At 68.5% G+C, this 57227-nt stretch carries 48 protein-coding genes (2 of these 48 cut by a window edge); 23 read left to right on the top strand and 25 right to left on the bottom strand.

Going from position 1 to position 57227, the window contains the following annotated elements:
- From D571_RS13660 to D571_RS0108435, 4 genes are all read left to right on the top strand, one after another.
- On the top strand, window positions 1–1574 hold the 3' portion of the coding sequence (locus tag D571_RS13660; protein WP_018936248.1) for a diguanylate cyclase. 118 nt of this gene lie to the left of the window's left edge; only the last 1574 of its 1692 coding nucleotides appear in the window; its start codon lies off the left edge, out of view; its stop codon occupies window positions 1572–1574.
- Window positions 1575–1646: 72 nt separating this feature from the next.
- On the top strand, window positions 1647–2786 hold the full coding sequence (locus tag D571_RS0108445) for a glycerate kinase (RefSeq protein WP_038046951.1): 1140 nt from the start codon (window positions 1647–1649) through the stop codon (window positions 2784–2786).
- Window positions 2787–2790: 4 nt separating this feature from the next.
- Entirely contained in the window at window positions 2791–3738 is a 948-nt protein-coding gene (locus tag D571_RS0108440; RefSeq protein WP_018936246.1) for a nitroreductase family protein, read from the top strand.
- A gap of 123 nt (window positions 3739–3861) precedes the next feature.
- The gene (locus D571_RS0108435; protein ID WP_018936245.1) at window positions 3862–4395 is read left to right on the top strand and encodes a macro domain-containing protein; all 534 of its coding nucleotides are present in this window, start codon (window positions 3862–3864) and stop codon (window positions 4393–4395) included.
- 22 nt (window positions 4396–4417) lie between these two features.
- On the opposite strand, the gene D571_RS0108430 is transcribed toward D571_RS0108435, so the two are convergent.
- The 4 genes from D571_RS0108430 to D571_RS0108415 all read right to left on the bottom strand — a co-directional run bounded on the left by D571_RS0108430 (window position 4418) and on the right by D571_RS0108415 (window position 10572).
- On the bottom strand, window positions 4418–5509 hold the full coding sequence (locus tag D571_RS0108430; protein WP_018936244.1) for a hypothetical protein: 1092 nt from the start codon (window positions 5507–5509) through the stop codon (window positions 4418–4420).
- A 115-nt stretch (window positions 5510–5624) separates the two neighbouring features.
- A complete protein-coding gene (locus tag D571_RS0108425) occupies window positions 5625–8726 on the bottom strand; it encodes an efflux RND transporter permease subunit (protein WP_018936243.1) in 3102 nt (1033 codons plus the stop codon).
- A 14-nt stretch (window positions 8727–8740) separates the two neighbouring features.
- Window positions 8741–9853, bottom strand: coding sequence for an efflux RND transporter periplasmic adaptor subunit (locus D571_RS0108420; RefSeq protein ID WP_018936242.1), 1113 nt, complete (start codon window positions 9851–9853; stop codon window positions 8741–8743).
- On the bottom strand, window positions 9850–10572 hold the full coding sequence (locus tag D571_RS0108415; RefSeq protein WP_018936241.1) for a TetR/AcrR family transcriptional regulator: 723 nt from the start codon (window positions 10570–10572) through the stop codon (window positions 9850–9852). Before D571_RS0108415 ends, D571_RS0108420 begins: the two co-directional genes overlap by 4 nt.
- A 180-nt stretch (window positions 10573–10752) precedes the next feature.
- Here D571_RS0108415 and D571_RS0108410 point away from each other — a divergent pair, with 180 nt between their 5' ends.
- The 4 genes from D571_RS0108410 (at window position 10753) to katG (ending at window position 15802) form a co-directional block, all read left to right on the top strand.
- Window positions 10753–11622: a hypothetical protein gene (locus D571_RS0108410; RefSeq protein WP_018936240.1), complete on the top strand. Its 870-nt coding sequence runs from the start codon at window positions 10753–10755 to the stop codon at window positions 11620–11622.
- A gap of 48 nt (window positions 11623–11670) precedes the next feature.
- The gene (locus tag D571_RS0108405; RefSeq protein ID WP_232196952.1) at window positions 11671–12561 is read left to right on the top strand and encodes a hypothetical protein; all 891 of its coding nucleotides are present in this window, start codon (window positions 11671–11673) and stop codon (window positions 12559–12561) included.
- A 57-nt stretch (window positions 12562–12618) separates the two neighbouring features.
- Window positions 12619–13461 (top strand): PH domain-containing protein, encoded by an 843-nt coding sequence (locus D571_RS0108400; RefSeq protein ID WP_018936238.1) that lies wholly within the window; start codon window positions 12619–12621, stop codon window positions 13459–13461.
- 115 nt (window positions 13462–13576) lie between these two features.
- Window positions 13577–15802, top strand: coding sequence for a catalase/peroxidase HPI (gene katG, locus D571_RS0108395; RefSeq protein WP_026287717.1), 2226 nt, complete (start codon window positions 13577–13579; stop codon window positions 15800–15802).
- 57 nt (window positions 15803–15859) lie between these two features.
- Here the strand turns inward: katG and D571_RS0108390 are convergent, their stop codons facing one another.
- A complete protein-coding gene (locus tag D571_RS0108390; protein ID WP_018936236.1) occupies window positions 15860–16405 on the bottom strand; it encodes a hypothetical protein in 546 nt (181 codons plus the stop codon).
- Window positions 16406–16522: 117 nt separating this feature from the next.
- Here D571_RS0108390 and D571_RS0108385 point away from each other — a divergent pair, with 117 nt between their 5' ends.
- Complete coding sequence (locus D571_RS0108385; RefSeq protein WP_018936235.1) at window positions 16523–17200, top strand: hypothetical protein; 678 nt, start codon at window positions 16523–16525, stop codon at window positions 17198–17200.
- 31 nt (window positions 17201–17231) lie between these two features.
- Here D571_RS0108385 and D571_RS0108380 read toward each other — a convergent pair whose 3' ends face one another.
- On the bottom strand, window positions 17232–18170 hold the full coding sequence (locus D571_RS0108380) for a pentapeptide repeat-containing protein (protein WP_018936234.1): 939 nt from the start codon (window positions 18168–18170) through the stop codon (window positions 17232–17234).
- A 236-nt stretch (window positions 18171–18406) separates the two neighbouring features.
- Between D571_RS0108380 and D571_RS0108375 the strand changes: the two genes are divergently transcribed.
- Both D571_RS0108375 and thiI read left to right on the top strand, forming a co-directional pair.
- Window positions 18407–19375, top strand: a complete 969-nt coding sequence (locus D571_RS0108375) for a DUF523 and DUF1722 domain-containing protein (protein WP_038046948.1) — start codon at window positions 18407–18409, stop codon at window positions 19373–19375.
- Window positions 19372–20844, top strand: coding sequence for a tRNA uracil 4-sulfurtransferase ThiI (thiI, locus tag D571_RS0108370; protein ID WP_018936232.1), 1473 nt, complete (start codon window positions 19372–19374; stop codon window positions 20842–20844). Before D571_RS0108375 ends, thiI begins: the two co-directional genes overlap by 4 nt.
- Window positions 20845–20913: 69 nt before the next feature.
- On the opposite strand, the gene D571_RS0108365 is transcribed toward thiI, so the two are convergent.
- From D571_RS0108365 to proV, 3 genes are all read right to left on the bottom strand, one after another.
- Window positions 20914–21780: a glycine betaine ABC transporter substrate-binding protein gene (locus D571_RS0108365; RefSeq protein ID WP_018936231.1), complete on the bottom strand. Its 867-nt coding sequence runs from the start codon at window positions 21778–21780 to the stop codon at window positions 20914–20916.
- A gap of 85 nt (window positions 21781–21865) precedes the next feature.
- On the bottom strand, window positions 21866–22981 hold the full coding sequence (locus tag D571_RS0108360; RefSeq protein WP_018936230.1) for a proline/glycine betaine ABC transporter permease: 1116 nt from the start codon (window positions 22979–22981) through the stop codon (window positions 21866–21868).
- Window positions 22982–22990: 9 nt separating this feature from the next.
- Window positions 22991–24160 carry a glycine betaine/L-proline ABC transporter ATP-binding protein ProV gene (gene proV, locus D571_RS0108355; RefSeq protein ID WP_018936229.1) on the bottom strand — a complete coding sequence of 390 codons (1170 nt, stop codon included), beginning with the start codon at window positions 24158–24160 and terminating at the stop codon, window positions 22991–22993.
- A 165-nt stretch (window positions 24161–24325) separates the two neighbouring features.
- On the opposite strand from proV, the gene trxC reads away from it, so the two are divergent.
- A complete protein-coding gene (trxC, locus tag D571_RS0108350; RefSeq protein WP_026287716.1) occupies window positions 24326–24760 on the top strand; it encodes a thioredoxin TrxC in 435 nt (144 codons plus the stop codon).
- A 21-nt stretch (window positions 24761–24781) separates the two neighbouring features.
- On the opposite strand, the gene D571_RS0108345 is transcribed toward trxC, so the two are convergent.
- The 4 genes from D571_RS0108345 to D571_RS0108330 all read right to left on the bottom strand — a co-directional run bounded on the left by D571_RS0108345 (window position 24782) and on the right by D571_RS0108330 (window position 28092).
- A complete protein-coding gene (locus D571_RS0108345; protein ID WP_018936227.1) occupies window positions 24782–25744 on the bottom strand; it encodes an SLAC1 anion channel family protein in 963 nt (320 codons plus the stop codon).
- A 69-nt stretch (window positions 25745–25813) separates the two neighbouring features.
- A complete protein-coding gene (locus D571_RS0108340; protein WP_018936226.1) occupies window positions 25814–27100 on the bottom strand; it encodes a peroxiredoxin in 1287 nt (428 codons plus the stop codon).
- Between the two features lie 19 nt (window positions 27101–27119).
- On the bottom strand, window positions 27120–27488 hold the full coding sequence (locus tag D571_RS0108335) for a hypothetical protein (protein WP_018936225.1): 369 nt from the start codon (window positions 27486–27488) through the stop codon (window positions 27120–27122).
- A gap of 82 nt (window positions 27489–27570) precedes the next feature.
- Complete coding sequence (locus tag D571_RS0108330; protein WP_018936224.1) at window positions 27571–28092, bottom strand: PAS domain-containing protein; 522 nt, start codon at window positions 28090–28092, stop codon at window positions 27571–27573.
- Window positions 28093–28229: 137 nt separating this feature from the next.
- On the opposite strand from D571_RS0108330, the gene D571_RS0108325 reads away from it, so the two are divergent.
- The gene (locus tag D571_RS0108325) at window positions 28230–29792 is read left to right on the top strand and encodes an AAA family ATPase (RefSeq protein ID WP_018936223.1); all 1563 of its coding nucleotides are present in this window, start codon (window positions 28230–28232) and stop codon (window positions 29790–29792) included.
- Window positions 29793–29825: 33 nt separating this feature from the next.
- Here the strand turns inward: D571_RS0108325 and D571_RS0108320 are convergent, their stop codons facing one another.
- From D571_RS0108320 to D571_RS0108310, 3 genes are all read right to left on the bottom strand, one after another.
- Window positions 29826–30602, bottom strand: coding sequence for a polysaccharide deacetylase family protein (locus tag D571_RS0108320; RefSeq protein WP_018936222.1), 777 nt, complete (start codon window positions 30600–30602; stop codon window positions 29826–29828).
- Entirely contained in the window at window positions 30602–31438 is an 837-nt protein-coding gene (locus D571_RS0108315; protein WP_018936221.1) for a transglutaminase family protein, read from the bottom strand. Before D571_RS0108315 ends, D571_RS0108320 begins: the two co-directional genes overlap by 1 nt.
- A 132-nt stretch (window positions 31439–31570) precedes the next feature.
- Window positions 31571–32671: a diguanylate cyclase gene (locus D571_RS0108310; RefSeq protein ID WP_018936220.1), complete on the bottom strand. Its 1101-nt coding sequence runs from the start codon at window positions 32669–32671 to the stop codon at window positions 31571–31573.
- Window positions 32672–32798: 127 nt separating this feature from the next.
- On the opposite strand from D571_RS0108310, the gene D571_RS0108305 reads away from it, so the two are divergent.
- The gene (locus tag D571_RS0108305) at window positions 32799–33929 is read left to right on the top strand and encodes an efflux RND transporter periplasmic adaptor subunit (RefSeq protein WP_018936219.1); all 1131 of its coding nucleotides are present in this window, start codon (window positions 32799–32801) and stop codon (window positions 33927–33929) included.
- Window positions 33926–37084 (top strand): efflux RND transporter permease subunit, encoded by a 3159-nt coding sequence (locus tag D571_RS0108300; RefSeq protein ID WP_018936218.1) that lies wholly within the window; start codon window positions 33926–33928, stop codon window positions 37082–37084. The genes D571_RS0108305 and D571_RS0108300 overlap by 4 nt, the downstream gene beginning before the upstream one ends.
- On the opposite strand, the gene amrA is transcribed toward D571_RS0108300, so the two are convergent.
- Together amrA and amrB are read right to left on the bottom strand one after the other, a co-directional pair.
- Window positions 37033–37629 (bottom strand): AmmeMemoRadiSam system protein A, encoded by a 597-nt coding sequence (gene amrA, locus D571_RS0108295; protein WP_018936217.1) that lies wholly within the window; start codon window positions 37627–37629, stop codon window positions 37033–37035. The two genes, D571_RS0108300 and amrA, sit on opposite strands and share 52 nt — an antisense overlap.
- Entirely contained in the window at window positions 37626–38429 is an 804-nt protein-coding gene (gene amrB / locus D571_RS0108290) for an AmmeMemoRadiSam system protein B (RefSeq protein WP_026287714.1), read from the bottom strand. Before amrB ends, amrA begins: the two co-directional genes overlap by 4 nt.
- 73 nt (window positions 38430–38502) lie before the next feature.
- Here amrB and amrS point away from each other — a divergent pair, with 73 nt between their 5' ends.
- Window positions 38503–39615: an AmmeMemoRadiSam system radical SAM enzyme gene (gene amrS, locus D571_RS0108285; protein WP_018936215.1), complete on the top strand. Its 1113-nt coding sequence runs from the start codon at window positions 38503–38505 to the stop codon at window positions 39613–39615.
- Here amrS and D571_RS0108280 read toward each other — a convergent pair whose 3' ends face one another.
- From D571_RS0108280 to D571_RS0108255, 6 genes are all read right to left on the bottom strand, one after another.
- The gene (locus D571_RS0108280) at window positions 39616–42057 is read right to left on the bottom strand and encodes a bifunctional diguanylate cyclase/phosphodiesterase (protein ID WP_018936214.1); all 2442 of its coding nucleotides are present in this window, start codon (window positions 42055–42057) and stop codon (window positions 39616–39618) included.
- Between the two features lie 176 nt (window positions 42058–42233).
- Entirely contained in the window at window positions 42234–42680 is a 447-nt protein-coding gene (cynS, locus tag D571_RS0108275; protein WP_018936213.1) for a cyanase, read from the bottom strand.
- A 183-nt stretch (window positions 42681–42863) separates the two neighbouring features.
- Complete coding sequence (locus D571_RS0108270; protein ID WP_018936212.1) at window positions 42864–44537, bottom strand: sigma-54-dependent Fis family transcriptional regulator; 1674 nt, start codon at window positions 44535–44537, stop codon at window positions 42864–42866.
- Between the two features lie 210 nt (window positions 44538–44747).
- On the bottom strand, window positions 44748–45563 hold the full coding sequence (locus D571_RS0108265) for an ABC transporter permease (RefSeq protein WP_232196956.1): 816 nt from the start codon (window positions 45561–45563) through the stop codon (window positions 44748–44750).
- Window positions 45564–45583: 20 nt separating this feature from the next.
- Entirely contained in the window at window positions 45584–46867 is a 1284-nt protein-coding gene (locus D571_RS0108260) for an ABC transporter substrate-binding protein (protein ID WP_018936210.1), read from the bottom strand.
- Between the two features lie 44 nt (window positions 46868–46911).
- Window positions 46912–47775: an ABC transporter ATP-binding protein gene (locus D571_RS0108255; RefSeq protein ID WP_018936209.1), complete on the bottom strand. Its 864-nt coding sequence runs from the start codon at window positions 47773–47775 to the stop codon at window positions 46912–46914.
- Between the two features lie 487 nt (window positions 47776–48262).
- Between D571_RS0108255 and D571_RS0108250 the strand changes: the two genes are divergently transcribed.
- Genes D571_RS0108250 through D571_RS0108235 form a run of 4 tightly spaced genes read left to right on the top strand, consistent with a single transcriptional unit; the run spans window position 48263 to window position 51806 of the window.
- Entirely contained in the window at window positions 48263–48811 is a 549-nt protein-coding gene (locus tag D571_RS0108250) for an OsmC family protein (protein ID WP_018936208.1), read from the top strand.
- A gap of 17 nt (window positions 48812–48828) precedes the next feature.
- Window positions 48829–49965: an acyl-CoA dehydrogenase family protein gene (locus D571_RS0108245; RefSeq protein ID WP_018936207.1), complete on the top strand. Its 1137-nt coding sequence runs from the start codon at window positions 48829–48831 to the stop codon at window positions 49963–49965.
- A 21-nt stretch (window positions 49966–49986) separates the two neighbouring features.
- On the top strand, window positions 49987–50370 hold the full coding sequence (locus tag D571_RS0108240; protein ID WP_018936206.1) for a DUF302 domain-containing protein: 384 nt from the start codon (window positions 49987–49989) through the stop codon (window positions 50368–50370).
- On the top strand, window positions 50370–51806 hold the full coding sequence (locus D571_RS0108235; protein ID WP_018936205.1) for an FAD-dependent oxidoreductase: 1437 nt from the start codon (window positions 50370–50372) through the stop codon (window positions 51804–51806). Before D571_RS0108240 ends, D571_RS0108235 begins: the two co-directional genes overlap by 1 nt.
- Window positions 51807–51843: 37 nt before the next feature.
- Here the strand turns inward: D571_RS0108235 and glgB are convergent, their stop codons facing one another.
- On the bottom strand, window positions 51844–54060 hold the full coding sequence (glgB, locus tag D571_RS0108230) for a 1,4-alpha-glucan branching protein GlgB (protein WP_018936204.1): 2217 nt from the start codon (window positions 54058–54060) through the stop codon (window positions 51844–51846).
- A gap of 89 nt (window positions 54061–54149) precedes the next feature.
- Between glgB and glgC the strand changes: the two genes are divergently transcribed.
- The 3 genes in view from glgC to malQ are tightly spaced (at most 3 nt apart) and all read left to right on the top strand, a layout consistent with a single transcriptional unit that may run on beyond the window.
- A complete protein-coding gene (glgC, locus tag D571_RS0108225; protein WP_018936203.1) occupies window positions 54150–55415 on the top strand; it encodes a glucose-1-phosphate adenylyltransferase in 1266 nt (421 codons plus the stop codon).
- Window positions 55405–57174: a glycoside hydrolase family 57 protein gene (locus D571_RS0108220; RefSeq protein ID WP_018936202.1), complete on the top strand. Its 1770-nt coding sequence runs from the start codon at window positions 55405–55407 to the stop codon at window positions 57172–57174. The genes glgC and D571_RS0108220 overlap by 11 nt, the downstream gene beginning before the upstream one ends.
- A gap of 3 nt (window positions 57175–57177) precedes the next feature.
- A protein-coding gene (malQ, locus tag D571_RS0108215; protein ID WP_018936201.1) for a 4-alpha-glucanotransferase crosses the window boundary here: on the top strand, window positions 57178–57227 show its 5' portion. Its footprint extends 1432 nt past the window's final position; 50 of the gene's 1482 nt are visible here — the first part of the coding sequence; its start codon is at window positions 57178–57180; its stop codon lies beyond the right edge, outside the window.

Raw genomic sequence — 57227 nt, 5'->3', positions numbered from 1 at the left:
TTGAGGACTGCAACCCAGCCGCGCTGGCGATGTTCCGGGTCCCGGACGTTGCGACCTTCGTTACCCTTGATCCCTGCGAACTCTCGCCGCTTGTTCAGCCGGACGGCCGCCCGAGCCGGGCGGTGCTTGTCGAGCACATCAATGCGGCGATGCGTGAGGGCCAGGCCTTTTTCGAATGGCGATACGTTACCTGGGGGGGTGGAGCCGAGTTTCCCGCCGAGGTCCTGCTGAGCCGCATCGATCTGGAACAGGGTGCGTTTCTGCAGGCAGTCGTGCGCGATGTCAGCGATCGCAAACAGGCCGAGCGGACCCTGCGTGAACGCGAGCAGGAGCTGGCCGAGGCGCAGCATATCGCCGGGGTCGGGAGCTGGGTGGCCGATTTCCGTACCGGCCGGGTGCGCTGGTCCGACGAGGTCTACCGCATCTTCGGCCTGCCTCCCGAGGAAGGGGACGTCGACCAGGAGACGTTGATGGCGGTGGTCCACCCGGAGGATCAAAGCCGGTTCCGGTCAGCCATCGCGGCCTCTCTGCGTGGGGAACCCTTCGCTGTGCTCCACCGGGTTGTCCGGCCCGACGGATCACAGCGCACGGTCCGTGAACATGGACGCACCGAATTCGACGCCGCAGGCCGGCCGGTGCGGATGATCGGTACGGTGCAGGACATCACCGTGCAGAGTCAGCTGGAGGATCAGCTCCGGCACGAGAAGGTGTTGTTCGAGGCGATCCTTCGGGGGCTGCCCGGGGTTTTCTACATGCTCGACATGCAAGGTCGGTTCGTCCGGTGGAACGAGCAGATGGAAACGGTCACGGGGCGCATGCGGGAGGAACTCGACGGGCTGGATGCGCTGGAACTCATCCCCGTGGAGGAGCGGGATCATATTGAGGAAAGTATCCGCCAGGTCTTTGCCGGCGAAAGCGTACGGGTGGAGAGTCGCCTGTGTACTGTCGATGGCGAGACTCCTTATCTGTTCAATGGCTTGCGGGTCGAGCTTCACGGTCACGCGTACCTGCTCGGGGTGGGTCTGGATATCACCCGGCAGAAGCGGCTGGAGGCGATCCTGGAACGCGAGGCATCGACCGACCGGCTGACGGGCGTTGCGAACCGGCAGTGTTTTGATCGGGAACTGGAACGCGCGTTGGCGCTTTACCATCGTCACGAGAGCGCGGTCGCACTGCTGATCATTGACCTCGACTATTTCAAGAGCGTGAACGACGGGCACGGCCACGACATTGGTGACCAGGTCCTCGTGGAACTGGCCGGACGCCTGGTCGGTGAGATTCGCGAGACCGACGTTCTGGCCCGCTGGGGAGGCGAGGAATTCGCGGTGCTGCTGCCGAATACCGATGTTGCCGAGGCCTGCCAGATGGCGGAGCGCCTGCGCTCCCGGGTAGCGGATGCTTCCTTTGCCGTGGTGGGGCAGGTGACCATCAGTGTGGGCCTGGCCGGCGCGTGTCCCGGAGACGATGCGAACACCCTGTTGAAACGCGCGGACGATGCCCTGTATGAGGCCAAGTCGAGTGGGCGCAACCAGGTCGTGTTCGCGCGGGGAGGCGCGGACTCCCGGGAGTGCTGATCGAGTGGCTGCGCGCCCGTGCAGACCGGGACGGAACGAGCGTTATGTGGAAGGTTGATGGGGCCCGTGGTGATGCCGACTGAGCCGCTGCGGGTGGTAGTGTGCCCGGACAGCTTCAAGGGCAGCCTGGCGGCCGAGGAGGTCGCCGCGGCGATGGTGCGCGGCGTTCTTGCGGCGCGGCCGGATGCCCGGGTGCAAGCGCTGCCGATGGCCGATGGCGGCGAGGGCACCGCATGGCGGATAAGCCGGGCGGCGGGCTGGGAATGGCGCCAGGCGCGGGTCACCGGCCCCGACGGAACGGCGCTGCAGGCCGGCTGGGGACTGGACCCGCAGGGTCGTCGGGCCGTGCTGGACGTCGCCTCGGCCTGCGGTCTGGACCGGATCTCCGCGGGTCGGCGCGATCCCTGGCGGCTGGATACCCGGGGCGTGGGTGAACTGATGCGCGCGGCGCTGGATGCGGGGGCACGGCATCTGCTGGTGGGCCTGGGCGGCAGTGGCACGGTGGACGGGGGCGCGGGCCTGCTGGCAGCCCTGGGCGTGCGGTTCCGGGATGCGGAGGGGCGGGAGCTGGTATCACGCCCGGCGGAACTGGGCAGCGTCGCGCAGGCCGATTTCGCGGAGCTGGATCCGCGCCTGGGCGAAGTCGAGATCACGCTTTTGAGCGACGTGGACAACCCGCTGACCGGTCCGCAGGGGGCGGCGGCGGTGTTCGGGCCGCAGAAGGGCCTGGCGGTGGACGACGTCGCGGCGATGGATGCCTGCCTGCAGCGCCTGGCGGGGGCCATCGAAGCCGCCGGGTGGCTGCGGCGGCCGGCGGATGCCCCGGGCGCCGGGGCCGCCGGCGGACTGGGCTTCGCGCTGGGCTGCGTGCTGGGCGGGACGGCGCGCATGGGGGCGGCGTACGTGGCCGACCTGATCGGTCTGGATGCGGCGATGCGCGAGGCGGACCGGGTGATCACCGGCGAGGGCCGGCTGGATGGCCAGACCGCGCATGGCAAGGTGGTGGCCGAGGTCCTGCGGCGCGCCGGGGGGCCGGGCGTGCCGGTAGCGGCGGTGGCCGGTTCCGTGGACGCCGATGCGGACGAACTGGCCGCGCTGGGCCTGGCCGACGTGCGCGCCCTGTGTGACGGGAGCCTGACCCCGGAGGAGGCCATGGCGCGCCCGGCCGAGGCCATCGCGGCGCGCACCCGTTCCCTGATCGAAGAGGCATGACTTCATGGATCTCGACCCCGTCATCCGGAACTGGCTGGAGCTTGCCGCGCAGGCCCCGTCGTCGCACAACAGCCAGCCGTGGCGGTTCCGCGTGGCGCGCGACGGGATCGAGGTCTGGATTGACCCGGAGCGGTCCCTGCCGGTCTCCGACCCCGGCGGCCGCGAGCGGGTGATCAGCGTGGGCTGCGCGGTGATGAATCTGCGGGTGGCTGCGGCGGCCGACGGCCAGGGGCTGAACGTGCGTCCGGAACAGGCCGGTACCGGACCGTACGTGCGCCTGCTGAATACCTCGCATGCAGGTGCCGATCTGCAGACGCTGCCGCCGCTGAAGGAGTGGATCCCGCAACGGCGTTCGTGGCGCGGACGCTTCCGTCCGGACCCGGTGCCGCCGGAGGTGGTGGATGCGCTGGTCGCCGCCGCGCGCCAGGAGGGCGTCTGGCTGCGGCCGGTGACGGAGGCGGAACCGCGCCGCGAGATCGTGCGGCTGGTGCGGGAAGCGACGCGCGAGCAGTGGCGCAACCCGGCCTGGCGTGCCGAGCTGGCGCACTGGATGCGCCCGGCGGCCGCGGGTGACGGGCTGCCGGTTGGCCGCTTCACCGGCGGTCTGACCCGCTGGGCGGTGCGCCGGCTGGTGTCGCCGCGGGGGATGGGTCGTGCCGAGGCTCGGGTGGCGAGCGGGGCCCCGGTCCTGCTGGCGCTGGGGACGGGGATCGACGGTCCGATGCAGTCGCTGGCGGCCGGGCAGGGCCTGCAGCGGGTGCTGCTGGAGGCCACGCGCCACGGGTTCTGCGCGCGTTATCTGAATCAGCCGCTGCAGCTGCCGGAGCGACGCGCGGAGCTGGCGGAGCCGCTGGGTGGCGGGCATCCGCAGCTGCTGTTCGCACTGGGGCGCCCGGACGGGACGCCGCGGGCGACGCCCCGCCGGCCTGTGGAATCGCTGCTCCGGATTTGACGCCGGATCGGCCAGAGGTCTGGCCTCCCTCGGGGGCGAGGTCGGGGAGGGTGACGTGTACGGGGCCGGCTGGCTGGCCTATGATTCGGGTGGAAAACATCAGGGAAAGACGGGGGAACCACCATGCAGGTCGTGGTCCGGGGAGTGAAGATCGAGTGCGTCACCGGCAACATCGTCGAGCAGCACGACATGGACGCCATCGTGAACGCGGCCAATGCCTGGTTGCGCCCGGGCGGGGGCGTGGCCGGGGCCATCCACCATGCGGCGGGGCCGGAGCTGGAGCGTGAATGCCAGGCGCTGGCTCCCATCGAGCCGGGGCAGGCGGTGCTGACGGACGGGCATCGGCTGCCGAACCGTTACGTGATTCATTGCCTCGGGCCGGTGTACGGGCGTGACGAGCCGGCCAGTCGCCTGCTGGCTTCGTGCTATCGCGAGGCCCTGGCGCGCGCCGAGGAGGCGGGGGTCTTCAGCATCGCGTTCCCGGCACTGTCCACCGGGGCGTTCGGCTACCCCATCGAGGATGCGGCGCGGGTGGCCCTGGAGACAGTTGTGCACCGGACCCCGCATCTGGAGTCGGTGCGCTACATCCGCTTCGTGCTGAGCAAGGACGAGGACCGCGACATCCATGCGCGCATCCTCAAGGAACTGACCGAGTAATACGGACTCCGCGGTTCCCCGATCAGGCGGTCAGGTCGATCTGCTGGACGCTGCCGGTCTCCCCGTCTTCGTTGATCCACAGCCCGGTGGACTCGACCTGGCCGAGCAGGCTGTTGTCTGCGCTGTGCCGCAGGTCGAACGGGGTGCTGACGTGGCCCAGGTAGATGGCGCCGACCCCGACCTCCCCCAGGGCCAGTAGCTGGTCGCGACCCTTTTCGTCGCGCGTCCACACGCGCAGGCGGTCGTAGATCGGATCGTCCGCGTCGATCCAGCCATTGCCGTCGTGGTCGTGGCGGCGCAGCTCGGCAAAGCCGTCGCCGGTGAGCGGGCCGAACAGCTCCGAGCCGTCGTCCACCTTGCCGCTGCCGGAGCGGTCGATGGCCAGGAACCCGCTGCCGGACTGGAGAAAGGCCACCTGCTGTTCGTGGCCGTCGGCATCCAGGTCGAACTCGAAACGGGTGTCGGTGAGGGCGGCCGCCGGTGCATGGAAGTTGATGACCAGCGGATCGTGCAGCTCGGCGTCCATGCCGGCGCTGACGCGGGTGTGCTGCATGAACTCGCGGCTCATGCTGACGGAGAGGTCGATGTCGATCGCCTGGCCGTCGGCTGTGCGCACCATGCCCCGGGCCTCGAAGGACGTGTGCTCGACCTCGATCCGGGTTTCCTCCACCGACCAGGCGATGCCGGCACGGGCCACCGAGCCCGGCCCCCGTGCGTGAGCCGGGGGCGGCGAGAATTCGACCGTCTCGGCATTCTCGTCCGGGTCCGGGCGCAGCTCGGACGGATCCAGGACCTCGATCTCCCGCCCGGTCAGGCGTTCCACGATCAGGCGCAGCAACTCCATGCGCATGTTGTCCAGCGGGGTGAGTTCGGCATCCGCGGGTGCGGCGCCGACCGTGGAGCGGGCTTCGGTGTGCGGGGTGGCGGCCGGGGCTGACAAGGATGGCAGGGCCCGGGGGGATTCGCCGGTTGCCGTGACTGCCGTCGGGGCTGCCGGTGGTGCTGGCAGGTTCGTCGCGTCGGCGCGGGTGGCAGTGAGGCGTGCCGAGCGGTGCGTGGCCTCGAAGGCGACGCGCTGGCTCGAAAGTTCCAGGGAGTGTTCTGCGATGCGCATGGGGGCGGCCCTCCGGGTACACAGCTTCCCGGAGGTAACGGCTGGCGGGCGGCAAACTTTAGCCGCATGGCGGCAAATGGTTGCCGCCATGCCATGCCAGGTCAGGCACGTTCAGTCAGGCGGCCGAGTGGTCCGTCTCCCCGTCGGCGAGGCGGTCGGCGTAGTGGTCGCGGGCGAGGTAGGTGTAGATCGCCGGGACCACGAACAGGGTGAACAGCGTGCCGATGGCCATGCCGGCGGCGATCACCAGGCCCATGGCGAAGCGCGAGCCGGCGCCGGCGCCGGTGGACATCAGCAGCGGCACCATGGCCACCACGGTCGCGGTGGTGGTCATCAGGATCGGACGCAGGCGCAGGCTGGCGGCCTCCTCGATCGCCTCGCGCAGCGGGTGCCCCCGGCGCTGCAGCTGGTTGGCGAACTCCACGATCAGGATGCCGTGCTTGGCGATCAGGCCGATCAGCGTCAGCAGGCCCACCTGGGTGTAGATGTTGAGCGAGGTCACGCCCAGGCTGATGAAGATCAGCGCGCCGGCGATGGACATCGGCACCGTGGTCAGGATGATCAGCGGGTCGCGGAACGACTCGAACTGCGCGGCCAGCACCAGGAAGATCACGAGCAGGGCGAAGAAGAACGTCACCACCAGGTCGCCGCCCTCGGCCTTCAGCTGGCGGGATTCACCCGCGTAGTCCACGTTCACGTCCGGCGGCAGTATTTCGGCGGCGATCTCGTCGATCAGCTCCAGCGCCTCGCCGAGGGTCACGCCCGGGGCCGGCACGCCCTGCAGGGTCACGGCGTTGAGCTGCTGGAAGCGGTTCAGCTCGCGCGGGGTGACGCTTTCCTCCAGGGTCACGATGCTGGACAGCGGCACCGGCGTGCCGTCGGCGGTGCGGGTGAACAGCTCCTCCAGCTGCTCCGGGGTCAGGCGGTCGGTGCGCTGCACCTGGGGGATCACTCGGTAGCTGCGGTTCTCCATCGCGAAGCGGCCGGTGTAGCCCCCGGAGAGGAACGTGGCGAGGTCGGCGTTCAGCGTGGTCATGTCGATGCCCAGCTGGGCCGCGCGCTCGCGGTCGATCTTCAGGTCCACCCGCGGCTTGTCGAAGTCGAGATCGGTATCCAGGAAGATGAAGCGCCCGGTGGCCATCGCGCGTTCGGTGATCTCGTCCGTGAAGGTCTCCAGCTCCTCGAACGAGGCCGTGGAGTTGAACACCACGCTGACCGGGGCACCGTCGCCCGGGGTCGGCAGCTGCGGCGGCTGGATCGCGAACACCTCCAGTCCCGGGATGCGGTCCAGTGCCGGCTGCAGGTCTTCTTCCAGGATCGTGTCGGTATCGCGCTCGCGCTGTTCCCACGGGCTCAGCACGAAGCCGCCCAGCGCCTGGTTGGTCGCGCCGGCCATGCCCGGGCCGCCACCGAAGCCGTTGACGATGAAGATGTTGTCCATCTCCGGGATCTCGTCGAACAGGCGGTCGGTCAGGGCCGTGTTGCGTTCGAGGTGGTCGATGCCCATGTGCGGGTCGCCCTCCATGATGGAGAAGGCGAAGCCCTGGTCCTCGGGCGGCTCCAGTTCCGACTGCGAGGTAACGAACAGGAAATAGCACGAGACCAGCACGATCGCGCCGAACACTGCAATGGTGAAGCGGTCGTTGAGGGCCCCGTGCAGGCGCCGCCGGTAGCGCCGGCGCAGACCGTCGAAGCGGTCGTCCAGCCAGGTCTCGATGCGCCCGCGCTTCTGGCCGTCGCCGTGGCGCAGGATCTTCGAGCACATCATCGGCGACAGGGTGATGGCGACGATCCCCGAGATCACCACGGTGGCCGCCAGGGTGAAGGCGAACTCGATGAACAGCGTGCCGGTCAGCCCGCCGATGAAGCCCAGCGGCAGGAACACCGCGACCAGCGTGGTGGACATCGCCACGATCGGCCAGGCCAGCTCGCGCGCCCCCTGCAGCGCGGCCTCCATGCGCGACATCCCCTCCTCGATATGCCGCGAGATGTTCTCCAGCATGATGATCGCGTCGTCCACCACGATGCCGATCGCCAGGACCATCGCGAGCAGGGTCAGGAGGTTGAGCGAGAAGCCCATCAGCAGCATCAGCATGAAGGTGCCGACCAGCGACAGCGGCACCGCCACCGCGGGGATGATCACGCTGCGCAGCGAGCCCAGGAACAGGTAGATCACCACCAGCACGATCAGCAGCGCGAGGGCGATGGTGATCAGCACCTCGTTGATCGCGCTCTCGATGTAGTCGGTGGAGTCGTAGACGATCTCGCCGTTCAGCCCCGACGGCAGCCGTGGTTCCACGCGCTCGTCGAAGACCTCGCGCACCTCGGCGATCACGTCCAGGGCGTTGGCGTCCGGCGCCAGCTCGATCCCCATGAAGGTGGCCGCCTGACCGTTGAAGCGCACCGAGGAGTCGTAGGTCTCCGAGCCCAGTTCCACCTCGGCCACGTCGGCCAGGCGCACCAGGTCGCCATCGGCCTCGAACAGCACCAGCTGCTCGAATTCCTCGACGCTCTGCAGGTCGGTGTCGGCGGTGAGGTCGAGGCTGACCATCGAACCCCGGGTCTGGCCGACCGCGGAGAGCACGTTGTTGCCCTCCAGCGCCTGGCGCACGTCGCGCCCGCTGACCCCGTACGAGGCCATGCGGTCCGCGTCCAGCCAGGCCCGCATGGCAAAGGGCTCGCCGCCGAGGATCTCGGCGCGCTGCACGCCGTTGACGGTGGACAGCTCCGGCTGCACCTCGCGCACGAGGTAGTCGGTGATCTGGTTGTTGTCGAGCTGTTCGGAATAGAACGACAGGTACATCGCGGCGACGTCGTCGCCCACCGACAGGTCCACCACCGGGTCCTCGGCCTCGGCCGGGAGTTCGGAGCGGATCTTGTCGACCTGCGCGGAGATCTGGGTCAGCGCCTCGTTGGGATCGTAGTCCAGCTCCAGATGGGCCTGTACCGTGCTGGTGCCCGCCATGCTGGAGGAGACGATGTAGTCGATGCCCTCGGCCTCGGCGACCTCGCGCTCCATCGGGGTGGTGATGAAGCCCTCGACCAGATCGGCTTCCGCGCCGATATACGAGGTGCTGACGGTCACCACCGCGTTCTGCACCTCGGGGAACTGGCGGACGTTCAGGTCCACCACCGCGCGGATGCCGAACAGCAGGATGAACAGGCTGACCACCGTGGCCAGCACCGGTTTCTGAATGAAGACGTCGGTGAAACGCATGGTCGCGGCCCGGGTCAGCGAGTGTCCGGGCGCGGGTCGCGCTCGGCATCCGGCTGGGCGTCTTCGGTGATGTTCACCGGGGTGTCGTTCTGCAGCTTGAGCAGGCCGCTGGCGGCCACGGTGTCGCCTTCCTCCAGCCCGTCGCGGATGCGGATCAGGTCGCCGCGCCGTTCGCCGGTCTCGACCAGACGCTGTTCCACCCGCTTCTGCCCGTCATCGTCCTCGAACACCACGAACGCCGACTGGCCCCACGGGGCGTGGCGGATGGCGGTCTGCGGCACCACCAGTCCTTCCTCGGCCTCGCCGCGTTCCAGCGTCACGCGGGCGAACTGTCCCGGGCGCAGGCGGTGGTCCTCGTTATCGAGGGTGGCCTGCACCTGGAACATCCGCGAGGCCGCGCGCACCCGGGGTTCGATGGCGGTGATCTCGCCGCTGAAGGTGGAGTCGTGCGCATCCACCCGCACGCGCACCTCCTGGCCCAGCTCGATCTGGCTCAGGCGCCGCTCGGGCAGGGAGAAATCCAGGTGGATGGGGTCCAGGGTCTGCAGTTCGACCACCGGATCGCCGGGGCCGACGAACTGGCCCTCGTCGATCTGGCGGATGCCCAGCTGGCCGTCGAACGGCGCGCGCAGGCGCTTCTGCCGGATGCGTTCTTCCTGCGAGCGCACGGCGGCGCGGGCCTGTTCCGCTTCGGTCTGCCGGCGCTGCAGTTCGGAGTCGGAGATGCTGTCGCGCTCGGCCAGCCCGCGGGCGCGCTGCAGCTCGCTTTCGGCCAGCATGGCCGCGGCCTGCAGGCTCTCCAGCTCGGCGCGGTCGAGGGCGGTGTCCAGCTCCACCAGGGTCTCGCCTTCGACCACTTCGGTGCCGCTGGAGAACAGGATGCGATCCACCAGGCCCTGGCTCTGGAAGCTCAGGGTCGCGCCGCGCACCGCCTCGAGACTGCCGATGGCGCGGGTCTCGGGTGTCCACGCGTCGGTCTGGACGGTGGCTGCGTTGATGGTGGCCTCGGGTTCGGGCATCTCCTCGAAATATTCGGCGATCTGCTGGTCGATGAAGGCCTTGAATCCGAAGATCCCGCCCAGCACCACGGCCACGCCGAACAGCATGTAGAAGAAACGGCGACTCACTGGAAGGCCTCCTGCAGCACGGCGCGTACGCGCTCGCTCTCCGCGCGCACCACCGAGGGTTCGTCGGGGTCCACGCGCGGCTCCCAGCGCCAGCCGGTCATCAGTGCGTGGAAATGGCGCAGCAGGTGATCCAGCGGCTGGCCGATGTCATAGGCCTCCAGCAGGCCGCGGGCATTGGCAAGGCTCTGCATGCCCTGGTTCAGGGCCCAGGGGCCGAGCCCCATCTCTTCGGCGGAGATCTCCCGTGCCACGGGAAGGTCCCCCTTTTCCCGGGCCCTTTCCACCACGCCACTCACGGCATCGCTGATCGGCTGGGCGGCCGTGAGCAGAGCCTCGCGGCGTTCCTGTGAAATCTGCGCCCAGACCGCCTCGGTGAGCAGGTACTGCATCAGGCGGTAGTGGTCCGGGTTGGCGGCGGCGAAATCGAGGTCCGTCAGTACGATCGCCAGCATCTGCGAGCGCGTGCCCAGGGGCAGCTCCGGCAGCCGGCGGAAGCGTTCGGCGTGCTGGATGGTGGTGCGCGTCGCCACCGCGGCCAGCAGATCCTCCTTGGAGGCGAAGTGCTGGTACAGCGTGCCGGTGGCGTATTCGCAGGCGGAGGCCAGCTTCGACATCTGCAGTGCCAGCAGGCCGTCCGTGCGGATCAGCTCGTGGGCCTTGTCGATGAACAGCTGTTCGCGTGCCTGGCGCTCGCGTTGCTTGCGGTCTTCGGTTCCCATGACGCTGCAGGCTAGCGAACCCGGAACGGTTTGTGAACCGAATTCATGGATTGTTTCGGGTTCGCGTCGGAGGCTGGAACACGCCGCGGCCGATCGGCGTCAGCTGGAGGGCCGGTTCCATACCCCCGCCGGCCAGCGGGAACGTATCCTTGAGGGGAAGGCTGGCCACGAGGAAGGCTCATGAAGACACTGCGCGAACGGATGGCGGACAACGGGTTCGAGTCGAACATCGATTACGCCCACCATGTGGAATGCGTGCTGGCCCAGGCGGGCGGCGTGATCCCCACGCTGAACGTCGAGGGGGATTCGGGCCGGCGCAAGACGGCCTTTGCCAACGCGCTGGCCGCGGCACTGGAAGTCCCGCACGTGCTCTATCACGACTTCACCCAGGCGCAGGACCCGGCGCCGACCGCACAGCCGGCGTCCAACCCGGAAGAGGAAGGGCGCGAAGAGCCGCCGATCCCGGCGTTCGACCGGGAGGTCTCCAGCGCCTGCGCGTATTCCGAGGGCGAGCGCACCATCCTGATCCTGGATCAGCTGCAGGCGGCGGATTTCCGCGAGCACCTTCGGCTGTACCGCTTCGTGGTCGACCGCGAATGGTCGATGGGCGGGTCGTCCTTCGTGGCCAGTCCGGAACGGCTGATGCTGCTGCTGATCTCGGAGGAGCCGATCTATCATTCGCTGAAGAAGGTCGGTTTTACCGTGTGGGTGCCGCGCGCCTCGGTGGGCGAGGCGGATTACCGCCCGGAGGATTTCGGTCTGGGGCCGGAGGCCGAGGGCCTGCTGGCCGGGCTCGGCGAGCTGTTCCGGGCACTGGGGGTACAGCCGACCCCCTCGGAGTTCCGTCGCCTGCTGGACGACATCCGCAACCGCGTGCGCACCCGCGAGGAGCTGACCCATTCGATCTTCGGCTGGACCGAGGGGATCGACCACACGCTGCTGGTCTCCGATGCGATCCAGCAACGCATGGAACGGCTGATGCCGGAGCTGTGGGAGTTCGTGGGGTCCGAGCACGTGGAACTTTCCGGCGTGCCCCCGGATCCCGAGTAGACGGATACCGGGCCGCAGGGCCCGGGTCGCACGCAGGGGAGGATGGCCATGGTACGGACGGGATGGACAGCAGCCGCGGGCTGGCGGCTTGCGAGCGTGGCGGGATTGATCGTGTTGCTGGCGGGCTGCGGGCGCGCCTTTCCGGAGCCGGCACCGGATCGGGAGTTCGCCGACGGGCTGTCGGCCGAGACCCTGTTCGAGCGCACGCTGGAGGCCCACGGGGGCGATCTGCGCGAGGACCCGCGCGACTTCAACATGGCCACCGACGGCGAATGGGGACGCATGATCCAGCGCATCCAGCCGCTGGTGACGGATACCGGCTTTCGCGGGCGTTCGGAAGAGCGCTATCGCCCGGCGGATTCGCTGTACGTGCGCGAGTACACCGGGCCCGAGGGGGTGAAGCACGTATTCCGCCACGAGGGCACGATCAGCGTGTACTACAACGGCGAGTTCGAGACCGATCCGGACCGGGTCGCCGCCACCGCGATGACCATCGACGCGGGCGAGCTGTTCCATTTCGGCCCCAGTTTCGTGAAGCACCGGGCCACCGATCTGCAGCGCCTGCCGGACCGGCGCGAGGATGGCGTGGACTACCACCGGGTGCTGGCGACCATCGAACCGGGCTTCGGCTTTGCCGAACGCGACGAGGTGGTGATGTGGATCCACCCGGAGACCGACCGGCTCTACCGCGTGCACATCACGCTCGAGGGCTTCGAGCCCACGCAGGGCGCACACGTGGACACCACGTTCCTGGAGTACGAGGAGGTCGGGCCGTATGTGCTGCCGTCGCGCTTCGAGGAACGGGTGCGGGGCCCGCTGCGCCTGCACGTGCATGACTGGTGGGTGACGGGCCGCGACATGGACCGCGGCTGGGAGATCGAGGACGTGCGCGGACCGGGGTTCTCCGGTGCGGCCGAGCCGCCGGCCGCCGAGGAATAAGCCGTTCGCTGATAGACTGGCGCCTTTTCCGGAGACGGACAACCGCAAGAGGACGTGATGGCGCAGGGGTTCTGGGCACGACTGGTGCGGCGCATGCCGCTGATCCTGGCGGGTGCGACGGTGGTCGCGCTGCTGGGCGCCATGCTGGTGCGCGGCGAGAGTTCACTCGGATTCGTGGCGGCCTTCGTGGTGTTGCTGCCGCTGACGCTGGCGTCGGCGCTGATTCGCTGGTGGCCGGGCGGGCGGGCGGCGCGTACCGCCTGCCGGCAGGAACGCGTGCGCCGTGCCCTGTGGATGCTGGCGGTGGCGCTGATGATCTCGGCGGTGATCACCCTGGTGGCCGGGGTCGCGTGGTCGGGCTCGCGGGTTGGCAACATGCTGATGGTCGCGGGGATCCTGCTGCTGCCACCGGCGGTGGTGATCAGCCTGCTGGGGTTTCTCGGGCGGCGTTCGATCGAGCTGCGGGACGAAGTGGGCGCGGATGCCCACGTGGAGCTGGAAACCAACGCCCACTGGGCGGTGTTCCTGCCGGCGCTGGTGGTGCTGGGGGTGACGGCACTGCTGGCCATCGGCCCGTTCGGGGTCTGGGGTCAGGGGGCCGCGGCGGTGCTGTACCTGGTGGTCCTGCCGGGGCTGGCCATCCGTGCGCTGGCCAGTTTCGTGAATTCCGAGGCGGTACTGACCGATCGCTATCTGCACGTGGCCAGTGGCCTTCTGTGGCAGCGCGTGGTGCGCTTCGAGCTCAGGCGCGTCGGCGATATCGGGGTCAGGCAGCACTGGCTGGGGCGCTGGCTGGGCTTCGGCAAGGTGACCGTGGTGGACGCCGACGGCCACGCCAAGGTCGTTCCGGGCCTGCGCGATCCGGCCGGCCTGGTGCAGCGCACCCGGGCGCGTCTCTAGCTTTTCGATTCCCCGATAGGTGCGCCCTATCAAGACAATGTGAACTCGATAATGTCTTTTATGGCTGCCCCTGCTATATCTCGAGGGACCAACACAACGAGAGAAGGAGAGAGAGATGGCAGGAGACACCCCGAATGCCGCTGGCCGCTGCCCGGTCATGCATGGAAGCCGTACCCGCAACAACGCCGGCGGTGGCGGGCCGCGTGACTGGTGGCCGAACCAGCTGAACCTCGCCATCCTGCATCAGCACGGGGTCGAGTCCGATCCGCTGGGGCCGGAGTTCGATTATGCGGAGGCCTTCAGCCAGCTGGACCTGAAGGCGGTCAAGCAGGACCTGGCCGAGCTGATGACCCATTCGCAGGACTGGTGGCCGGCCGACTACGGCCATTACGGGCCGCTGATGATCCGCATGGCCTGGCACGCCGCCGGGACCTATCGTACCGCCGACGGCCGGGGCGGGGCGTCCACCGGCAACCAGCGCTTCGCCCCCATCAACAGCTGGCCGGACAACGCCAACCTCGACAAGGCGCGGCGTCTGCTTTGGCCGATCAAGCAGAAGTACGGCAACAAGATTTCCTGGGCCGACCTGTACATCCTGGCCGGCAACGTGGCGCTGGAATCCATGGGCTTCGAGACCTTCGGCTTCGGCGGCGGTCGCGAGGACATCTGGGCCCCGGAAGAGGATATCTACTGGGGTGCCGAGGACGAGTGGCTGGCGACCAGCGATCACGCGAAGAGCCGTTACTCCGGCGAACGTGAACTCGAGAATCCGCTGGCCGCAGTACAGATGGGCCTGATCTACGTGAACCCCGAGGGTCCGGACGGCAACCCGGACCCGCTGAAGTCGGCGCACGACATCCGCGAGACCTTCGCGCGCATGGCGATGAACGACTACGAGACGGTGGCACTGACCGCCGGCGGGCACACCTTCGGCAAGGTGCATGGCGCCGGTGATGCGGCCCACGTGGGACCGGAACCGGAGGCCGCGCCGCTGGAGGAGATGGGCCTGGGCTGGAAGAGCAGCTATGGTTCCGGCAAGGGCCGCGACACCATCACCAGCGGGCTGGAGGGTTCCTGGACCCCGACCCCGCGCCAGTGGGACATGAGCTACCTGGAGGTGCTGTTCAAGTACGACTGGGAGCTGTCGAAGAGCCCGGCCGGGGCCTCGCAGTGGGTGCCGAAGAACCTCGCCGACGAGGACCACGCCCCGGACGCGGAGGACCCGTCGCAGAAGGTCGGCATCATGATGACCACCGCCGACATGGCGATGCGCGAGGATCCCGAGTACCGCAGGATCGCGCTGCACTTCAAGGAGAACCCGGAGGAGTTCGCTGACGCCTTCGCGCGCGCCTGGTTCAAGCTGACGCACCGTGACATGGGGCCGAAAGATCGCTATCTCGGCCCGGAAGTCCCCGCCGAGGACCTGATCTGGCAGGACCCGGTGCCGCCGGCAGATCACGTGCTGATCGACGAGCAGGACGCCGAACGGCTGAAGGCCGGGATCCTCGCGACCGGACTGACGGTGCAGGAGCTGGTGGCCACCGCCTGGTGTTCGGCCTGCACCTTCCGTCAGTCCGACAAGCGTGGCGGGGCCAACGGGGCCCGCATCCGCCTGGCGCCGCAAAAGGACTGGGAGGCGTTCGAGCCGCAGCAGCTGGCGAAGGTGCTGGACCGGCTGGAGGGCGTACGCCGGGCCTTTAACGACGAGCAGTATGGCGACAAGCGCATCTCCCTCGCCGACATGATCGTGCTGGGCGGGGCGGCCGGCATCGAGAAGGCCGCGGCGGATGCCGGGCACCCGGTGTACGTGCCGTTCGTCCCCGGCCGCACGGATGCCACCGAGGAACAGACCGACGCCGAGTCCTTCGAGCCGATGAAGCCGGAGGCCGACGGTTTCCGCAACTACCGCCGCGCGCGCTTCACCGTGGCGGAAGAGGAGATGCTGCTGGACCGCGCCCAGCTGCTGGGTCTGAGCGCCCCCGAGATGACGGTGCTGGTGGGCGGCATGCGCGCCCTGGATGCCAACCACGGGGGCTCGAAGGATGGTGTGCTGACCGAGCGTCCCGGGCAGCTGACCAACGACTTCTTCGTGAACCTGGTCGACATGGGCATCGAATGGCAGCCCGTGGGCGAGGAGGCCGATCGCTTCGAGGGGCGTGACCGCGCCACCGGCGAGGTGAAGTGGACCGGGACCCGCGTGGACCTGGTGTTCGGCTCCAACTCGCAGCTGCGTGCCCTGGCCGAGGCCTATGCCCAGGACGACGCGGCGGAGAAGTTCGTCTGGGACTTCGTCGATGCCTGGAACAAGGTGATGAACAACGATCGCTTCGATCTGATGTAATCACCACCGGTTGCCGGGCGCCTGCAACGGGCGCCCGGTCCTGTTCCGGCTCTTGTCCTACTCCTGTTCGGGCAGGGTGGTGTCGAACTCCACCTCCACCGACCGCGTGCGCGAAGCGTCCGTCTCCTCGCTCAGCGGATTCTCCCGGTGGTGCAGCTCGCCCGAAACCCGGCCGCTGATGCGGGCGGTGTCTCCGTCGACCTCCAGGCGGTCGAATTCGTACTCGACATTCTCGAGCTCGTCGTTGCCCACGAAATCGGGGCCGCCGGCCTGTTCGTGGTAGTAGCTGATCTCCACCCTGCCCACGTTGTCGTTGAAGGTCGTTACGCTGACGATCAGCGAGCCCATGGGGTTTGGCGTGCTGCCGTCGCGCAGTCCGTGCAGGTTGAACAGGCGGGCCCCGCCGGGCAGGTCGGTGAAGAAGGCCGGCCCCCCGTCATCCGTGTCGAAGCGCTCCCAGGTCCGTTCGTCACCATCGATCGTGCCGCTCATCACCACCTCGCCGGCGACGGCCTGTCCGCCGGTCAGCGTCAGGGCGGCGCCGGCCGCCAGACCCGTCAGCAGGGTGGCACGGGTGCGGGTATTCGGTTTCGTCGGCTGCATGCTGCCTCCAGTGGAAGGGATATGGCGAACAGCCTAAACTGCGCTCCTCCCGCCGTCGCCCCTCAAACGCAGGGGACATCGATCGAGCCACCGCATGCACAGGGACGAGAATCCGCGATGAATACCAATACCTTCTATAACCGCCTCTCCGAGAAGATCAGCGATCTGATCCTGGCGGTCATCGCGCTGGGGCTGCTGGTGGTTTCGGTCGAATACGTGCAGTTCCTGACGGATCACCCGTCCACCATCCGGGACCCGGAGTTCTGGAAGCGCATCGTGCTGACGGCGCTGGTTACGGTCTTCACCGCCTACAAGTTCGTCGCTTATTCGGCCTATTTCTGCAATCCCGATAACGGCGCCCGCCTGGCCGGGCTCAGCCCGCGCCGAATCGTGGTCCTGTTCCTGCTGGATCTGGTCGAGGTCACGCTGGTGGCCTGGCTGTACGCCATCCTGCTGATCGGTCACCTGACCTCGCTGGGCGGGCGCGAGGCCGCCACCAGCGTGGAGCTGGGCGACACCATGCTGCCCTTCCTGTTCCTGTTCCTGGCGCTGTGGCATCTGACCGTACTGGTCTGGTACCGGGTGGCCCGCGGCGGTTACCGCGACATGCTGATCCACCTGGCCTTCGCGCTGGCCTACCTTGGCATGATGACCCTGCTGCTGGCGGCCGACACCGTGCGCTACAAGGAGCTGTTCGACTGGGCCGCGATCGCCTTCTTCGCCGGCTGCGTGGCGCTGCTCTACTGGGTCAAGGGCATCCCCGACATCCGCAACGCCCTCGCACGGCCTGTCTGAGACCGGTCTGTCCGCGACGGCCTCGCGCGCATCACTCGCAGGCGCCGACGGCCTCGGGCGGGCAGCGCGATCCGTCCGGCCACAGTGCTCGGCCCAGACGGGCGCCTTCGAGCCCGGCGTCTTCCGGGTTGGCGTCACGCAGGTCCGCGTGGCGCAGGTCGGCGCCGGAAAGGTCGGCGTCGCTCAGGTCCGCGCCGCGCAGGCTGGCCCCCCGCAGTCGGGCCTCGCGCAGCCGCGCGTCGGACAGGTTCGCCCGGCTCAGGTCGGCAAATTCCAGCAGGGCCTCGTCCAGCCGGGCCCCCTGCAGGCGGGCGCCGGACAGCCGGGTCTCGCGCAGGCTCGCCCGCGTCAGGTCTGCTCCGCGCAGATCGGCCACCGGCATTTCGCAGCGGTTCCAGTTGACCTCCGGAGCGGCCGGTGCCGAGCAGTCGCGGGCGGTGGTCTCCGGTGACGGCTCGCGCAGCAGCCAAAGCAGCATGACCGTCACGGCCAGCGTGGCCCCCAGGATGATCCAGCGCCGCCGCCCGCGCAGGACCACGGGGATGTGCTGTGCCGGGAGGGCGAGCAGTTCGACCCACTGCCGACGATGCGTCAGGGCCTCGGGCGATTCCGGCCGGCGGCGCTCGCCCGCGCGGCGTTCGAGGAGTTCCGGCGGGGTGTCTTCGTCCGCAGCGCGGCGTTCGCGCAGGCGCTCGTCCTCGCGCAGACGGGCCTGCTGCAGCCGTTCCATCCCTTCCGGGGTGTCGGCATGCAGCAGTTCCTCGGGGATCAGCTCGGGCACCTCGCGCAGCGGGTACCACTGGTGTGGCGTCGGCCCGACTTCGTCGTCCGGGGTCAGCCGCCCGAGGATCAGATAACGCCGGATCAGATGGGCGGGGAACGGGCCGTGAACCTCGCCGTCGCGCCGGGTGTACCACAGCCTGTAACCGTCGCGGTCGTGCTGCGTTGCGCCTTCCGGTGCCTCGCTCATCGTTGTTCCCGTGCCTGTCTGTCTGCAGTGTAGAAGAACCCGATCCGGGTGGCGATGCAGCCGCCCACCTGGTCCCGCAGTCTGCCGGCGTCGCGACAGGAGTCTTCTGGGACAGAGGATCGCCAAAGAGGGGCTCTTCCGGCGGGTTCGATTTCCTTCCAGTTGCGTGGCCGCCTAACATATGCGGCCCCGAGATACGGACAACCGGGGCCGTTCACGGGCCCCGCGGCGCAATGATGAATGATCCAGAACTTTCTCCGCCCCGTCCCCGGCTGGGGATTTCGCGCTGCCTGCTGGGCGAGGCCGTGCGTTACGACGGCGGCCACCGCCACGAGGCATGGCTGACGCGCGTGCTGCTGCCGTATGTGGAGGTGGTGGCGCTGTGTCCGGAGGCCGAGGCCGGTCTGGGGACCCCGCGCGAGCCGATGCAGCTGGAGCGCGGTCCCGGTGACCGGCTGCGTCTGCGCGGGCGCGAGAGCGGACAGGACCATGCGCCGGTGCTGCAGGCCTGGATCGACCGGCGGCTGCCGGAGCTGGAAGATGCCGACGGGCCGGACGGGTATCTGCTGAAGGCGCGTTCGCCCAGTTGCGGGCGCGCGGTGCCGGTTAACGGACAGCGCGAGCCGCGGCCGGGACTGTTCGCCGCGGCGCTGGAAACGGCCGACCCGTCACGGCTGCTGGCGGACGAGACCGTGCTGCACGATGCCGCGGCGCGCGAGGCCTTCGTGATCCGGCTGTTCGCACTGGCGCGGCTGCGCGAGCGCCTGGCCACGGAGTGGACCGCCGGTGACCTGTCGGCCTTCCATGCGCGCGAAAAGATGCTGCTGCTGGCCCACGGCCGGCCGGACTACGACCACCTGGGTCGTCTGGTAGCGGCCGCCGGGACGCGCCCGCGCGCGGAGCTGGCGGCCGAATATGCAGAGGTGTTTGCCCGGGCGCTGGCGCGCGGGACCACGCGCGGCGCGCACGTGAACGTGCTGCAGCATCTGCTGGGACATTTCCGCGAGCACCTGCCCGCGGACGAACGTGCGGCCCTGCAGACCGCCATCGAGGACTACGGTGCGGGCCGCCGGGACCGCATGTCGGTGGTGCGCCGGCTGCGGGAGCACGCGGATGCGCTGCAACTGGACTGGGTGCGCCGGCAGAGCTATCTGCGGCCGGCGCCGGATGAACTGCTGACGGGTGAAGACCCCGCGACCGAATGACTGCCGAATCCGATCTGATCATTCTCCGCCAGGCGCCGGAGATCCACCTGAAGGCGCCCGGCACGCGGCGCCATTTCACCCGCATCCTGCAGCGCAACCTGCGCCGGGCACTGGAGGATATCCCGCACCGTCTGGCCACTGCACAGGGGCGTCTGCTGCTGCGCACGACGGAACGCGAGCGGGCGCTGGAGATCCTGCCGCGGGTGTTCGGCGTGAGCACCTTCTCGCCGGTGGTAGCCGAGGTCGAACCCGAGCTGGAGGCCATCGTCGACGGGGTGCGGCGGCATTTCACCGAGGTGGTGCGCGGCCGGACCTACGCGGTGCGCTGCAAGCGCCAGGGTACCAAACGCGTGTCGGCCACCCGCATCGAGCGCGAGGCGGGCGCGGCCCTCAATGGCCCCGGAAAGGTGAACCTGGATGCGCCCGACGTCACCGTTCGCATCGATCTGCAGGAGGACCGGGCGTGGCTGTTCAGCGAGCGGCGGCGCGGGGCCGGCGGGCTGCCGCTGGGGGTGCAGGGGCGTACCCTGGTGCTGCTGTCCGGGGGCTTCGATTCGGCGGTGGCCGCGTGGTACCTGATGCGGCGCGGCGCCGCCACGGATTTCGTGTTCTGCAACCTCGGCGGGCCGACGCACGAGGCGATGGTGGCGGCGATCGCGCGGCGCCTGGCGGGGGACTGGGCACACGGCACCCGCCCGCGGCTGTACGTGGTCGACTTCGAGGCGGTGGTGGAAGATCTGCGCGCCAGCCTCCCGGGCGACATGTGGCAGATCGTGCTCAAACGGCTGATGTACCGCGCGGCCGAGGCGGTGGCGGCGCGCAGCGGGGCCGAGGCCCTGGTCACCGGCGAGGCCCTGAGCCAGGTCTCCTCGCAGACCCTCTCGAATCTTCAGACCATCGACGCGGCGGCCACGCTGCCTGTACTGCGGCCGCTGATCGGCTTCGACAAGCAGGAGATCACCGACCGCGCTCGCGCGATCGGCACCTTCGAGCTGTGCGAACGGGTGCCGGAATTCTGCGCGCTGACGGAGCAGCCGCCGCTGGTCGAGAGTCGCACCTCGCGTATCGAACGGGCCGAAGGGGCGCTGGATCCGGCCATTCTTCAGCAGGCGATCGATTCGCTGTGCGAGCGCGACCCGCTGGCAGCGGATGACGGACCGGACGGGGTTGCGGGGGAGGGTGAAGGGATCTTCGTGGACCGCATCCCCGAGGGGGCCACGGTGATCGACTGCCAGCCGCCGGAGGCCTATCGGCGCTGGCACTGGCCGGGGGCGGAAAACCACCCGGCCGACACCCTGCTGCAGACGTTCGCCGACTGGCCCTCCGACCGCGAATACGTGCTCTACTGCCAGCGCGGCAGCAATTCGGCGGTGATCGCCGAACGCATGCAGCGGGCCGGGTTCCGCGCGCGGGCCTTCCGTGGCGGGGTGGACCGTCTGAAAAAGCAGGGTCGGATTTCGACGGGATAAAAAAAGGCCCGACCAGAAGGCCGGGCCCGGAGGGCAGCGCGCGGCTGCCGCTGGTTCCTGCAGAGCGGATCAGTTGCGGGCGCAGGCCACCCACTCATCGATCTTGTCGGCCTCGTCCTCGAAGAACTTGTCCACCGCGTGGCCGGTGGACTCCTCATCGGCCAGATACATGTACTCGTTGAGCAGGTCGATGTCGATGCTCACGCAACCGGCAAAGGCCGCCACCTCGGGGAAGTCCTCCTCAAAGCCGGTACGCGACATCGCGTGAATGGTCTCGGCGCCGCCCAGCGCTTCCTTCGGATCATCCAGGTACTTCAGGTCGTAGGCACCCAGCTTCCAGTGCGGGCTCCAGCCGGTGACCACGATCGCCTCGTCGCGGCGGATGGCGCGGTCCAGCGCGGCGGTCATGGCGGCGTCGGAGGCCTCGATCAGGTCGAAGTCGAGGCCGTATTCCTCGATGGTGTCATGCGACAGACGGGTCAGACCGGCGCCCGGGTCGATGCCCTGGATCTGCCCGTTCAGGCGGTTCTGCCACTCGTCGTCCTGCAGGTCCTCAATCGACGTCAGGCCCATGTCGTAGAGATATTCCGGGACCAGCCAGCCGAGCTTCGCATCCTCGTACAGCACGCCCAGGTCGACGATCTCGTCACCGAATTCCTCGATGTAGTCCTCGTGGGTGATCGGCTGCCAGGACATCAGCATTAGGTCCAGGTCACCCCCGGCCAGGCCGGCGTACTGCGGGGCGATGTCGGTCTGCACCAGCTCCACGCCGGTGTCCAGGCGTTCCTGGATCACGCGGTCGGCGACCTGGGTGATGAATTCGGCATCGGCCCAGGCGGTCCAGCCGATGCGCACGTCGTCCGCCTGCGCGGCGGAGGTGGCCATGCCCAGCGACAGGGCGGCGGCGGTTGCGGTGGTCAGCAGTGTCTTCTTCATGGCGTCGGTTCTCCTTGTTGCTCTTGCAGCGTTCGGCCGCCGTCGGTGACTCGCGATCGGGGCGGCCGGGTGGATGAAACGATGGTCAGGCGCCGGCCTTCTGACGGCCGCTGAAGAACCAGCGCAGCAGGTTGCCGTAGGCATTGCCCTCGCGTCGACGCTGGCCGAAGCTCTGGCTGATGCGGTCGAGCAGGATGGCAAGGAACACCACCGCCAGACCGCCCTCGAAGCCGACGCCGACCTGCAGGCGCTGGATGCCGGTCAGCACGGTCCCGCCGAGGCCGCCGGCGCCGATCATGGACGCGATCACCACCATCGACAGCGCCAGCATGATGGTCTGGTTGATCCCGGCCATGATCGACGGCATCGCCAGCGGCAGCTGGACCTTGAACAGCAGCTGGCGCGGCGTGCAGCCGAAGGCCTGACCGGCCTCGACGTGCTCGCGGCTGACCTGGCGGATGCCGAGGTTGGTCAGGCGCACCGCCGGCGGCATGGCGAAGATCAGCGTGGCGATCGCCCCGGGCACCGTGCCCAGGCCGAAGAAGATCGCCGCCGGGATCAGGTACACGAACGGCGGCATGGTCTGCATCAGGTCCAGCACCGGACGCACCAGCATCTCCACGGTGTCGTTGCGCGCCATCGCGATGCCCACCGGCATGCCGATGATCAGCGCGGCGATCGACGAGGCGACCACCAGCGACAGGGTGCGGATGGTCTCCGGCCACAGGTCCATGGAGAAGATCAGCAGCAGCGCGATCGCCGCGAACAGCCCGAAGCGCCAGCCCACGCGCCAGATCCCGCCCAGCACGATCAGCACGGCCAGCACCCAGGGTGGCGGGAACCACAGCAGGGCCTGCACGGTTTCGGAGAACAGGCCAAGTCCGAACGCCGCGGCCAGTACGCCGGTGGTGATGGCTCCGGCCTTGACGCCGAAGCGCATCCACACGCCCGCGGCGATCAGGAAGGCGGTCAGCCAAAGCGGGTAAAGCAGGAGGAACTCTGTCGCGTCCACCAGCGCGCGGATGACCGCCTCGATCCCGTCCAGCAGCCCCTGGAGGTTGTCGCCGATCCAGTCGACCCCGTCCGCGATCCAGTCGCCGATGGTGATCGGCTCCAGCACGGTCTCGCTGAACCAGTCGGCCAGCGTTTCCAGCGGCCCGATGGTTTCGTGGTCCTGGAGGTCCGGTTCGTCTTGCGTCATGGAATGGGCCTACTGGTGGGTGCGGTCGAGGGTGTGCAGGATGTCGCGCTGCGACAGGGTGCCGACAAAGCGCCCGTCTTCCACCACCACCAGGGGCCAGTCGCTGGCGGCGGCTCGGCCGAGGATGTCGGACATCGCCGTGCTGGCATCCACGGTGTCGATGTCTGCGATGCGTGCGGCGTCGAGGTCGGCGGCGTCTGACAGGCTGCGCGCCGACACCAGGCCGCGGAATGAACCGCTCTCGTCCAGCAGCACCGCACAGCCATTGGTACCCAGCTGCTGGCGCGCGCCGGCGGCATCCGTATCTCCGCTGCGCAGCTGCGGCACGGCATCGCGGCTGGCGATGTCGCCGGCGGAGTACACCTGGCTGACATCCACGCCATAGAAGAACGAACGCACGTAATCGTTGGCCGGGTTCGACACGATCTCCTGCGGGGTGCCGATCTGTACCACCTGCCCGCCCTGCATGATGGCGATGCGGTCGCCGATGCGCATGGCCTCGTCGAGGTCGTGCGAGATGAATACCACCGTGCGACTCTTCTCCTGCTGCAGGCTCAGCAGTTCGTCCTGCATCTCGGTACGGATCAGCGGATCCAGTGCGGAGAAGGCCTCGTCCATCAACAGGATGGTGGGGTCGGTGGCCAGCGCGCGGGCCAGGCCCACCCGCTGCTGCATGCCGCCGGAGAGCTGGTCGGGATAGCTGTTGGCGTGGGCACCCAGCCCCACGGCCTCCAGTGCCTGCATTGCGCGTTCGTGCTGACGGGCATGGCCATGGCCGGAAACCTCCAGGCCCAGCGAGGCGTTCTCGATGACGGTCTTGTGCGGGAGCAGGGCGAACGACTGGAACACCATCGACATGTCACGCCGGCGCAGCTCGATCAGCTGCTTGTCGGTCATGCGGGTGATGTCTTCGCCATCCACGTAGATGTGTCCGAAGGTCGGTTCGAACAGGCGGTTGAACATCCGCACCATGGTCGACTTGCCGGAACCCGACAGTCCCATGATGACGAACACCTCGCCTTCGCGGATGCTGAAACTGGCCTCGCGAACGCCGACGACGTTGCCGGTGCGGGCGAAGATCGCATCCTTGTCCAGCCCCTCCTTCATCAGTTCCAGGGCGCGATGCGGGTGCGGTCCGAAAATCTTGTAGACGTCCTCTACGACGAGCTTGTCACTCATGCACGTACCGTTCGGGGTTCGGGTGGGGCGTCGTGGTGCGGCTCGCAGACCGGGTGTATTCGGCAGGTCTGCATATACTGATACAGAACTTGTCAGTCTTGTGCAACGTATCACTCTCGTGGCGTGCTATACAGGAAGCGAGACCGGTTGCCCGAGGACAACGTCATGACCGACTCCCTGCACGTGGTGTGTACGCACTGCGACGCCGTGAACCGCATCCCGTCCCGGCGGCTGGAACAGGCCCCGAAATGTGGTCAGTGCCATGCGCCGCTGTTCGCCGGGCGGCCGGTGGAGCTGACCGCGGCACGGGCGGACCGCCATCTGGAACGCGGGGACCTCCCGGTGCTGGTGGATTTCTGGGCGCCGTGGTGCGGCCCGTGCAAGATGATGGGCCCCGAGTTCGAACGCGCGGCGGCCGAACTCGAACCGCAGGTGCGGCTGGCGAAGATCAACACCGATGCCGAGGCCGCTCTTGGCGGGCGGTTCGGCATCCGCAGCATCCCGACCCTGGTCCTGTTCGAACAGGGCCGGGAGGTGGCCCGTCAGCCAGGGGCGATGCGGGCGGCGGACATCATCCGCTGGGCGCGGGAAGTCCTGTGAGCCGTCCGCCGCCGGCGGTCATTACTCCGGCTTGCAGATTTCCCCGGCGCGGGCGGCCTTCAGGGTGCGCAGCGCCAGTCCGACGATCAGGATGGTGGTCAGCGCCAGCAGGATCACCCCCAGGGTTTCCATCAGCGGCATCTCGCCGTGCATTCCGAAACGCATGGTGGCGATGCTGAACGCCGCCACCGGGAACGAATAGGCCCACCAGGAGAGGAAGAAGGGCAAGCGGAAGAACGCCGGCAGCCGCACCAGCAGGAGCAGGAACAGGAACGCGCCGATGTAGTAGAGGATACGCGCGAAGGCGTCCACCTCGCCGGTCAGTTCGAGCCAGGCGAGGAAGCCCACCGCCGGGGGTGCCAGCAGGATGGCCAGGGTCGGCATCATCCGTTCGGGCAGCGGGTCGTGGAAGATGAAGCGATAGAACACCAGCGTCATCAGCACGATCCAGAACACCAGGCCGATGCTGAAGAAGAACCACGACAGTTCGATCAGGCCGAAGGCCACGCCGGGCAGGGGGATCAGGATGTTCCCCACGACCGGGATGAACCAGGCCGGGTTGATCGACTCGATCGGCATCGGCTGTGACCCGGTCCAGCGCGCCATCGCGACCAGTGTCAGCAGCAGATGGGCGATCACGCCCACGATCCACAGGGCCAGCGCCGTGCCTTCCGCTACCGGCAGCCACAGCATCGACAGCAGGATCACCGAGATCGAGGTGGCGGCGAAGAAGTTCAGCTTGACCGGATGGTTGAATTCCTCTTTCACCTTGTCCGGCCATCCCTTGAGCTTCGACAGGTAGGCGATCGCGAGGAAGATAAACAGCACCGTGGTGAGCCCGGTCAGGGCGGCGCTGATCGTGGTCGGGCCATCCCAGACGATTTCTCCGGTGCGCCAGGCCAGGGTCAGCCCGGCCATGCCCATCACGGTGGCGAACAGGGGTACGGGCAGGTTGGGGAGTCGTCCCTCGGTGTTTTCCGTCATGGTCGTCCTCGAAGTGAATGGGATGCCCGTATCCTAGGGAAACGGTCATCGATGTGCACGTTCGGGGCTTCAGTCGGCGTCGGGGGCTTCCGTGGACTCTTCCAGCAGGCCGCGGATCTGTTCGATGACTCCGGGCTCCATCCATTCGATGGCGCCATACAGGGCGTAGCGCACGTGCCCCTCGCGGTCCACCACGTAGCTGGTGGGGAAGGCGAGGGCGCGCCAGTCTTCCAGCGACTCCTGCTGCGGGTCGAGCAGAATGGTGAACTCCGTCTCTACCTCGTCCTCGATGAACGCGCGGATGGTGTCTTCCGGCTCGCCGAGGTTCACCGCGAGGATCCGAAAGCCTTCGTCGCGCAGCTCATCTTCCAGACGCTGCATCGACGGCATCTCGTGGACGCACGGCGGGCACCAGCTGGCCCAGAAGTTGATCAGTATGACTTCGCCGCGGTAATCACGAAGATCGTGCTCGTTACCTTCCAGATCGGGGCGGATCAGCTCCGGCGCTTCCGGCTTGTCCTCCACCGGGTTGAGCCGTGCGTCGGTGCCCGACGGGGTGCGCACGGCAAGGTCGACATCGTCCGCGGGCACGCGCGGTTCGCGCGCCGCCGGGGTGCGCGCCAGCAGGTCCATGCCGCGCAGGAGCTCGCCCGGCATGGCCTCGCGTGCGAGGCGTTCGCCGGCGGTGGCGTCGGGGCGGAAGAAATAGCGATCCCGGATCTCCGGGAGGATGCGCACGCCCACCGAGCTGCCGGCCTCCGCGAGCGCGGCGCGCACCCGGCCCAGATGCTGGAACTGCGGGGACTGGGCCGGCTGCAGGATAAAGATCGGCAGGTTGCTGAGGTGGACGACGGGCTGCAGCTCGGGTTCGTCGGCATCCGCCCCGGTGTGCAGGAACGGGCTGAGCATCAGCACGCCGGCGAGATCCTCCGCGCCCGGGTTGGCCTGCTGCCACTGGTGCAGCCCGGTGAGCAGCCAGGGCCAGGCACGGTCACTGGCGAAGACGAACACCGGGCGTTCGGTTTCCTCGCGTGCGGCGTCCAGCAGGTCGGGTACTGTCGCCACCGGCATCTCGTCGAACGAAGAAGCGGCCTCGGGCAGGAAGTGTCCGCTGAAGGGATCGCTGAGCCAGACCTCCACACCGCGCGCCTGCAGCGCTAGGGCCTGTTCCCGGTGTTCGTCCTGCAGGCCGTGTTCGGAGGGGAACCACAGCAGGACGGGGCCGGTGTCCGCGGCGTAGCGTTCCACCGGTACGGGTTCGCCCCCGGCGGTGATCGCGGTGGCCGCGGGGGATTCGGCCACGGCCGCGGCGGGCAGGAGCGCGATCAGCAGGAAGGCGAGCAGGGCCCCCGGCATCGGCGGTTGCCTGGCCGGATCAGTCGAGGTCAGCGCGCTCGACGCGCTCGCGCGAACGCAGATCGCCGGAGGTGCGTTCCAGCTCGCGGTCCAGGGTCAGGATCGGGGTGTCCTCGGTCTCTTCCATGGTCACCTGGTCGGCGTCCACGCCCGGCGGCGGGAGCTGCGGACGGAATTCGGTCACCTCGGCAGATCCGGGCGATTCGGTGCCCGGCCAGTCCAGCTGCGCCCAGTCCGCCTGAGCCACCGTGGCCACCGGCGAGTCGTAGCCGGGCGGGGCCCAGAACGCCAGCACGGCGGCGGTGGCGGCCGTCAGCAGATTGAGGGAGCGGCGCCGGGCGCGCAGTTCGCGTTCCTGTTGCCGGGGATCTTCCACTCTGGCGTACATGGGGCAGGGCCTCGAAGAGATGTGTCGTACCGTGTGAGACATTAAGCCGCAGGGGTGGTTCGCGCAACACAACCCCGCGCGACTACACGGATTTCATCACCCAGTCGGTGAGGTTGCGGAAGCCGCGCTTGCGCATGGCCTTCTGGATCGCCTGATAGCCGGCCTGGACCTGCTCCTCGCGCGGGTACTTCTGTTCCAGTGCCAGTATGTCGGCGTAGATCTTCGACCATTCCTCCACCGCCTCGCGTTTGGGGCGGATGCGCACCGAGCTGTAACCGGTGATCTCGCCGCTGGCCGCCTTGCGGGGCGCCACGCGCGTGAATACCCAGTAATTGTCGCCGTATTTCGTCCGATTGTTGACGAAGCCGAAGAACTCGTCGCCCGCCTGGATGATCTGCCACATCACGTAGAACACGGCGCGCGGCATGTGCGGGTGACGCAGGATGCTGTGGGGGGCTCCGATCAGTTCCTCGCGGCTGTACTGCGAGATACGGATCATGGTGTTGTTGGCCAGATCGATGACCCCGCGGGTATCCGTACGGGACTGGATCGTGTCATGCGGTTCGAGAATGATTTCGTGCCCGGTCAGGCTGCGGTCGACCATGCTGGCCCCCTTCATCTGTTGGGTGAAAACAACCACAACCACTGGGGGGCGGTCAAACCCGCCGCGGCGCCAGCGGGTATCCGGCAGGCCTGCGGGCAGGTCTATACTGGGGCCCATTTCCGGAATCAGGAGGGGGCATGGCGGCGAAGCGAAACCCGACGGTGGACCGAGTCCTGCGCGGGCTGCGCTCACGCTATCCGATCATCTATCTGCAGGGATGGGACGAGGACCGCATCGAGCGCCTGCTGCAGCAGGTAGCGCGCAAGTACTACGGCGAAGATGGCCGACTGCAGGTCTGGTCGGCGGCGCGCGGCTTTGCGGCACCGGATCAGGCAGGTTCCGATGCCGCGGTGGAGGTCGACGCCGCGGTGCACGATCCCGAGGCGGCGCTGGCGCGCATCGCCGGGCATCGCGATCCGCCGCGCATGACCCTGTTCAAGGACCTGCCGGTCTGGTTCGACGAACGCCCGGGACTGGTGCGTGGCCTGCGCGATCTCTACTACGAGCTGAAGGGGACCAGCAACGTCGTGTTCGTCAGCTGCCCGCAGCTGCATCTGCCGGACATCGTCAAGAAAGAGCTCTTCCTGGTCGAGGTGGATCTGCCCGACGAGGAAGAGCTGCTGGAATTTCTCGAGGGGCGCCGCGGAGCCGAGGCCTTCCCGCGCGAACGACTGTTCCGCCTGGCCGCGGGCATGCGCGGGCTATCGCTCAACGAGGCGGGGCATCTTGCCGCGCGGCTGATGCGCATGCAGGACGTGGACGAGGATACCCTGCTGCGCGAGGTGCAGGAGGAGAAGGGGCAGATCCTGCGCAAGGAGAGCGTGCTGCAATTCTATCCTCCGCAGCGCTCGCTGGAGGATATCGGCGGTCTGGGCGTGCTCAAGGAGTGGGTCACCACGCGAGCCGAGCTGTTCTCGGAGAAGGCCTACGAGGACGGCGTCCCGCTGCCCGCTGGCGTGCTGTTCATGGGGGTCTCCGGCTGCGGCAAGAGCATGGCGGCCAAGGCCATCGCGGCGGCCTGGGACCTGCCGCTGGCGAGGCTGGACATGAGCCTGGTGCTTTCGGGCAGCTTCGGTACGCCGGAATACGCGTTTGCCCGGGCGACGCGCATCGCCGACGAGATCGCGCCGGTGGTGCTGTGGATCGACGAGCTGGAGAACGCCTTCGGCTTCGATTCCACCGGCAGCGGCGGCAACGTGAACATCTTCTCCAGCTTCCTGACCTGGCTGCAGGAGAAATCGCCCAGGGTGTTCGTGGCGGCCACCGCCAACCGCATCGAGCTGATGCCGGCGGAGCTGATGCGCAAGGGGCGCTTTGACCAGCTGTTCTTCCTGGATCTGCCCAATGCCGACGAGCGCCGCGAGATCCTGGAGCTGCACATCCGTCGTCATGGCGGCGATCCGGGGCAGTTCGACCTGGGGTATCTGACCGCCACAACCAAGGAATGGAGCGGTGCCGAGATCGAGCAGGTCGTGCGTTCGGCACGCATCGAGGCCTACCGCGAGGGACGCGCCTTCAACCAGAAGGACATCATCCGCGCGGCGATCAACACGGTGCCGCTGTCGAAGACCATGGTCGAGCAGATCCGCGAGCTGCGGAACTGGAGCTTCAAGCGCGCGGTAAATGCCTCGCGGGCGGAACAGAAGAAGCCGCGCAAATCGGAGGAGACCGACCGCGACACGGGTGGTGCCTCGCGCTGAGTCCGCGGGCCGATCGGTCCGGCCGGCGGCGGATCACTCCGGCGCGTAGAGCCGGTCCATTCGCACCGGCTCCAGGTCCCGTTCGCGCAGTCCGTCGAGGATCGCGGGCAGGGCGGCGGCGGTGGGCAGCTCCGGGTCGTGCAAATGCAGCACCACGATGCTGCCGCCGGCTACCCGGTCGAGCACGTGTTCCGCGACCCGCTCCGGCCCGGCTTCGGGGTCGGCATCCCCGCTGGCCACGTCGTGCTGAACCGTCCGGACGCCCAGCGCGCCGGCCGTGTGCCAGACGGTTTCGTCGATCGCTACGTAGGGCGCGCGAAAGTGCCGGGGCCATTCCCCGGTCAGGGCGTGCGCGACCATCTGGGCCAGGCCGATGTCCCGCTCGACTTCCTGGGATGACTGTTCCGTCAGATCCGGGTGCCCCCAGGCATGGGTCCCGATCTCGAACAACGGGTCGTCGTACAGTTCGCGGGTCAGTTCCGCGTGTTCCGCCATCCAGCGACCTCCCAGGAACAGGGTCGCGGGGATCTCCTGTTCGCGCAGGATGTCGAGGATCCGGTCATCCACCTCGTTGTGCTGGTGATCGCTGCAGGCGTCGAAGGTCAGCGCCACCCGCTCCCGGTCGCGGTTTCCGTGGTGTATGACCTGCGGCGGCGCGGGGTCGATGGCGGGCGTGGAGGCGGTTTCGGCCAGCCCCGGATGGCGTTCCGCGAAGGCCGCCAGCAGATGCTCCGGCGGGCTGACCCCGGAGCCCGCGGCGAGGCCGGGGAGCAGCAGTATGGCGGCAGAGATGCCTCGCGACGGGCGCATCAGGAGTTCTCCGGGGGCGGAGCAGCAGGGCCGGCGTGGACGGGGCCCGGATCGGTCATCAGCTGGACGTCGACTTCCATGCGCGTGGGGATGGCCGGTGGGCCAAACAGATGGTAGAGCGGCACGTCGGTGGCATCGCGACCGTAGGCCAGCCGCACGCGGCCGGTCCCGGGGTTTGCCTGCGTCGGATCGAAGGTGTGCCAGCGCCCGCCGACAAAGGCCTCGAACCAGGCGTGCAGGTCCATCGGTTCCAGCCCGTGTACATAGCCGACCGCCAGACGCGCCGGGATGCTGAGGCTGCGGCACAGGGCGATGCCGAGGTGGGCGAGGTCGCGGCATACCCCGCTGCCCCGGGCGAGGACTTCGCTGGCGGCGATGGGTGCCGGATCGGTGTCCGGGCAGTAGTCGATGCGGGCGTGGATCCAGCGCGAGATCGCGGTCACCTGTTCGTGGCCCGGTCGCCGCCCGCCCACGATCTCCCACGCCCGGGCGCCAAGTCGGTCGGCTTCACAGAAGCGGCTGGGCAGCAGATAGACCAGGACCTCGTCGGGCAGCCGTTCCACTGGCACGAACGGGGCGTCGGTGACGTCGATGTCCTCCGGACGGATGCGCACGTCGGCGCTGACATGTACCGCGAAGTGGCCGGCGGGCGCCATCAGCCGCTGGCACAGGTTACCGTGGCGGTCGGTGTATTCGGCAACGTGGATGTCGGGGCTGACCCGGTAGCGGTCGGTGGCCACCCACTGGTAGGCGTCGCTGCGCGGTCGCAGGAGCAGCAGCATCGGGCTGGCCACCGTCAGGTTCATCTCGAGTTCGCTGGTGACCCTCAGCCACATGCCTGCCGTCCGTTCCTGTTGGGTGATCGCTGCCGGCAGTGTAACCCCGAAATCGCGCTCGCAGCGGAGCCCTCGCGGGGCGTGTGGCACCCGGACGGCCGGAGGCCGCCACCACCCGACCCCGGGGGGCGTTCAATCACCGGCGACGACCCGGTTGCGCCCGGCGTTCTTGCCGGCGTAGAGCCGGCGGTCGGCGCGTGCGACCAGCCGGTCACGGTCGTCGTGGTCACGGAACGCGGCCACCCCGAAGGTCGCCGTGATCCGGATCCCCTCGATCGTCTGGTCGGCGATGGCCCGGCGGCAGCGCTCGGCCAGTTCGGCCGCCTCCGGTGTGTCGATGCCGGGTGCGATCACCAGTAGCTCCTCGCCGCCCCAGCGTGCGGCGAGGTCGCTGTCGCGCATGCCTGCGTCCAGACGACGAGTGATCTCCCGCAGCACCGCGTCGCCGAAGGCGTGTCCGTGGCGGTCATTGATCACCTTGAAGTGATCCAGGTCCACCATGATCACGCTGAGCGGACGCCCGTAGCGGCGCGCATAGGCGATCTCGCGTTCCAGCGCCGCCTCCGCCGCCCGCCGGTTGGCCAGCCCGGTCAGTGGATCGGTGGTGGCCCAGTCATGCAGCAGTTCGGCGCGCAGCAGGGCCCGCTGCAGCTGGTCGCGCATGCCGGCGGCCGCGGCCATCAGGGCCAGCAGCAGGCCGAGGAAGACATGCACGCGGACCAGGTACATCAGGGCCTCGTCCGAGGGCGGCCGGGGCCCGCGCATCTCGACCAGGGCGGCGCTCCCGGCCAGCAGCAGGGAGATCAGCAGGATGGCGAGACCGGCCCAGGTCCCGCGCCGCCGGTCCAGCATCACGAAGGCACCGGCGATGAGGATGCCGACGGCCCAGTAATGCCCCCCCACCAGCACCATCAGTTGCGCCTCGATGCCGGCCGCGAAATGCAGGTGCCAGGCCAGGCGCCCGAGGATCAGCGCGGCGGCGGTCGCCACCGTCAGCGCTTCGATCTGCGCCAGCGGCAGGTAGCGCTGACGCAGGAGCACCAGCAGTACGGCCAGCGCGGCGGCGAACGGGGGGTAGAGCCGTTCGAGGAACAGGTCGCCGGGCTCGCGGAACCACCAGCTCAGCAGAGCGATCGCGATGCCACCGAGCAGCGCGACGCTGTAGACCAGCCGCTTGCGCTCCTCGTGGCGGCGGAATTCCTCCGCCGGGTCGTCCTCGCCGGGTGCCTGCATCGGATCTCGCCGCACGGGTGCGTGTATGGGGCCGGGACGGTGGCCGCTGCCGGTCGACCGTCCACGCGCGTTATAGTGACACTGGCGGAACAGACCCGCCAGAGAGGCACGCACCGAGGGGCTGTTGATGGAAGACGGGGAGTCGGGGACGAGCGGCGGGCGCCGGCTGCACGGGCGCTGGCTGGCCGCTGCGGGCATCCTGCTGCTGGCGATCGTCTGGATCGTTTCGGGCGTGGTGATGCGCGAGGACGAAACTGCCCCGGAGCCCCGTGAGGCCCAGCCCATGACGGTGGCCGTGGTCTGGCAGGAGGCGGTGCCGGTGGAACGGATCCTTAACCTGCAGGGACGGGTGGACCCCGACCAGCGGGTGCGCGTGCGCGCCGAAACCGCCGGCCAGGTCGCCGATTGGGCGGTGGACCGTGGCGCCGAGGTGAGCACCGACGATCTGCTGGCGCGCCTGCGCATGGATGATCGCGAGGCACGCCTGCGCCAGGCGATTGCCCGCGAGCGCGGAGCGGAGAGCGATTACGAGGCCACGCGCCGGCTGCACGACCAGGGCCATGCATCGCGTACCGAGCTGGAGGCCCGCGAGGCCGAGCGGGAGGCGGCGCGCGCCGAGCGCGAGGCCGTGGAACTGGATATCCGCAACACGCAGGTGCGGGCCCCGCTGGCGGGGATCGTGCATCAGCGTCTGGCCGAGCGCGGCGATTTCGTCGGCCGAGGTGATCCGGTCGCCGAGATCGTCGACAACGATCCGCTGGTCGCGGTGGTGCAGGTCCCGCAGCACCAGATCGCGCGGGTGCATACCGGGCTGCCGGCGCGCATCCGCTTCCTCGACGGCCGCCGTGCCGAGGGCGAGGTCCGGTTCGTCTCGCGCCTGGCCGAACCCGGGACCCGCACCTTCCGCGTCGAGGTCGAGATCCCCAATCCCGACGGCGAGCTGCCGTCGGGCATCAGCGCCGGGGTCGAGATCCCCACCGACAGCGTGCCCGCGCATCGACTGTCGCCGGCGGTGATGGCGCTGGAGGACGACGGCCGCATCGGGGTCAAGACGGTGGACGACGAGGACCGCGTGGTGTTCCACCCGGTGGAGGTGGTGCGCACCGGGCCGGACGGGGTGTGGGTGACGGGTCTGCCCGAGCTCGCCCGGGTGATCACTGTCGGGCAGGGGTTCGTCAGCGCCGGTGAGCGGGTGCGGCCGCAGCCGCAGGAGGACGCCCCGGCGCGCGTGCCGCGCGTTCCGGAGGTCATCCGGTGAAGGCGCTGATCGGCTGGGCGGTGGAACGCGCCCGGACGGTCCTGCTGCTGCTGTTCCTGCTGCTGGTCACCGGCGCCCTGGCGTGGTCGGTGGTCCCGCGCGAGGCCGCCCCCGAGATCGACATCCCGATCTTCTTCGTCTCCGCGCCCTATCCCGGGGTCTCGCCCGAGGATGCGGAACGGCTGATGGTGCAGCCGCTGGAGCGCGAGCTGCAGGGCATCCCCGGAGTGGACGAGATGCAGTCCTGGGCCGGCGAGGGCTTTGCCCTGCTGCGCATCGACTTCGAACCCGGGTGGGACAACCGCCGCGCCCTGTCGGACCTGCGCGAGGAGGTCGATCTGGTGCGCCCGGAACTCCCGGACGGGGCCGAGGAACCCTCGGTGTCCGAGGTCGATCTGTCGCTGTTCCCGGTCGTCACGCTGAACCTCTCGGGCCCGCTGGAGGAGCGCAGCCTGGTGCGCCTGGCGCGTGAACTGCGCGACCGGGTGGAAGCCCTGCCGGGGGTGCTGGAGGCCGACATCGGCGGCGACCGCGAGGAGCAGATGGAGGTGCTGGTCGACCCGCTGGTGCTGGAGACCTACGAGCTGTCCTTCGGCGATCTCAGTCGTGCGATTGAACGCAACAACCGACTGGTGGCCGCCGGCGCGGTGGACAGCGGGGTCGGGCGGATCCCGCTGCGGGTGCCCGGCACGATCGACGACATCGACGACGTACTGGATACCGCAGTGCGGGTGGATGGCGACACCGTGGTGCGCGTGCGCGACGTGGCCGAGGTCCGCCGCAGCTATCGTGACCCCGAGGGCTTCACGCGCATCGACGGGCAGCCGTCGGTCTCGCTGGAGGTGCGCAAGCAGTCGGATGCCAACATCCTCGAGGTCGCGGCCGCCACCCGCGCGGAGGTCGAGCAGGCCCGCGCGGACTGGCCCGAGGCGCTGGAGGTGACCTGGACCCAGGACCAGGCGCGGGATGTCGAGGACCTGCTGGGAGACCTGGAGAACAACGTGATCACCGCGGTGCTGATCGTGGCGCTGGTGATCCTGGTGATGATGGGCGGGCGGGCCGCGCTGCTGGTGGGGCTGGCGATCCCGGGGGCGTTCCTCGGCGGGATCCTGGCCATCCACCTGCTGGGCTTCACGCTCAACATCGTCGTGCTGTTCGCGCTGATCCTGGTGGTGGGGATGCTGGTGGATGGCGCGGTGGTCGTGGTGGAACTGGCGGATCGCTACATCGCCGAGGGGCGCGGGCGCATCGAGGCCTTCCGTGCCGCCGCCCAGCGCATGGCCTGGCCGATCACCGCCGCCATCGGCACCACCCTGGCGGTGTTCGCGCCGATGCTGTTCTGGCCGGGGATGGTGGGCGAGTTCATCGTCTATCTGCCGGCCACCGTGATCGTGACCCTGATCGCGTCGCTGGCGATGGCGCTGGTGTTCATCCCGGTACTGGGCTCGGTGATCGGCCCGTCGCGCCCGATCAATGCCGATCAGACCCGCTACGTGCGCGCTGCGGACGAGGGGCATTTCGATCAGCTCCATGGCATCACCGCCGGGTACATCCGCATGCTGCGACCGCTGGTGGACCGGCCGGGCCTCACCCTGGCCGGTACCCTGGGCCTGTTGCTGCTCGCCTATGCGGCCTATGCCAGTTTCGGCCGCGGGGTGGAGTTCTTCCCGTCGATCGAGCCCGAGAACGTGCAGGTCCAGGTGCAGGCGCGCGGCGACCTGTCGGTGCGCGAGGCGGATGCGCTGGTGCGTCAGGTGGAGGAACGCCTGATGGCCTCCCCCGAGGTGAAACACGCCTACGCGCGTACCCTGGGGACCCAGCTCGCCCGTCTGCAGGGCGATTATCCGGAGGACGTGGTCGGGGTCATCCAGCTGGAGCTGACCCACTGGCGCACGCGCCCGCCGGCCGAGGTGGTGATTACCGAGCTGCGCGAGCGCACCGCCGATCTGCCCGGGCTGAGGCTGCAGTTCCGGGCGCAGGAACACGGGCCGGGCGAGGGCCGGCCGATCCGCATCGTCGCCTCCGGCGAGCAGCCCGGGCGCATCCCGCCGGTGATCCGCGAGATCCGCGCGCAGATGGACGAACTGGGCGGCTTCGAGGACATCGGCGACGATCTGCCGCTGCCCGGGGTGGAGCTGGAGGTGCGCTTCGACCGCGAGCAGGCGGCGCGTTTCGGTGTGGACGTGCCGCTGCTGGGGGACGGCGTGCAGCTGCTGACCGACGGGATCCTGCTGGGGAGCTGGCGCCCCGATTTCACCGACGAGGAGGTCGATATCCGCCTGCGGCTGCCGGCCGAGCAGCGCCACCTGCAGCAGCTCGCCAACCTCAACCTGCCGGCGCCGGGCGGGCTGGTGCCGCTGGCGAACTTCGCCGAGCTGGTACCGGTCCCGGCCACCGGGCTGATCAAGCGCCTCGATGGCCAGCGCGCCTACACCATCGAGGCGGATGCGGCTCCGGGCTATCTGGTGGACGAGCGGGTGCGGGCGCTGCAGGCGCGGTTGGCCGAACGCGAACTGGACGACGCGGTGGAGGTGCGCTTCCGCGGCGAGGCCGAGGAGCAGGAGGAGGCGGCGCGCTTCCTGCTGGGCGCCTTCGCGATGTCGCTGTTCCTGATGCTGGCGATGATGGTCACCCAGTTCAATCGCTTCTCCCAGGCGCTGCTGGTGATGTCCGCCATCGTGTTCTCCACCGCCGGGGTGCTGCTCGCGCTGCTGGCGCGCGGCGAGCCGTTCGGGATCGTGATGAGCGGGATCGGCGTGCTGGCGCTGGCGGGGATCGTGGTGAACAACAACATCGTGCTGATCGACAACTACAACGAGCAGCGCGGGCGCGGCCTGACGGCGCACGAGGCGGCCCTGCGGGCGGCGGCCCAGCGCATGCGTCCGGTACTTCTGACGGCCATCACCACCATCCTTGGCCTGCTGCCGATGGTGCTGGCCTGGACGGTGGACTTCGCCGGGCGGGATTTCTACATCGGCGCACCGGTGACCGGCTTCTGGGTCCAGCTGGCCACGGCGATCGCCGGCGGGCTGCTGTTCGCCACCCCGCTGACCCTGCTGTTTACCCCGGCGATGCTGGTGCTGCTGGATCGCATGCGCACACGTTACGAGTCGCTGCGCGACCGGATGCGCCCCGGGATCTCAAACGAGCCGTAGCGCCAGGCCTGCAGGCCCTCGGGCCACGGATGGCGCGACAGTCCGGCCTTGCGCAGCAGGGCGTCGACGAAGGCCTCCGGATCGGGCAGGGATTCCCAGACCGCCGGGAGGAAGGTGGCGCGTCGCGGCCCTGCCTGCAGGATCAGCCCGTCCTCGTGCGGCCGCAGCCGGTCCAGCAGGGTGTGGCGGCGGGTGGCCTCCAGCGGCTCGGAGGGTCCCAGCAGGGTCACCGAGTACTCCAGGCCCGCGAGTTCGCCGGCGTCCAGCGGGACGAAACGCGGGTCGCGCGTGGCCGCGGCCACTGCGTTGTGGAGCACGTCTTGCGCCAGCGGATGGCGGGCCTCCAGCGAGCCGATGCAGCCGCGCAGTTCGCCCTCGCGCTTGAGGGTGACGAAACTGGCCCCGGGGCGGTCCAGCGGTGCGGGTTCGGCCACGGGGTCCACCATGGGCCGAGCGCCGTCGCCGGCGGCGTGACGGATGCCCGCGTCGGCGATTTCCGTCAGCCGCGCGCGGGCCGCAGGATCGGGTTCGAATGGCAGCGTCATTGCAGGGCCCAGGCGCCGTAACCCACCACCTGGTCGCGCGGGCCGGCGGTATCCGCCGAGGTGCGCCGGTCCAGGGTGGTGATGTCCAGTCCGCGGCGCCGTGCGGCTCGCAGCAGCCCGGCCAGCGGGCGACAGCCGCAGGCCTCTTCCGGCCCCAGCGCGCTGTCGTCCATACGCTCGATGGCCTGCTGGGTCGCCGCGTCCAGGCGCTGCGCGGTGGCCTCGTCGTGGAAATGCGACAGGTCCGAACTCACCACCACCAGGGTCTCCGGGTCGTCCCACAGCCGGTCGAGCACCGCCTCGATCTGGTCCGGCGATGCATCGCCGACGACCAGCGGGATCAGGCGGAAATCCTCCAGCACGACCTGCAGGAACGGCAGCTGCGCCTCCAGACTGTGTTCCGGGCCATGGGCGGCCTCCAGGCACTGCACGCCGGGCAGGCCGGCGAGGGCATCCACGGCCTCGCGATCCACCGGGATGTCGCCCAGCGGGCTGCGGTAGTACGCGCTGTCGGTTGTGGCGATCCCGCGAAACGGCACGCGGTGCGAGGGCCCGAGCAGGACTACGCGCCGGACCTGGTCGGCGAGCGGGCGCAACCGGGCGTAGGCCGAGGCGGCGACCGGACCGGAAAACGGGAAGCCGGCGTGCGGGGCGACGATCGCCCGGGGCGCCGGGGCATCCGCCTCCGGCGGCGACACCTCGGCGAGAAAGCCCTCCACCATCTGCCGCAGTACGGCGGCCTCGGCGGGGTAGAAGCGCCCGGCGACGGCGGGTTCACGGATGGCGGGGCTGTCGGACATGTCCGGCTCCATATGCTTGGTCCTCATCTATCCTTGAATTGTGGGACCTCGGAGGCCACATTCAAGGACAGCCATGAGTGACCGCGACACAACGCTCGAACGCGATGCCTTCACGGTGTCGACCCGCTACTGGCACGTCCTCGATGACGGGCGGGTGCAGTGCGACCTGTGCCCGCGTTTCTGCAAGCTGAAGGAGGGGCAGCGCGGCGCCTGTTTCGTGCGCGCCCGGCTGGACGACGAGGTCGTGCTGACCAGCTATGGCCGCTCTTCCGGTTACTGCGTGGACCCGATCGAGAAGAAGCCGCTGAACCATTTCCTGCCGGGGACGCCGGTGCTGTCGTTCGGGACTGCCGGCTGCAATCTGGCCTGCAAGTTCTGCCAGAACTGGGATATCAGCAAGTCACGCGAGATCGACACCCTGGCCGACCGGGCGGATCCGGAGACCATTGCGCGGGCGGCCGAGGAGCTGGAATGCCGGTCGGTGGCGTTCACCTACAACGACCCGGTCATCTTCCACGAATACGCGCTCGATGTTGCGGCGGCCTGCCGTGCGCGCGGGATCCGCACGGTCGCGGTCACGGCGGGGTACATCACCGAGGCTGCGCGCGGCGAATTCTTCTCCGCGATGGATGCGGCCAACGTGGACCTCAAGGCGTTTACCGAACGCTTTTACCACCGCCTGACCGGGGCGCATCTGCAGCCGGTGCTGGAGACCCTGGAATGGCTGGTGCACGAGACCGATGTGTGGACCGAGATCACCACGCTGCTGATTCCCGGGGAGAATGACCGTGATGGCGAGATCGCCGACATGGCCGACTGGGTGCGTGACCGGCTGGGTCCTGGGGTGCCGTTGCACTTCACCGCCTTCCACCCCGATTTCCGCATGACAGACCGGCCGCGTACCCCGCCGGAGACCCTGCAGCGGGCGCGCAACATCGCCCGCGAGCGGGGGCTGCATCACGTGTATACGGGGAACGTGCACGACCGCGAGGGCCAGAGCACCTGGTGTCCTTCCTGCGGGCAACGGCTGATCGGGCGCGACTGGTACCGGCTGTCGGACTGGAACCTCACCGCGGATGGCTGCTGCAATGCCTGCGGGGCGGCTGTCGCCGGGGTGTTCGAGGCACGGCCGGGTGACTGGGGGCCGCGTCGCCAGCCGGTGCGGCTGGCGGAGTTCGCCGGCTGATCAGTCTTCCCCGCGAGGCGGCACGCCCGCTGAAGCCCCCTTTTCGCACTCCTTCAGCAGTTCCGGGAGCCGATCCGCCGGCACCGGTTGGCTGCACAGGAAGCCCTGCCAGGCATCGCACACGCGCTCTTCGAGGAATGCCCGCTGACCCTCGGTCTCCACCCCCTCGGCGAGGACCTCCAGCCCGAGATTGTGCGCCATATTGATGATGGTGATCGCCAGCTCGGCGTCGTTGGCGTCGTCCGGGAGGTCCTGCACGAACGCGCGGTCGATCTTCAGCCAGTCGATGTTGAAGCGCTTGAGATAGGCCAGGGAGGAATAGCCGGTGCCGAAGTCGTCGATCGCCAGCGACACCCCCAGGGCCTTGAGATTCACCAGGACCTCGCGCATGCCCTCGGCCTGGATCAGGGTCGTCTCGGTCATCTCCAGTACCAGGCGGGAGGGGTCCATGCCGGTGCTCTCCAGGACATCGCGTACCCGTGTCACCAGCGCCGGGTCGTTGATCTGGTGTGCCGACACGTTGACCGCCAGCGACAGCCCCGCGGGGCCCTGCGCATCCCATTCCACGATCTGGCGGCAGGCCTCGCGCAGCACGAATTCGCCCAGCGGGCTGATCAGTCCGGTCTCCTCCGCCACCGGGATGAAGCGCGCCGGCGAGATCAGGCCGTGGCTCGGGTCGCGCCAGCGCACCAGTGCCTCCACCCCGGACACGCGGCGCTCGCGCAGGTCGATCTGGGGCTGGTAGAAGACCTCGAGATGCCCCTCCTTGAGGGCATCGCGCAGACGGTTCTCGGTCTCCAGGCGTTCGCTGGCGGCCGCGGTCAGGTCCTCGCTGTAGAAGCTGTAGGTATTGCGGCCCTCGGCCTTGGCGCGGTACATCGCCGCGTCGGCCTGGGTGATCAGGGCCTCGGGGCTGCCGCCGTTGTCGGGAAACAGAGTGATGCCCAGCGAGGCCCCCACCTGCAGCGCCCGCCAGCCCCCCACCGCAAAGGGCTCGGCGATCACCGCGAGGATCTCGCGCGCGCGTTCCTCGATCTCCTCGGTGTGCTCGACATCATCCAGCAGGATGATGAACTCGTCCCCGCCCAGGCGGGCGATGGTGTTGGCCCGTACCCGGTCCTTGAGCCGGTCGGCGAGGATCTTGAGCAGCTCGTCTCCGACCTGGTGGCCGAGGCTGTCGTTGATGGTCTTGAAGCGGTCGAGGTCGAGGAACAGGACCGCGACCTGCCGGTCGTTCTCGGCGCTGGTGTTGATTGCGGCCCGCAGGCGCTGGGTCAGCAGAACCCGGTTGGGCAGGTCGGTCAGCGGATCGTGGCTGGCCCGGTGTGCCAGTTCGGCCTCGTGCCGGCGCAGACGGGTCTCGGCCTCGCGGCGCTGCTGTACCTCGCGTCCCAGGTCACGATTGATGCGGTGATAGCGCACGGTGGCGGCCGCCATCAGCGCCAGCATCCCCAGCAGCACGGCGATGGTCACCGCCGGGTTTTCGCGCCAGTAGAGCAGCGGATCCAGGGCCGGATTGCGGTCGTACGGCGGGGCGTTCAGGCGTTCCAGGATGTCGTGCACCGGCGCATAGGACAGTGGTGCGGACCAGCCGTGGTACCCGCCGGTTGCACTGGCGGGGTGGTCCTCCGGCATCTCCAGCAGGGCCACGGTGACCGCGTTGGCCAGCGCCTCGTCGGCATGCTCCAGACGCGCGAACGGCCACTCGGGGAACAGCCGCGTGGTGTGTTCGAACGGGTAGCCCGGGGTGTCGCGGGGTTCCAGGATCCGCAGTTCTCCGGGCTCGAAGCGGCCCTCTTCCTGCATCCGGTCCAGCACCCCGGTGCGGACCATCCCGACATCCCCGCGGCCCTCCAGTACCGCCTCCACTACCCGGTCGTGCGGCATGTCGGTGAAGCTGAGGTCGGCGAGATCCTCGCGCGGATCCACGCCGACGTCCAGCAGGGCCTCGTGGCCCGCATGCCAGCCGCCCAGCGAGCCCTCCTGTACCGCGAACAGATGCTGCCCGGCGATGTCCTCCAGCGAGGTGATGTCGTCGCGGTCGTCGCGGGTGAATATCACCCCGCCGAACAGTCGTACGGGCTCGCCCTCATGGGACTCGACCAGTGTGGTCAGCCGGCTGATCCCGTGCTGGTATTCCAGCTGCACGTAATGGCTGGTATTAGTGAGGACAAAGTCGATCGCCTCGTCCGCCACCGCATCCTCTAGTTCCGGGTAGTTCATCGCCCGCATGTGGAAGCGCACGCCGAACTGCTCGCCCAGGGTCTCGGTCAGGTAATCCGCCGTCGGCTGCCAGCGGGCCTCGGCCTCGCTCGCCTCGCGTACCGCCAGCAGGCCGATGTCCACCGTCGTGGCTGCATCCCGGGTGTCGGCGGCGACCCCGCCCGGCAGGGGCGGAAGCAGCAGCGCGGCCAGGACGAAGGAGCGGGGCAGCCATGTCATGCCGGTCAGCCTACTACGAACCGGGCTTTGGATGCTTGTCTTTGCGCACAAAGGTTTGATTCGGGAACCTTTCGTCCCCGCAAGGGGTGTGGGGGCAGGCGTGGGCGGCAGAGGCCCGCCCGGGGACGACCGCGGGCGGGCGGGGGGTGATCAGAACAGGGCCGGGCGGCCGGCGGTCACCAGCTCTTGTAGGGCAGGAACTTGCCGTTCCAGGTGATCTTCACCCGGTCGCCCTTGGGATCCTCGACCTTGTCGATGTCCATGGTGAAGTCGATGGCGCTCATGATGCCGTCGCCGAACTTCTCGTGGATCAGCGCCTTCATGGTGTCACCGTACACGTTGATCGCCTCGTAGAAGCGGTAGATCACCGGATCGGTCGGGATGGTCTTGTCCCAGTGCTTGTGCGGGAAGGCCTGCAGGGCCTTCGACACGTCCGGCCCGAGATCGAGGAACGCGGCGAGCCGGTCGGCGGCCTCGGGATCAAGGTGGTTCATGCCGTAGCAGGCCGAGGTCACGTAGACCTCGTGCAGGCCGGTGGCCTCGGCGATGCCGGCCCAGGTCGCGGCGCGGCTCTCCTTGGCCTCGAGGATGGTGGCGGTCATTTCGGTCTTGCTCATGGACATGGAAGTCTCCTGGATGGGGTCGGATCAGTGTTCCCGCCGAAGACTTTGCAGATCCCGTGCCACGTGGGTGGCGTCCAGATTGTCCATTCCAAGGGAGTGATTGGTGCCGAGGGGCCGCCAGGGATAGACAAAATGTCGTTATTGACCGTATTCGTCGTCATTGTCCGGCGGGGCGCCGGACAGTTACAGCCCGAGCTTTTTCAGGCGGTAGCGCAGCTGGCGGGGGGTCAGGCCAAGGGCCATGGCGGCGCGGGTCTTGTTGCCGCCGCAGCGTTCGACGGCTTCGCGGAGTTCGTCGGCCTCGGAGGCCTGTACCCGGCGGTAGGGGCGCACGATCGCGGTGCCGGGTGCCCCGTTATGGTGCGCCGGCGGGTCGGTTGAGAGGCGCTCGTCGGGGTACTGGCCGGCGGATTCGTTCCCGAACGGCGCGGCCGATGCGCCGGTTTCCGGTTCCGTGGGCCGAGAGGCGTGCATGCCGGGGCTGATGCGCGATTCCTCGTGCAGGATCTCGTCGATCAGCGAGGTGCCCACTCGGCCTTCGCTGGAGAGCAGCACCGCCCGCTCGAGCACGTTCTCCAGCTGGCGGATGTTGCCCGGCCAGTCGAAGGTCTCCAGGCGTTCCATTACGCCCTCGTCAAGGACGACGTTCCAGCCGTGCAGATGGCTGTAGCGGTCAAGGAAGTGGCGCGCAAGCAGGCGGATGTCGCTGGCGCGGTCGCGCAGCGCCGGCATGTGCAGCGGGATCACGTTCAGGCGATAGAAAAGGTCAAGGCGGAATTCGCCGGCATTCACCGCCTGCTGCAGGTCCTTGTGGGTGGCGGCGACCACGCGCACGTCCACCGGAATGTCGCGTGAGCCCCCGATCGGCTGGACCACCCGCTCCTGCAGTACCCGCAGGATCTTGGACTGCAGGGCCTCGGGCATGTCGCCGATCTCGTCGAGGAACAGGGTGCCGCCGTCGGCCAGCGCGATCTTGCCGCTCTTGGCGCTGTTCGCCCCGGTGAAGGCACCCTTCTCGTGGCCGAACAGTTCCGATTCCAGCAGGTCGGCCGGGATGGCCGCGCAGTTCAGCGAGATGAACGGCCGCGCGCTGCGCTGGCTGATGCGGTGGATCATGCGCGCGATCTTTTCCTTGCCGGTCCCGGAGTCCCCGGTGATCAGCACCGTTGCCTGGGTATCCGCGATGCGGTGGACCTGCTTGAGCACCGCGCGCAGGGCGGGGCTTTCGCCGAGGATCCCGTACTTGGCGCCCTGGGTGTCGAGGGCGCTCTTGAGATAGCGGTTCTCGGACACCAGCTCGGCCGTGCGCTCGGCGATCAGCTGGTTGATGCGCAGGACCTGGCCGATCATGGCCGCAATGACCCGCAGCACGTTCAGATCGTCCTGGAACTGACGCGAACGCCGCCGCAGGCGGTGCACCCCCAGCACGCCGATGGAGGTCTCGTCCTGGACGATGGGCAGGGCGATGTAGGCCACCGTCTCCTGCGGCAATGTGGCGCGATCGACCGCCCGGGCGAGGTATTCGGGCTCGTTGTCGATGTCCTGGATCAGCGCGATCTGGCCGGTCTTCATGACCCGTCCGGTCACGCCCTCGCCGAGGGAATAGCTGCCGCGCTCGCGTTCGGCATCGGTCAGGCCGTAGGCGTGGCGGATCTTCAGGTGTCCACTGTCCGGGTCGGGCAGCAGGACCCGGCCGCGATTGAGCCCCAGCAGCTGGGACATCATGCCGAGGATGCGGTAAATGGCGGCGTCCGGATCGCGTGAGCGACCCATCAGCCGGGCGACCTCCAGCAGCAGGGTGATCTCCTGCTCGCGGCCGTCGTGATCGGTACGGTCTTCATGGGCTATGTCGTTCATGCCGGTAGGCATGCAGAAACCCTGCCAGCAGCACGTATGGGCCAGGCCGCATGCGGGCGCGATGGAGGTAATGCGGGGTGCACCGGGGTGGTGCGGGTATGCAGGGGTACGGTGCAGAGACCGGTGCGGGAACGAACGGGGTGCCGCGGCGGAAGAAAGGGCCCGGCCGGAGAGGCCGGACCCGTGGAGGGTAGGTGAGCCCTGGGCGTGTCAGCCCTGGGCGTGGTAGCTGCTGCGCCGGATCAGGCGCACGCAGATGGCGTCCAGCATGTAGCCGATCAGGCCGATCACCAGCACGAAGGCGGCCAGCTTGTCGTACTCGAGCGTGTCGCGGGCATCGTTGATGGCGTAGCCAAGGCCCGAGGTCACCCCCAGGTATTCGGCCGGGACCAGCACAATCCAGGCCACACCCACCGCCAGGCGGATGCCGGCGAACACGTCCTGGGCGATCGCGGGCATCACGATGTAGCGCAGCGTGTGGTACGGGTTGGCGCCCAGGTTGGAGCCGACCTTGAGCCACATCGGATCGATACGCTGCACCCCGTGTGCGGTGGCGTAGGTGATTGGCCAGACCGCGGCGATGGCGATCAGGAAGATGATCGCTGCATCCCAGGTGGCGAAGGCCAGCACCGCGATCGGCATCCAAGCCAGCGGCGAGATCATGCGCAGGAACTGGAACGGCACGTGGGTGGTTTCGCGCAGCACGTTGAAGTAGCCGATCATCACGCCCAGCGGGACCCCGATCAGGATCGCGTAGAGCAGGCCGAAACCGACCCGGTGCAGGCTGGACTCGATCGGCGACCATACCTGTCCGGAGCTCACTAGGTCCCAGAACGCGGCCAGCGTGGGCCCGGGGGCGAAGCTGGCGAACGCCATGGTGTCGGGGTTGTTGGCGATCACCCAGCCACCCCACCACCACAGGGCGAGCAGTCCGGCGATGCCCAGTACCGGATACTGCAGCGCCCGGCGCAGGTGGTTCAGGGAGCGCAGGGAGGCCCACCCCCATTCCCCGGGGGTGGCCGGCATGTCGAATGTGACGTCGCGGTTCATAGCTTCACGACCTCCTCGCGGGCGAACGGCGAATCCATGTCCACGCCGGGCGCGTTGTGCCAGGCGGTGTGTTTCTCCATCGCCTTCTCGACGAACTCGTAGTTGACCAGGTCATCGGCCACCTCTTCGGGGTCCAGGCCCGAGAGGAAGGTGGTGTCGCCGCCGACCAGGGTCTCGTTCATTGCCCCGACCAGCATCTTCGTCGCCGACGGGTAGGGCCACGGGGAGAAGTCGATGCGGCCGTTGCCCCAGTCGGCGTGGCGGATCGCGCCGGAGTCGGTATAGGTGGTGTCGTCGGCGTAGTTGGTCATCGCGCGTTCGACCACCTCCGACGGCATCGGCAGGTAGCCCTTGCCGTCGCGCGAGAGCAGGTGGGCGATCTCCTTCTTGTTGTCCTGGATGTGCCCCTGGGCGCGCACCACCGCGTTCATGGTCTTCTGCGTCCATTCCGGCTCGCGGTCGGTCAGTTCCTCGTTCATGCACACCACGCAGCAGGGGTGGTTCTTCCAGATGTCGCCGGTGAAGCGCAGCAGGTTGCCGTGGGCCAGCATCTCGCCGGCGGCGTTGAAGGGCTCGGCGACGATGAAGGCGTCGATCGAGCGCGCGGCCAGGGCCGGCGGCATGTCCGGCGGCGGCATCAGCATCAGGTTGACCTCGTCCTCGGCAAGGTCGGCGCCCTGGTCCTTGATGACCGGCTTCAGGCCCGCATCGCGCAGGGCCATCTGCATGACGACGTTGTGCATGGAGTACCAGTAGGGCACGGCCACGCTCATGCCGCCCATGTCGGAGAAGTCGTTGACCTCCACGTGGCGGCCGGTAACCACCGCCGAGCCGTTGGTGTGGGCCCAGGACATGATCTTGGCCGGGAAGTTGTTCTGGTAGCGCATCCACAGCGGGATCGGCTTGAGCAGGTGGACCAGGTTGAAGCGGTTGGCCGCGAAGGATTCGATCAGCGGCGACCAGCCACGGATCAGCTCCGGTTCGGCGACCTCCAGGCCCTCGTCCTCGAAGTAGCCTTCGGAGTGGGCGACCAGCAGGGCGGCGGCGTCAGTGATGGGGATGTAGCCGATGCGCACGACGCCGTCGAAATCGCTCACGTCGGGCTCCGCGTCTTCCAGATCGGGCTGTGCAGCCAGCAGAGAGCCCGGGGCGGCCAGGCCGGTGCCGGCGACCAGCGAGCCGGCGGCCGCCGAGCGCAGGAAGGTGCGGCGGGACAGGCTGCCGCCAAGGATGCGGTCGAGTTCCGCGTCGATATCGTGGTGGTTGTCGCAGTTGCACATGGTGAGGTTCCTCTCGGGTTCGGGGCAGTCGGGACGGTCGGGGGTCAGGCCGCGCGGATGGCGCGGCGCCCGGATTCGGAATCGGGTTCGGATTCGGCCGCGGCAGACCCCTCTTCCGGGGCGTCGGGCGCGGTGGCGTCGGTGTCCTCGCGGCGCGCGGCGGGATGGCGGGTGGCGCCGAAGAACTCCATCAGTTCGGCCTTGAGTTCGTTAAAGCGCGCACCGGCGCGGTCGCGCGGGTGCGGCAGTTCCACCGTCAGCTCGTGCTTCAGCGTGCCGGGGTTGGAGCCCATCACGACCACGCGGTCGGCCATCGCAATGGCCTCCTCGATGTCGTGGGTGACGAACACCACGGTGATCCCCCGCTCCTGTGACAGACGGCTGACCTCTTCCTGCAGCTCGACCTTGGTGAAGGCGTCGAGGGCGGAGAACGGCTCGTCCAGCAGCAGGAGTTCCGGGTCGGTGGCCAGGCTGCGGGCCAGGGCCACGCGCTGCTGCTGGCCGCCGGACAGCGACTGCACGTTGACCTCGGCCTTGTCGGCGAGGCCCACGGTCTCCAGCAGGGCATCAACCCGCTTGTTCATGCCGTCGCGGCGACCCTGGAAGATCAGTCCCAGCGAGGTGTTGCGGCGGACGGTCATCCACGGGTAAAGCGACGGCTTCTGGAACATCATGTTCCAGCGCGGGCTGGGCTTGATGACCTGGTGTCCGTTGATGCGCACGGCGCCCTCGCTGGGGATCAGCAGGCCCGCGAGCATGTGCAGCAGGGTGGACTTGCCACAGCCGCTCTGGCCGATCAGGGCGATGGTCTCCCCGGGCCGCACGGTCAGCTCGATGTCCTTGAGCGTCGGGTCCTTCTGCTTCGGATAGTGATGCGTGATGTAGTCGATGGAGATGGCTGCGCCCATGGCGTGGCTCCTCGTCGCGGAACGTTGATGGGCCGTGGATCTCACGGCGCGCTCAACGGAGTCCTTACAAGAGGCGTGCCAGATCTCCCCGCAATCTTCCCGGGTAGTGAGGCCCGGTGGGGAATCGGGTGGCTGTCGGCCGGCGCAAATGGCCACCTGATGCGGTATCGCGGGGGCGGGGCGGTCCGTGCAAAGGAGTAGGTGAAGGGTCTCGCTCCGGGTCCGGTGCGGGAGCCGGGCGACGTTTCGTCATGGTGCGCTGCACCACTTTGGCGTCAATGTCGGTGCAATGACCGGACAATTCGTCGTATTTGTCCGTACAGGGCGACCTCGGAGGCGGTCCGGGGTCGATCCTTCTGCCGGAGTGGCCCGTGCAGGCCGCGCCATGAAGCCAGTTACGCAAACATGGCACGGCTTCTGCAACGGGACCGGCGACCCGGCCAATCGGTTCGGGCAACGAACGAACAAACCATCAGGAGACCTGATCATGTCGACCGCCGAAGCCACCACCGCCATTTCCATGAATGCCCTGGAACCCATCGACCACGATGGTCTGAACAATCTCGCCGAAAAGGGCAAGGCCAACCCCGAAAACGTCGTGACCCTCAAGGCGCGCACCGTCTGCGAAGGCAAGTTCCGCAACCTGACCTACGTGCGTGACCTGGATGCCCACGTGATCGACGAGCCGCCGCATCTGCTGGGCGATGACACCGCGCCCAACCCCTCCGAGGCCGCACTGGCCAGCCTGGGGGCCTGTCTGTCGGTGGGGATGCACGCCAACGCCATCGATCGCGGCATCACCCTGACCAAACTGGAGCTCTCGCTGGAGGGCGACATCAACGTGACCGCGGTCTGGGGCGTGGGCGACACCGACAAGTCCAAGCGCCTGGGCTTCACCGACATCCGCGTGAAGGTCGACCTCGAAGGGGACGCCAGCGAGGAAGAGCTGAAGGAACTGGTGGCGCACGCCGACTTCTGGTCGCCGGTCGCCAACACCATGCGCAATCCGGTCAACGTGGCCGTGGAAAAGGCCTGAGGCCGAGGAGACCCGTAATGCTCGAGACCCGTGAACAAGCAACGGGGGTGGCGCCGGTCTCCGCACCGGTGTACGCCGAGGACGGGCTGCGGGACCTGGTGGCGGGGCAGCTTGCCCCGCTCACCGTCCGCATCGACCGTGACGGCCATTACCCCGAGGAATTCCTGCATCAGGCCGGGCAGCTGGGTGCGTTCAATGCGCATCTGGCCAGTCAGAACCCCGCGGGGGCCACGGACCTGGTGTCCGCGATCCGCGCCGAGGAGGTGATCTCCGCCGAATGCATGACCACCGGATTCGTTGCCTGGTGCCAGAACGCCTGCGCCTGGTACGTGGAGAACAGTGATTCCACCACGCTCAAGCGCGAGGTGCTGCCGAAGCTGGCCAACGGCGAGGCGTTCGGCGCCACCGCGCTGTCCAATCCAATGAAATGGTTCGCCAGCATCGAGGAGCTCAAGCTCTCGGCCGAACGCGTGGACGGCGGCTATGTGGTGTCCGGGGCACTGCCGTGGGTGTCCAATCTGGGCGACGATCACTACTTCGGCGCGATCTTCCGCACCACCGGCGACAACCCGCGTCCGCTGATGGCCGTGATCAATTGTGCCGATCCCGGGTTCAGCCTGACCCCGTGCCCCGAGTTCATCGCCCTGGAGGGGTCGCGCACCTTCGGCTGCCATTTCGACCGGGTGTTCGTGCCCGACGAGCATGTGCTGGCGGATCCCCTGCCGGAGTACATCCAGCGCATCCGTCCCGGTTTCGTGCTGCTGCAGATGGGCATGGGCCTGGGCCTGATCGAGGGCTGCATCAACACCATGCACGAGGCCAACGAGACCCTGTCGCACGTGAACGGCTATCTCGACGACCAAGCGGGTGAGCTGGAAGAGGTTCTGGAAGACGCACGCCAGGCGACCTATGCCCTGGCACGCGACCCCTTCGACACCAGTGACGCGTTCTTTTCCGACGTGCTGCAGATGCGCCTGACCGGTTCGGAACTGGCGCTGCGGGCGTCGCAGTCCGCGCTGCTGCACAGCGGGGCGCGCGGTTACCTGTCCAGCGCGGCCGCCCAGCGCAAGCTGCGCGAATCCTATTTCGTGGCCATCGTTACGCCCGCCATCAAGCATCTGCGCAAGGAGCTGGCGCGTATCCACGCCCACTGACCGGCGCCCGGAGGAGACATCATGCTGGAAACCACCACCAAACTCGACGCCGAAGCGGCCGTGGCGGCCCTGAAAGAGGCCGTGGAGGCGCAGGGCCTGCGCGTGGCCGCCGAGATCAACGGCCAGGCCAACGCGGCGATGATCGGGGCCGAGGTCCCGGTCGACCGCATCCTCGAGGTCTTCCACCCGCGTTATGCCCTGCGGGTGTGGGAGGCCTGCAAGCCCGCGGGTATCGATATCCCGCTGCGCATCCACGTGTGGGGTGACGGGGAACAGCTGCACGTCGTGGCGCGGCGCCCGTCGGAGGTCTTCGCGCCGTGGGGCAGCGCCGACCTGGATGCGCTGGGTGCGGAGCTGGATCCGCTGTTCGAGGCCATTGTCGCCGGTCTGCCGGAGGTTGCGTGATGTCTGCTGAAGCCGAAACCGAATATCGACGCTACATCTGCCGCGTGTGCGGCTACATCTACGACGAGGCGAAGGGTGACCCGGACTCGGGTCTGCCGCCGGGCACCCGGTTCGAGGACATCCCGGACGACTGGTACTGCCCCGACTGCAACGTCACCAAGGCTGACTTCGACCGCCTGCAGCCGCGGGCCGAGGATCCGGTGCAGGACGCCGCGGCGCAGGCCTGGCGCAGTCCGCTGGCGGATGACCCCGAGGCGGTGGTGATCGTCGGCGGTGGCATGGCCGGCTGGGCGGTGGCCGAGGAACTGCGTGCCCGCGACCCCGAGCGCGGTATCCGCCTGGTGACCGCGGATCGCGGTGACTATTACACCAAGCCGCGGATCTCCACCGCCTGTGCGCGCGGCGCAGAACCGGACGCGCTGGTCGAGGAGTCCGGACCCGCGCGTGCCGAGCGGCTGGGCATCGAACTGTTGCCGCACGTGCGCCTGCTCGACATCGACCGCGGGCGCCGGCGCCTGATCACCCCGCGTGGCGGCATCCCGTATGGCGATCTGGTCCTGGCCAGCGGCGCGAGTCCGCGGCGTCTGGACATCCCCGGCAACGGCCCCGCGCCGCGGGTAGTGAACACCCTCGATGACTACCGTGGCCTGCGCGACGAGCTGGGCGTGGGGGCCCGGGTGGCCATCGTGGGGGGCGGCCTGGTCGGCTGCGAGCTGGCCGATGACCTGACCGCCGGCGGCTGCCGCGTGGATCTGATCGAGCTCGCCGGCCAGCCGCTGGCCGGGCTGGCGCCGCCGCAGCTGGGCGAGGACCTGGCGGCCGCACTGGCCGGGCGCGGGGTGGCGCTGTACACCGGCACCTCGGTCACCCGGCTGGATGCGGGGGAGCCGGCACGGCCCGCTTCGCGCCTGACCCTGACGACCGGCGAGACCCTGGAGGCCGATGTGGTGATCACCGCGCTCGGGCTGCAGCCGAACATCGATCTGGCGGTGGGGGCCGGTCTGGCCTGCGATCGCGGTATCCGGGTGGATGCGACGCTGGCGACCTCGGATCCGGCGATCCGCGCGCTGGGGGACTGCGCCGAGTTCGACGGCACCCTGCGGCCGTATGTGGGTGCGCTGCGGGCCCAGGCGCGGGTGATTGCGCAGCGCCTGGTCGGGGAAGAGGAGTATTACGTCCCGGACGCCGGCACGGTGCAGGTCAAGACCACCAGCCTGCCAATGCAGGTCTGCCCGCCGTCGGCCGGGGATGCCGCGACCGGCGAGTGGGTGAGCGTGCAGGGCGATGGTGCCGGCCGGCGGCTGGAGTTCCACGCGCACGGCCGTCTGGCCGGGTTCGCGCTGTCCGGCGCACTGACCCGCGAGACGGCGGCGATGGAGGCCCGTCTGGGCGAGCCGGTGGCGACCGCCGATACCCGGGCGCGCCTGGCCTCCTGACACAGGCGGCCCGCCCGGGCGGCATCAGCCGCCGGGGTCAGCCCCCGGTCGGCTCCAGCAGTAGCGCGGTCAGTGGCGGCAGGTCCGCATGCAGCGTGGCCGGCTGGCCGTGATACGCCTCGGCGGTGGCCTCGCACTGCAGCGGGCCGCGCGAGGCACCGCCGTAGAACTCCGAATCGGTGTTCAGCATCACCCGCCAGGTCCCGGCCCGCGGGCTCGGGATCGGGTAGGCGCTGCGCTCCACCGGCGTCAGGTTGAGGATCACGATGCGTTCGTGGCCGTCCACGTCGCGGCGCAGGAAGCTGAGCACCGAGTTGTCGGCGTCGTCGGCATTCAGCCAGGCGAAGCCATCCGGCTCGAACTCGCGGCCGTACAGCGCCGGCTGTTCGCGATACACCCGGTTGAGGTCCTTCACCAGCTGCTGCAGGCCCTGATGCAGCGGATACTGCAGCACGTACCAGTCCAGCTCCCCGGCCTCCGACCACTCGGTTCCCTGGCCGAACTCCTGGCCCATGAACAGCAGCTTCTTGCCCGGGTACAGCCACTGCCAGGCGTACAGCAGGCGCATGTTGGCATGCTGCTCCCACTCGTTGCCGGGCATGCGCCCGCGCAGGCTGCGCTTGCCGTGGACGACCTCGTCGTGCGAGAAGGGCAGCACGAAGTTCTCCGAATAGGCGTAGATCTGCGCGAAAGTGAGCTGATTGTGGTGGTAACGCCGATAAATCGGGTCCATGCCGAAATACGTCAGGGTGTCGTGCATCCAGCCCATGTTCCACTTCATGGTGAAGCCCAGCCCGCCCATCGACGGCGGCCGACTCACCCCGGGCCACGCGGTGGACTCCTCGGCGATCATCACCACGCCGGGGTGGCCGGTCTGCACGGTCTCGTTGACGTCGCGCAGGAACTCGATCGCCTCCAGGTTCTCGTTGCCGCCGTGGATGTTGGGGATCCACTCGTGATCCTCGCGGTTGTAGTCGAGATAAAGCATGGAGGCGACCGCGTCCACGCGCAGGCCGTCGAGGTGGAAGTCCTCGATCCAGCACAGCGCCGATGACAGCAGGAAGTTGCGAACCTCGGGGCGGCCGTAGTTGAAGATCAGCGTGCCCCATTCGCGGTGCTCGCCGAGGCGCGGGTCCTCATGCTCGTACAGCGCGGTGCCGTCGAAGCGGGCGAGGGCGAAGTCGTCGCGCGGGAAGTGCCCCGGCACCCAGTCGAGGATCACCCCCAGACCGGCCTGATGGGCGGTATCGACGAAGCGGCGGAAGTCGTCCGGGTCGCCGAAACGCGAGGTGGGCGCGAAGAAGCCGGTGGACTGATAACCCCAGGAGCCGTCGAACGGGTGCTCGGTGACTGGCAGCAGCTCGAGATGGGTGAAGCCCATGTCGCGGGCATACGGTACCAGGCGTTCGGCCAGTTCGGCGTAGTTGGGCCAGTCGCCGTCCGGGCTGCGCTGCCAGGAGCCCAGATGCACCTCGTAGATGCTCATCGGCCGGTGTTTCCAGGCCTCGGGGTCGCGGTTGTCCATCCACTCGCGGTCGTTCCACTCGTAGCCGCTCTCCGGGATCACCCGCGAGGCGGTCTCCGGGCGTACCTGGTAGGCGGCCGCGTAGGGGTCGGACTTCAGGCGCAGCTCGCCGGTGTCGCGGTTGCGGATCTCGAACTTGTACAGGGTCTCCGGACCCAGCCCCGGGATGAACAGCTCCCAGATGCCGCTGGAGCCGTGCACGGTCATCGGGTGGCAGCGCCCGTCCCAGTGGTTGAAGTCGCCCACCACGCTGACGCGTTCGGCTGCCGGGGCCCACACCGCGAAGCGCACGCCGTCGATCCCGTCGCGGGACTCGCAGTGAGAGCCGAGCATGCGATGGGCATGCCAGTGGCGGCCCTCGCCGAACAGGTAGCGGTCGAAGTCGGGGATCGCCGGGGCGAAGCTCCACGGGTCGATGACGCTGACGATCTCCTTGTGCCCGGACGGGCGCCAGCGCAGTTCCGGATGCGCCGTGGTCAGCCGGCGCGTCGGTCCCTTCCACACGAACAGCCCCGGGGTGCCGGTGGTCTCCATCGGCTCCGGCGGGGCATCGGCCTCGGGCACCAGCCAGACCTCGTCGGCCTGCGGGAACCAGGCGCGGTAACAGGAGGTCTGCCGGTTCAGCGAGTGCGCGCCCAGGACCGCGTGCGGGTCATGCAGCCGGGCCTGGGCCAGACGCCGGATTTCATCCTCGACCGTTGTAATGCAATTGTTCGGGGCAGTTGTCATACTTGGAGTATCCGCTTCGTGTATGTGGGGCGGTTGTCGAATCCCGCGGGGGAACCCGCAACCAGCAGCAATATTGCAAGGATGGGCCCATGAACCCTCAGCCGCAACGGTTTGTCAGTCGTCTGACTCGCGAAACCCTGGCTCTGGTCCTCGCCGGAGGCCGGGGCTCCCGCCTCAAACAGCTGACTCTGTGGCGCGCCAAGCCGGCCGTACCCTTCGGCGGCAAGTTCCGAATCATCGATTTTCCGCTGTCCAACTGCATCAACTCCGGGATCCGCCGGGTGGCGATCCTGACCCAGTACAAGGCGCATTCGCTGATCCAGCACGTTCAGCGCGGCTGGAGCTTCCTGCGTGGCGAGTTCGGCGAGTTCATCGAGCTGCTGCCGGCACAGCAGCGCATCGAGACCTCCTGGTACGCCGGCACCGCTGATGCGGTCTACCAGAACCTCGACATCCTGCGCCAGCACAACCCCAGCTATGTGCTGATCCTCGCCGGCGATCACATCTACAAGATGGACTACGGGCAGATGATTGCCCAGCACGTGGAGAGCGGGGCCGACATGACCGTGGGCTGCCTGGAGGTGCCGAAGGCGGATGCCTCGGGCTTCGGGGTGATGGGCGTGGATGCCGACGGCCGCGTGACCTCGTTCGAGGAAAAGCCCGACGATCCGGCCACCATCCCCGGCAGCAGCACGCATTCGCTGGCCTCCATGGGGATCTACGTATTCAACCGCGCTTTCCTCTTCGAACAGCTGATCAAGGATGCCGACGACACCTTTTCCAGTCACGACTTCGGCAAGGACATCATCCCGCGCATCATCGAGAAAAACCGTGTGATGGCCTACCCGTTCCGCGACGAGGCCGGCCAGCGCCAGGGCTACTGGCGCGACGTCGGCACCATCGATTCCTACTGGAAGTCCAACCTGGAGCTGATCGGCGTGACCCCCGAACTCAACCTGTACGACAGTGAATGGCCGATCTGGACCTACCAGGAGCAGCTGCCACCGGCCAAGTTCGTGTTCGATGACGACGACCGCCGCGGCATGGCAATCGACTCCATGGTTTCCGGGGGCTGCATCATCTCCGGCAGCCGGGTGCGCCACTCGCTGCTGTTCTCGAGCGTGGAGGTGAATGCCTGCAGCGAGGTGGAGAACTCCGTCGTCCTCCCGGGCGTCAAGGTCGGGGAGGAATGCACGGTCCGCAACGCGGTCATCGACAAGGGCTGCGAGATCCCGGCCGGTACCGAGATCGGTGTGGATGATGAGGCCGACGCCCGCGACTACTACGTATCCCCGCAGGGGGTGCGCGTGGTGACCCCGGAAATGCTTGGCCAGGCGCGCCATCATGTCCGCTAGTTCCGCATCGAAGAAGGCCCTGACCCGCGTTCCGGACCGCCTGGACGTGGTCCTTTGCTGGCACATGCACCAGCCGCAGTACTTTGACGGCGGCCGTCGGGAATATGCCCTGCCGTGGACCTACCTCCACGCGCTGAAGGACTACACCGACATGGCGGCCCACCTGGAGGCCTGCCCGCGGGCGCGCGCGGTGGTCAACTTCGCCCCCATTCTGCTGGAGCAGATCGCCGACTATGCGCGGCGCGTGGATCGGGCGCTGAAGAACTGTGTTCCCGTCGGAGATCCGGTGCTGGACATGCTGCACATGGAGATCGTCCCGGTGGAGCCGGACCAGCGCCGCGAGATCATCCGTGCCTGCCTGCGCGCCCATGCCCCGCGCATGATCGATCCGTTTCCGCTGTTCGCCCGCCTTGCGGCCATCGGCCGTCAGGCACTGGAGGACGATCTCCTGCTGGCGCACCTGGACGGGCGCTTTTTCCAGGAGCTGGCGACCTGCTATCACCTCGCCTGGACCGGTGAGACCGTGCGCCGCGCGCGTCCGGAGCTGCAGGGCTGGCTGAAGGCCGAGACGGGCTTCGAGTCCGGGGTGCGGCGGCGCCTGCTGGAGATCCTGCGCGACGAGCTGCAGAATGTGATTCCGCGCTATCGCAAGCTGGCGGAACAGGGGCGGGTGGAGCTCTCGTTCACCCCTTATGCCCACCCGATCATGCCGCTGCTGCAGGATCTGGGTTCCACCCGCGAGGCCATGCCGGAGGCGGAGCTGCCGGAGGCCCCGGCGTATCCCGATGGCGAAGCCCGGGTGCGCTGGCACATCGAACGCGGGCTGGAGGTGTTCGAGAAGCACTTCGGCATGCGCCCGACCGGCTGCTGGCCGTCGGAGGGCAGCCTCAGCGAGGCGACCATCCGTCTGCTGGACGAATACGGCCTGCAGTGGACCGCCAGCGGGCAGGGCGTACTGGGCAACAGCCTGGCGGCCTCCGGCGATGCCCCGGAGGCGGCCGAAGAGGCAGCGGACGGTGAGCGCGACGGCGATGGCTGGCTGCATCGGCCCTACCGGCTGACGGATACCGATATCGCCCTGTATTTCCGTGACGACGGGCTCAGCGATGCCATCGGCTTTCGCTACGCCGACTGGCATGCCGACGACGCGGTGGCTGACTTCGTGCATCACCTGGAGACCATCGCCGCGGAGGCACCGGCCGGCAGCGCGGTCTCGGTCATCCTGGATGGCGAGAACGCCTGGGAGTATTACCCGGAGAACGGCTTCCACTTCCTCAGCGGCCTGTACGCGGCCCTGGCCTCCAACGAGTCCCTGAACCTGTGCACCTTCGAGGATGCCAGCCGGCGCAGCGCGAAGAATGCGGCCCGTGCCCCGGCAATCCTGCCGACCCTGGTGGCCGGCAGCTGGGTTTACGGCACCTTCTCTACCTGGATCGGGGATCCGGACAAGAACCGCGGCTGGGACCGCCTCATCGAGGCGCGCGAGGCGGTGGATGCCGCGGTCGCCGCGGATCCGTCCCTGGATACCCCGGCGCTGCGCGAGCAGCTCGCGGTCTGCGAAGGCTCCGACTGGTGCTGGTGGTTCGGTGCATACAACCCGGCGGGCTCCGTCAGCGATTTCGAACAGCTCTATCGCCGCCATCTGGCGCGGCTGTACCAGCTGGCCGGACTGGCGGTGCCGGAGGCCCTGGACGAGGTGCTGTCGGTGGGCGGCGGCGATCCGGCCGCCGGTGGGACCATGCGCAAGGGACAGGACTGATTCATGGAAGAAACGCAACACTGCAACCCCCTGCTGCAGCGCCGGCGTGCCGG

Source organism: Thioalkalivibrio sp. ALJ24, assembly GCF_000377785.1.
Lineage (GTDB): Bacteria > Pseudomonadota > Gammaproteobacteria > Ectothiorhodospirales > Ectothiorhodospiraceae > Thioalkalivibrio.
This window is presented reverse-complemented; position numbering and strand designations above follow the sequence as displayed.

Coding starts and splice junctions, on each gene's coding strand:
- D571_RS0108445 (WP_038046951.1), top strand. CDS start 1,647: ATGCCGACTGAGCCGCTGCGGGTGGTAGTGTGCCCGGACAGCTTCAAG.
- D571_RS0108440 (WP_018936246.1), top strand. CDS start 2,791: ATGGATCTCGACCCCGTCATCCGGAACTGGCTGGAGCTTGCCGCGCAG.
- D571_RS0108435 (WP_018936245.1), top strand. CDS start 3,862: ATGCAGGTCGTGGTCCGGGGAGTGAAGATCGAGTGCGTCACCGGCAAC.
- D571_RS0108430 (WP_018936244.1), bottom strand. CDS start 5,509: ATGCGCATCGCAGAACACTCCCTGGAACTTTCGAGCCAGCGCGTCGCC.
- D571_RS0108425 (WP_018936243.1), bottom strand. CDS start 8,726: ATGCGTTTCACCGACGTCTTCATTCAGAAACCGGTGCTGGCCACGGTG.
- D571_RS0108415 (WP_018936241.1), bottom strand. CDS start 10,572: ATGGGAACCGAAGACCGCAAGCAACGCGAGCGCCAGGCACGCGAACAG.
- D571_RS0108410 (WP_018936240.1), top strand. CDS start 10,753: ATGAAGACACTGCGCGAACGGATGGCGGACAACGGGTTCGAGTCGAAC.
- D571_RS0108405 (WP_232196952.1), top strand. CDS start 11,671: ATGGTACGGACGGGATGGACAGCAGCCGCGGGCTGGCGGCTTGCGAGC.
- D571_RS0108400 (WP_018936238.1), top strand. CDS start 12,619: ATGGCGCAGGGGTTCTGGGCACGACTGGTGCGGCGCATGCCGCTGATC.
- katG (WP_026287717.1), top strand. CDS start 13,577: ATGGCAGGAGACACCCCGAATGCCGCTGGCCGCTGCCCGGTCATGCAT.
- D571_RS0108390 (WP_018936236.1), bottom strand. CDS start 16,405: ATGCAGCCGACGAAACCGAATACCCGCACCCGTGCCACCCTGCTGACG.
- D571_RS0108385 (WP_018936235.1), top strand. CDS start 16,523: ATGAATACCAATACCTTCTATAACCGCCTCTCCGAGAAGATCAGCGAT.
- D571_RS0108380 (WP_018936234.1), bottom strand. CDS start 18,170: ATGAGCGAGGCACCGGAAGGCGCAACGCAGCACGACCGCGACGGTTAC.
- D571_RS0108375 (WP_038046948.1), top strand. CDS start 18,407: ATGAATGATCCAGAACTTTCTCCGCCCCGTCCCCGGCTGGGGATTTCG.
- thiI (WP_018936232.1), top strand. CDS start 19,372: ATGACTGCCGAATCCGATCTGATCATTCTCCGCCAGGCGCCGGAGATC.
- D571_RS0108365 (WP_018936231.1), bottom strand. CDS start 21,780: ATGAAGAAGACACTGCTGACCACCGCAACCGCCGCCGCCCTGTCGCTG.
- D571_RS0108360 (WP_018936230.1), bottom strand. CDS start 22,981: ATGACGCAAGACGAACCGGACCTCCAGGACCACGAAACCATCGGGCCG.
- proV (WP_018936229.1), bottom strand. CDS start 24,160: ATGAGTGACAAGCTCGTCGTAGAGGACGTCTACAAGATTTTCGGACCG.
- trxC (WP_026287716.1), top strand. CDS start 24,326: ATGACCGACTCCCTGCACGTGGTGTGTACGCACTGCGACGCCGTGAAC.
- D571_RS0108345 (WP_018936227.1), bottom strand. CDS start 25,744: ATGACGGAAAACACCGAGGGACGACTCCCCAACCTGCCCGTACCCCTG.
- D571_RS0108340 (WP_018936226.1), bottom strand. CDS start 27,100: ATGCCGGGGGCCCTGCTCGCCTTCCTGCTGATCGCGCTCCTGCCCGCC.
- D571_RS0108335 (WP_018936225.1), bottom strand. CDS start 27,488: ATGTACGCCAGAGTGGAAGATCCCCGGCAACAGGAACGCGAACTGCGC.
- D571_RS0108330 (WP_018936224.1), bottom strand. CDS start 28,092: ATGGTCGACCGCAGCCTGACCGGGCACGAAATCATTCTCGAACCGCAT.
- D571_RS0108325 (WP_018936223.1), top strand. CDS start 28,230: ATGGCGGCGAAGCGAAACCCGACGGTGGACCGAGTCCTGCGCGGGCTG.
- D571_RS0108320 (WP_018936222.1), bottom strand. CDS start 30,602: ATGCGCCCGTCGCGAGGCATCTCTGCCGCCATACTGCTGCTCCCCGGC.
- D571_RS0108315 (WP_018936221.1), bottom strand. CDS start 31,438: ATGTGGCTGAGGGTCACCAGCGAACTCGAGATGAACCTGACGGTGGCC.
- D571_RS0108310 (WP_018936220.1), bottom strand. CDS start 32,671: ATGCAGGCACCCGGCGAGGACGACCCGGCGGAGGAATTCCGCCGCCAC.
- D571_RS0108305 (WP_018936219.1), top strand. CDS start 32,799: ATGGAAGACGGGGAGTCGGGGACGAGCGGCGGGCGCCGGCTGCACGGG.
- amrA (WP_018936217.1), bottom strand. CDS start 37,629: ATGACGCTGCCATTCGAACCCGATCCTGCGGCCCGCGCGCGGCTGACG.
- amrB (WP_026287714.1), bottom strand. CDS start 38,429: ATGTCCGACAGCCCCGCCATCCGTGAACCCGCCGTCGCCGGGCGCTTC.
- amrS (WP_018936215.1), top strand. CDS start 38,503: ATGAGTGACCGCGACACAACGCTCGAACGCGATGCCTTCACGGTGTCG.
- D571_RS0108280 (WP_018936214.1), bottom strand. CDS start 42,057: ATGACATGGCTGCCCCGCTCCTTCGTCCTGGCCGCGCTGCTGCTTCCG.
- cynS (WP_018936213.1), bottom strand. CDS start 42,680: ATGTCCATGAGCAAGACCGAAATGACCGCCACCATCCTCGAGGCCAAG.
- D571_RS0108270 (WP_018936212.1), bottom strand. CDS start 44,537: ATGAACGACATAGCCCATGAAGACCGTACCGATCACGACGGCCGCGAG.
- D571_RS0108265 (WP_232196956.1), bottom strand. CDS start 45,563: ATGCCGGCCACCCCCGGGGAATGGGGGTGGGCCTCCCTGCGCTCCCTG.
- D571_RS0108260 (WP_018936210.1), bottom strand. CDS start 46,867: ATGTGCAACTGCGACAACCACCACGATATCGACGCGGAACTCGACCGC.
- D571_RS0108255 (WP_018936209.1), bottom strand. CDS start 47,775: ATGGGCGCAGCCATCTCCATCGACTACATCACGCATCACTATCCGAAG.
- D571_RS0108250 (WP_018936208.1), top strand. CDS start 48,263: ATGTCGACCGCCGAAGCCACCACCGCCATTTCCATGAATGCCCTGGAA.
- D571_RS0108245 (WP_018936207.1), top strand. CDS start 48,829: ATGCTCGAGACCCGTGAACAAGCAACGGGGGTGGCGCCGGTCTCCGCA.
- D571_RS0108240 (WP_018936206.1), top strand. CDS start 49,987: ATGCTGGAAACCACCACCAAACTCGACGCCGAAGCGGCCGTGGCGGCC.
- D571_RS0108235 (WP_018936205.1), top strand. CDS start 50,370: ATGTCTGCTGAAGCCGAAACCGAATATCGACGCTACATCTGCCGCGTG.
- glgB (WP_018936204.1), bottom strand. CDS start 54,060: ATGACAACTGCCCCGAACAATTGCATTACAACGGTCGAGGATGAAATC.
- glgC (WP_018936203.1), top strand. CDS start 54,150: ATGAACCCTCAGCCGCAACGGTTTGTCAGTCGTCTGACTCGCGAAACC.
- D571_RS0108220 (WP_018936202.1), top strand. CDS start 55,405: ATGTCCGCTAGTTCCGCATCGAAGAAGGCCCTGACCCGCGTTCCGGAC.